The 57,671-nt window shown below is 52.5% G+C and carries 53 protein-coding genes (1 of these 53 only partly in view); 34 read left to right on the top strand and 19 right to left on the bottom strand.

Going from position 1 to position 57,671, the window contains the following annotated elements; all coding sequences use genetic code 11:
• Window positions 1-303, top strand: the end of a protein-coding gene (locus LGT44_RS04220) for an alkaline phosphatase (RefSeq protein ID WP_230333524.1). The gene continues 1,293 nt to the left of window position 1, outside the view; the window shows 303 of its 1,596 coding nt (coding positions 1,294-1,596); the start codon falls outside the window, past its left edge; its stop codon occupies window positions 301-303.
• Between the two features lie 66 nt (window positions 304-369).
• Complete coding sequence (locus LGT44_RS04215) at window positions 370-1,116, top strand: hypothetical protein (protein WP_230330578.1); 747 nt, start codon at window positions 370-372, stop codon at window positions 1,114-1,116.
• Here LGT44_RS04215 and ppnN read toward each other — a convergent pair.
• Window positions 1,110-2,489, bottom strand: a complete 1,380-nt coding sequence (ppnN, locus tag LGT44_RS04210) for a nucleotide 5'-monophosphate nucleosidase PpnN (protein ID WP_230330579.1) — start codon at window positions 2,487-2,489, stop codon at window positions 1,110-1,112. The genes LGT44_RS04215 and ppnN overlap by 7 nt on opposite strands.
• Before the next feature lie 27 nt (window positions 2,490-2,516).
• Window positions 2,517-3,131, bottom strand: a complete 615-nt coding sequence (locus LGT44_RS04205) for a CBS domain-containing protein (RefSeq protein WP_230330580.1) — start codon at window positions 3,129-3,131, stop codon at window positions 2,517-2,519.
• Window positions 3,132-3,395: 264 nt separating this feature from the next.
• On the opposite strand from LGT44_RS04205, the gene LGT44_RS04200 reads away from it, so the two are divergent.
• Together LGT44_RS04200 and LGT44_RS04195 are read left to right on the top strand one after the other, a co-directional pair.
• Entirely contained in the window at window positions 3,396-4,697 is a 1,302-nt protein-coding gene (locus tag LGT44_RS04200; protein WP_230330581.1) for an ammonium transporter, read from the top strand.
• Window positions 4,698-4,707: 10 nt separating this feature from the next.
• Complete coding sequence (locus tag LGT44_RS04195) at window positions 4,708-5,379, top strand: hypothetical protein (protein WP_230333522.1); 672 nt, start codon at window positions 4,708-4,710, stop codon at window positions 5,377-5,379.
• Window positions 5,380-5,386: 7 nt separating this feature from the next.
• Here the strand turns inward: LGT44_RS04195 and LGT44_RS04190 are convergent, their stop codons facing one another.
• Entirely contained in the window at window positions 5,387-6,163 is a 777-nt protein-coding gene (locus tag LGT44_RS04190) for a hypothetical protein (protein ID WP_145466382.1), read from the bottom strand.
• Window positions 6,164-6,283: 120 nt separating this feature from the next.
• Here LGT44_RS04190 and purU point away from each other — a divergent pair, with 120 nt between their 5' ends.
• Window positions 6,284-7,135 (top strand): formyltetrahydrofolate deformylase, encoded by an 852-nt coding sequence (gene purU, locus LGT44_RS04185; RefSeq protein WP_230330582.1) that lies wholly within the window; start codon window positions 6,284-6,286, stop codon window positions 7,133-7,135.
• A gap of 112 nt (window positions 7,136-7,247) precedes the next feature.
• Here the strand turns inward: purU and LGT44_RS04180 are convergent, their stop codons facing one another.
• Window positions 7,248-8,435, bottom strand: coding sequence for a thiolase family protein (locus tag LGT44_RS04180; RefSeq protein ID WP_230330583.1), 1,188 nt, complete (start codon window positions 8,433-8,435; stop codon window positions 7,248-7,250).
• Between the two features lie 302 nt (window positions 8,436-8,737).
• Here LGT44_RS04180 and LGT44_RS04175 point away from each other — a divergent pair, with 302 nt between their 5' ends.
• From LGT44_RS04175 to LGT44_RS04165, 3 genes are read left to right on the top strand one after another with little or no spacing between them, the layout of a single operon-like run.
• Window positions 8,738-11,392, top strand: a complete 2,655-nt coding sequence (locus tag LGT44_RS04175) for an Ig-like domain-containing protein (RefSeq protein WP_230330584.1) — start codon at window positions 8,738-8,740, stop codon at window positions 11,390-11,392.
• A gap of 50 nt (window positions 11,393-11,442) precedes the next feature.
• Window positions 11,443-13,326: a DUF1302 domain-containing protein gene (locus LGT44_RS04170; protein ID WP_230330585.1), complete on the top strand. Its 1,884-nt coding sequence runs from the start codon at window positions 11,443-11,445 to the stop codon at window positions 13,324-13,326.
• A gap of 39 nt (window positions 13,327-13,365) precedes the next feature.
• The gene (locus LGT44_RS04165) at window positions 13,366-14,727 is read left to right on the top strand and encodes a DUF1329 domain-containing protein (RefSeq protein WP_230330586.1); all 1,362 of its coding nucleotides are present in this window, start codon (window positions 13,366-13,368) and stop codon (window positions 14,725-14,727) included.
• A gap of 103 nt (window positions 14,728-14,830) precedes the next feature.
• Here LGT44_RS04165 and LGT44_RS04160 read toward each other — a convergent pair whose 3' ends face one another.
• The 3 genes from LGT44_RS04160 to LGT44_RS04150 all read right to left on the bottom strand — a co-directional run bounded on the left by LGT44_RS04160 (window position 14,831) and on the right by LGT44_RS04150 (window position 17,247).
• Window positions 14,831-15,334, bottom strand: coding sequence for a porin family protein (locus tag LGT44_RS04160; RefSeq protein ID WP_230330587.1), 504 nt, complete (start codon window positions 15,332-15,334; stop codon window positions 14,831-14,833).
• A gap of 39 nt (window positions 15,335-15,373) precedes the next feature.
• A complete protein-coding gene (locus LGT44_RS04155) occupies window positions 15,374-16,360 on the bottom strand; it encodes a serine/threonine protein kinase (RefSeq protein ID WP_230330588.1) in 987 nt (328 codons plus the stop codon).
• Between the two features lie 89 nt (window positions 16,361-16,449).
• Entirely contained in the window at window positions 16,450-17,247 is a 798-nt protein-coding gene (locus tag LGT44_RS04150) for a ComF family protein (RefSeq protein WP_230330589.1), read from the bottom strand.
• Between the two features lies 1 nt (window position 17,248).
• Between LGT44_RS04150 and bioB the strand changes: the two genes are divergently transcribed.
• The 7 genes from bioB (at window position 17,249) to LGT44_RS04115 (ending at window position 25,003) form a co-directional block, all read left to right on the top strand.
• The gene (gene bioB / locus LGT44_RS04145; RefSeq protein WP_230330590.1) at window positions 17,249-18,307 is read left to right on the top strand and encodes a biotin synthase BioB; all 1,059 of its coding nucleotides are present in this window, start codon (window positions 17,249-17,251) and stop codon (window positions 18,305-18,307) included.
• Between the two features lie 102 nt (window positions 18,308-18,409).
• The gene (locus LGT44_RS04140; RefSeq protein ID WP_145466373.1) at window positions 18,410-18,661 is read left to right on the top strand and encodes a hypothetical protein; all 252 of its coding nucleotides are present in this window, start codon (window positions 18,410-18,412) and stop codon (window positions 18,659-18,661) included.
• Window positions 18,662-18,741: 80 nt separating this feature from the next.
• On the top strand, window positions 18,742-19,611 hold the full coding sequence (locus tag LGT44_RS04135) for a putative metalloprotease CJM1_0395 family protein (RefSeq protein WP_230330591.1): 870 nt from the start codon (window positions 18,742-18,744) through the stop codon (window positions 19,609-19,611).
• A gap of 231 nt (window positions 19,612-19,842) precedes the next feature.
• Complete coding sequence (locus LGT44_RS04130) at window positions 19,843-21,648, top strand: acyl-CoA dehydrogenase C-terminal domain-containing protein (protein ID WP_145466371.1); 1,806 nt, start codon at window positions 19,843-19,845, stop codon at window positions 21,646-21,648.
• Window positions 21,649-21,821: 173 nt separating this feature from the next.
• A complete protein-coding gene (locus LGT44_RS04125) occupies window positions 21,822-23,618 on the top strand; it encodes an acyl-CoA dehydrogenase C-terminal domain-containing protein (RefSeq protein ID WP_145466370.1) in 1,797 nt (598 codons plus the stop codon).
• Between the two features lie 96 nt (window positions 23,619-23,714).
• A complete protein-coding gene (locus tag LGT44_RS04120; RefSeq protein WP_230330592.1) occupies window positions 23,715-24,308 on the top strand; it encodes a TetR/AcrR family transcriptional regulator in 594 nt (197 codons plus the stop codon).
• 107 nt (window positions 24,309-24,415) lie between these two features.
• On the top strand, window positions 24,416-25,003 hold the full coding sequence (locus LGT44_RS04115; protein WP_145466368.1) for a TetR/AcrR family transcriptional regulator: 588 nt from the start codon (window positions 24,416-24,418) through the stop codon (window positions 25,001-25,003).
• Between the two features lie 67 nt (window positions 25,004-25,070).
• On the opposite strand, the gene LGT44_RS04110 is transcribed toward LGT44_RS04115, so the two are convergent.
• Window positions 25,071-25,430, bottom strand: coding sequence for an HPF/RaiA family ribosome-associated protein (locus tag LGT44_RS04110; RefSeq protein ID WP_145466367.1), 360 nt, complete (start codon window positions 25,428-25,430; stop codon window positions 25,071-25,073).
• A gap of 208 nt (window positions 25,431-25,638) precedes the next feature.
• On the opposite strand from LGT44_RS04110, the gene LGT44_RS04105 reads away from it, so the two are divergent.
• From LGT44_RS04105 to trpC, 6 genes are all read left to right on the top strand, one after another.
• Window positions 25,639-26,163, top strand: coding sequence for an opioid growth factor receptor-related protein (locus LGT44_RS04105; protein WP_145466366.1), 525 nt, complete (start codon window positions 25,639-25,641; stop codon window positions 26,161-26,163).
• A gap of 42 nt (window positions 26,164-26,205) precedes the next feature.
• On the top strand, window positions 26,206-26,877 hold the full coding sequence (locus LGT44_RS04100; protein WP_145466365.1) for an HAD family hydrolase: 672 nt from the start codon (window positions 26,206-26,208) through the stop codon (window positions 26,875-26,877).
• 226 nt (window positions 26,878-27,103) lie between these two features.
• The gene (gene trpE, locus LGT44_RS04095) at window positions 27,104-28,588 is read left to right on the top strand and encodes an anthranilate synthase component I (protein WP_230330593.1); all 1,485 of its coding nucleotides are present in this window, start codon (window positions 27,104-27,106) and stop codon (window positions 28,586-28,588) included.
• 49 nt (window positions 28,589-28,637) lie between these two features.
• On the top strand, window positions 28,638-29,225 hold the full coding sequence (locus LGT44_RS04090; protein ID WP_145466363.1) for an anthranilate synthase component II: 588 nt from the start codon (window positions 28,638-28,640) through the stop codon (window positions 29,223-29,225).
• A gap of 32 nt (window positions 29,226-29,257) precedes the next feature.
• Window positions 29,258-30,304: an anthranilate phosphoribosyltransferase gene (gene trpD / locus LGT44_RS04085; protein WP_225693098.1), complete on the top strand. Its 1,047-nt coding sequence runs from the start codon at window positions 29,258-29,260 to the stop codon at window positions 30,302-30,304.
• 3 nt (window positions 30,305-30,307) lie between these two features.
• On the top strand, window positions 30,308-31,108 hold the full coding sequence (trpC, locus tag LGT44_RS04080; protein WP_230330594.1) for an indole-3-glycerol phosphate synthase TrpC: 801 nt from the start codon (window positions 30,308-30,310) through the stop codon (window positions 31,106-31,108).
• Window positions 31,109-31,187: 79 nt separating this feature from the next.
• Here the strand turns inward: trpC and LGT44_RS04075 are convergent, their stop codons facing one another.
• Both LGT44_RS04075 and crp read right to left on the bottom strand, forming a co-directional pair.
• Entirely contained in the window at window positions 31,188-32,735 is a 1,548-nt protein-coding gene (locus LGT44_RS04075) for a DUF3369 domain-containing protein (RefSeq protein ID WP_145466360.1), read from the bottom strand.
• Window positions 32,736-32,827: 92 nt separating this feature from the next.
• On the bottom strand, window positions 32,828-33,466 hold the full coding sequence (crp, locus tag LGT44_RS04070; RefSeq protein WP_145466359.1) for a cAMP-activated global transcriptional regulator CRP: 639 nt from the start codon (window positions 33,464-33,466) through the stop codon (window positions 32,828-32,830).
• Between the two features lie 184 nt (window positions 33,467-33,650).
• Between crp and LGT44_RS04065 the strand changes: the two genes are divergently transcribed.
• The 3 genes from LGT44_RS04065 to LGT44_RS04055 are packed head-to-tail and all read left to right on the top strand — an operon-like array spanning window position 33,651 to window position 36,080.
• Window positions 33,651-34,073, top strand: coding sequence for an OsmC family protein (locus LGT44_RS04065; protein ID WP_145466358.1), 423 nt, complete (start codon window positions 33,651-33,653; stop codon window positions 34,071-34,073).
• Window positions 34,074-34,111: 38 nt separating this feature from the next.
• Window positions 34,112-34,903 carry an adenosylmethionine decarboxylase gene (speD, locus tag LGT44_RS04060; protein WP_145466357.1) on the top strand — a complete coding sequence of 264 codons (792 nt, stop codon included), beginning with the start codon at window positions 34,112-34,114 and terminating at the stop codon, window positions 34,901-34,903.
• A 10-nt stretch (window positions 34,904-34,913) separates the two neighbouring features.
• Complete coding sequence (locus LGT44_RS04055; RefSeq protein WP_230330595.1) at window positions 34,914-36,080, top strand: MFS transporter; 1,167 nt, start codon at window positions 34,914-34,916, stop codon at window positions 36,078-36,080.
• A gap of 15 nt (window positions 36,081-36,095) precedes the next feature.
• Here LGT44_RS04055 and LGT44_RS19950 read toward each other — a convergent pair whose 3' ends face one another.
• The 4 genes from LGT44_RS19950 to LGT44_RS04040 form a co-directional block, all read right to left on the bottom strand.
• Complete coding sequence (locus tag LGT44_RS19950) at window positions 36,096-36,230, bottom strand: hypothetical protein (RefSeq protein ID WP_255448995.1); 135 nt, start codon at window positions 36,228-36,230, stop codon at window positions 36,096-36,098.
• 198 nt (window positions 36,231-36,428) lie between these two features.
• Entirely contained in the window at window positions 36,429-38,507 is a 2,079-nt protein-coding gene (locus tag LGT44_RS04050) for a TonB-dependent receptor plug domain-containing protein (protein ID WP_230330596.1), read from the bottom strand.
• Window positions 38,508-38,544: 37 nt separating this feature from the next.
• On the bottom strand, window positions 38,545-39,546 hold the full coding sequence (locus LGT44_RS04045) for a class I SAM-dependent methyltransferase (protein ID WP_230330597.1): 1,002 nt from the start codon (window positions 39,544-39,546) through the stop codon (window positions 38,545-38,547).
• Window positions 39,543-40,472 (bottom strand): MerR family transcriptional regulator, encoded by a 930-nt coding sequence (locus LGT44_RS04040; protein WP_145466351.1) that lies wholly within the window; start codon window positions 40,470-40,472, stop codon window positions 39,543-39,545. Before LGT44_RS04040 ends, LGT44_RS04045 begins: the two co-directional genes overlap by 4 nt.
• Window positions 40,473-40,664: 192 nt before the next feature.
• On the opposite strand from LGT44_RS04040, the gene LGT44_RS04035 reads away from it, so the two are divergent.
• A complete protein-coding gene (locus tag LGT44_RS04035; protein WP_145466349.1) occupies window positions 40,665-41,129 on the top strand; it encodes a PAS domain-containing protein in 465 nt (154 codons plus the stop codon).
• 88 nt (window positions 41,130-41,217) lie between these two features.
• On the opposite strand, the gene ppa is transcribed toward LGT44_RS04035, so the two are convergent.
• Window positions 41,218-41,742, bottom strand: a complete 525-nt coding sequence (ppa, locus tag LGT44_RS04030; RefSeq protein WP_230330598.1) for an inorganic diphosphatase — start codon at window positions 41,740-41,742, stop codon at window positions 41,218-41,220.
• 246 nt (window positions 41,743-41,988) lie between these two features.
• On the opposite strand from ppa, the gene LGT44_RS04025 reads away from it, so the two are divergent.
• The 3 genes from LGT44_RS04025 (at window position 41,989) to LGT44_RS20100 (ending at window position 47,140) form a co-directional block, all read left to right on the top strand.
• Entirely contained in the window at window positions 41,989-44,346 is a 2,358-nt protein-coding gene (locus tag LGT44_RS04025; RefSeq protein ID WP_230330599.1) for a TonB-dependent receptor plug domain-containing protein, read from the top strand.
• Between the two features lie 65 nt (window positions 44,347-44,411).
• Entirely contained in the window at window positions 44,412-45,257 is an 846-nt protein-coding gene (locus LGT44_RS04020) for a hypothetical protein (RefSeq protein ID WP_230330600.1), read from the top strand.
• A 50-nt stretch (window positions 45,258-45,307) separates the two neighbouring features.
• A complete protein-coding gene (locus LGT44_RS20100) occupies window positions 45,308-47,140 on the top strand; it encodes an ATP-binding response regulator (protein WP_230330601.1) in 1,833 nt (610 codons plus the stop codon).
• Window positions 47,141-47,206: 66 nt separating this feature from the next.
• Here LGT44_RS20100 and LGT44_RS04010 read toward each other — a convergent pair whose 3' ends face one another.
• Entirely contained in the window at window positions 47,207-48,175 is a 969-nt protein-coding gene (locus LGT44_RS04010; protein WP_230330602.1) for a class 1 fructose-bisphosphatase, read from the bottom strand.
• A gap of 253 nt (window positions 48,176-48,428) precedes the next feature.
• On the opposite strand from LGT44_RS04010, the gene mpl reads away from it, so the two are divergent.
• The 5 genes from mpl (at window position 48,429) to LGT44_RS03985 (ending at window position 53,909) form a co-directional block, all read left to right on the top strand.
• Window positions 48,429-49,841: a UDP-N-acetylmuramate:L-alanyl-gamma-D-glutamyl-meso-diaminopimelate ligase gene (mpl, locus tag LGT44_RS04005; RefSeq protein ID WP_230330625.1), complete on the top strand. Its 1,413-nt coding sequence runs from the start codon at window positions 48,429-48,431 to the stop codon at window positions 49,839-49,841.
• On the top strand, window positions 49,838-50,455 hold the full coding sequence (locus tag LGT44_RS04000) for a flavin prenyltransferase UbiX (protein WP_230330603.1): 618 nt from the start codon (window positions 49,838-49,840) through the stop codon (window positions 50,453-50,455). Before mpl ends, LGT44_RS04000 begins: the two co-directional genes overlap by 4 nt.
• A 90-nt stretch (window positions 50,456-50,545) precedes the next feature.
• Window positions 50,546-50,977, top strand: coding sequence for a hypothetical protein (locus LGT44_RS03995; protein ID WP_230330604.1), 432 nt, complete (start codon window positions 50,546-50,548; stop codon window positions 50,975-50,977).
• Window positions 50,978-51,102: 125 nt separating this feature from the next.
• Window positions 51,103-53,535 carry a thrombospondin type 3 repeat-containing protein gene (locus LGT44_RS03990; RefSeq protein WP_230330605.1) on the top strand — a complete coding sequence of 811 codons (2,433 nt, stop codon included), beginning with the start codon at window positions 51,103-51,105 and terminating at the stop codon, window positions 53,533-53,535.
• Window positions 53,536-53,660: 125 nt separating this feature from the next.
• Window positions 53,661-53,909, top strand: coding sequence for a DUF2175 domain-containing protein (locus LGT44_RS03985; RefSeq protein ID WP_145466330.1), 249 nt, complete (start codon window positions 53,661-53,663; stop codon window positions 53,907-53,909).
• 22 nt (window positions 53,910-53,931) lie between these two features.
• On the opposite strand, the gene LGT44_RS03980 is transcribed toward LGT44_RS03985, so the two are convergent.
• Complete coding sequence (locus LGT44_RS03980) at window positions 53,932-55,554, bottom strand: methyl-accepting chemotaxis protein (protein WP_225693114.1); 1,623 nt, start codon at window positions 55,552-55,554, stop codon at window positions 53,932-53,934.
• A 228-nt stretch (window positions 55,555-55,782) separates the two neighbouring features.
• On the opposite strand from LGT44_RS03980, the gene LGT44_RS03975 reads away from it, so the two are divergent.
• On the top strand, window positions 55,783-56,154 hold the full coding sequence (locus tag LGT44_RS03975) for a hypothetical protein (protein WP_230330606.1): 372 nt from the start codon (window positions 55,783-55,785) through the stop codon (window positions 56,152-56,154).
• A 45-nt stretch (window positions 56,155-56,199) separates the two neighbouring features.
• On the opposite strand, the gene LGT44_RS03970 is transcribed toward LGT44_RS03975, so the two are convergent.
• Together LGT44_RS03970 and LGT44_RS03965 are read right to left on the bottom strand one after the other, a co-directional pair.
• A complete protein-coding gene (locus LGT44_RS03970; RefSeq protein ID WP_230330607.1) occupies window positions 56,200-56,742 on the bottom strand; it encodes a YbhB/YbcL family Raf kinase inhibitor-like protein in 543 nt (180 codons plus the stop codon).
• Between the two features lie 65 nt (window positions 56,743-56,807).
• The coding region (locus tag LGT44_RS03965) for an AraC family transcriptional regulator (RefSeq protein ID WP_230333521.1) at window positions 56,808-57,671 on the bottom strand (864 nt) is incomplete at its 5' end.

Here is a 57,671-nt window from a genome sequence, read left to right as displayed (position 1 = left end):
ACCGTGGGTTATATGAATGGGCTGGGCTTCCGGGATCTGGGCAATGAAACAGACTCCGATGCCAGTTATGACGATCCTGCTGATGCCGGGCGTAAAGATCTGACCTCTGTTGATACAACCACTAGCGGTTATCACCAGGAGGCGCTGGTGCCGCTCAGTTCAGAAACGCATTCCGGCGAAGATGTTGGTATTTATGCTACCGGCCCGGGTGCGCATCTGGTTTCTGGCACCCACGAGCAGAGCATGATATTTCATATTATGAATCACGCTGGTGGGTTGTCTGATACTGATAACGCGCAATAATCATTATCGGAGCAAACACAGGGTAGCCTGTGTTTGCCTGTTTAATAACGGGCTCCAAGGAAATTTATGAAAAAAATTGTGATTGCCTGGTTTAATCTGCTTTTGATGAGTGTCATCTCTTTCCCTTTATTGGCACAAGAAGTTTGCTCAGTTGATGCCGACACATTAGGTGCGCATTACACTCGTAAAATAATTTCTGCAGATCAAAAAAATGTTCAGGAGGTTCAGTTTGAACTATGGCGCAATGGCGGACAGGTTGCGCATGTTCACCCTCAGGACAAAATAACAGAGATATGGAATAAAACAGCATCTGGTCAGATTCGTCCAGTCCGTTATTTTGATCAGGACCTCCGGGCAATAGAATATGCCCCGGATGATATTCAGGCGAGTGCAGATATGCTGGATTGGCAGATCAAATACCAATTGGTTTCTGCGAAAGTAATAGATAAACTGAAAAAAATCGAAGAAAAAAATAATGGTTGTGCAACTGTCCATGTTTATTCTGGTCGCATTGGCACATCAGAAATAATTATTGAGTGGTTGCCATATACGAAACTGGTGAAATATTTTTCAGTTAAAAACCCATCTTCAAATGAATCATGGACACTTACAAAGCAGATAATGTCTGCAGAAAAGATTGCGGCAGTTTTCCGGTTGCGTGAAAGCTATCAAAGTACAGATTATGCCGATATTGGTGATAACGAAACAGATCCGTTTTTTCAGAAAATTATAAAGCTCGGATTTATTTCTCACGGAGCTTCCGGATTTTATGACGATATGGGGCATCCGTTAGATGGTGATCATCATCATTGATGATCACCTTTGTTGTGGCTGTCGATAACGTAGCAGGGAGTGTAGTCACCGCTTATTTTCATTCTGCCATCCTGGATCATGGCTGAAAGAAGCTCTCCCATACTGCTGATTATTTCTTTATCGCCTTTAAGTTGGTAGGGGCCGTGTTTTTTTACGCGTTCAATGCCAACTTCCTTGACGTTACCAGCAACAATGCCGGAAAAGGCCCGGCGCAGATGAGCGGCCAGCTTATGTGCTGGCAGTGATTTGCTCAGACACAAGGCACTCATGGCGTCATGAGTCGGATCGAAAGGCAGTTGAAAATCATCGTTAATGGTTAATGCCCAGTTAAAGAAATAAGCATCATTATTCGTTTTTCGGTATTGCTCCACTTCGTCAATGCCATTTTTCAGCGTCCTTGCAACGGCTTCGGCATCCTGAATAATAATCTTATAGCGCTGTTGGGCTGTTGCTCCCAACGCTGTACCAATAAAACGATCAATAGCCCGCAGATAATTTTCTGTTTCGCCTGGGCCGGTAATAATAATCGGAAACGGAATTTGTTGGTTGTCGGGGTGCGATAATACGCCCAGCAGGTACAACAGCTCTTCGGCTGTGCCGGGGCCGCCGGGAAATATAACGATGCCATGAGCAAGACGAACAAAAGCCTCAAGGCGTTTTTCAATATCCGGGAGAATGATCAGTTCATTAACTATTGGATTGGGTGCTTCGGTGGCAATAATGCCCGGTTCGGTAATGCCAATATAGCGGCCACCACGGTTATGTTGTTTGGCATGACCAATGGCACAGCCTTTCATTGGACCTTTCATTGCACCCGGGCCGCAACCTGTCCCAACATCAAGACCGCGCAATCCTAACTGGTAACCCACATCTTTGGTGTATTGGTATTCGTTACGGGGAATGGAATGGCCACCCCAGCAGATGGCCAGATTAGGCTTACGATCAGGCTTCAGTACATTAGCGTTACGCAGCAGGTGGAAAACAGCATTGGTAATATCTTCGCCGTTAGTAAGATCAAAGCGATGGGCTTCCAGTATGGATTCCTGAGCGTAAAGCACATCGCGCAATACAGAAAAAAGCTGTTCGCGCACACCGCGGATAATTTCGCCATCAACAAAGGCACTCTGTGGCGGATTTTTCAGGCTGAGAACAATACCGCGATCTTCTTGTTGTACTTGTAGATTAAAGTGGCTGAATTCTTCTTTAAGTTCCAGATAATTATCTGACTGACTGCCTGCACTGAGAACGGCGTAACAACAGCGGCGTACCAGCTCGTGAATGTCGCTGCCGACTTCTTTCAGTTGTTGTATTTCATAGCGCGAAAGAACACGCAGATGAGTTTTTGGATGAATTAATTCATAGTGTTTTGTCATGTTTTCTCCTTTACTCCGCAGTAATGATTACGCCCAGAGTTCCATCGGGCCATAGTGACGGAGTAATTTCAGAATATCGGTACGGGTGATGATTCCGCACAGCGTGTGATGATCATCAATAATCGGCAGGGCACCAATGTTGTATTCAAAAAGAATGTTACTGGTCTGGCGGATGTCGGCATTTTTCATCACGCAAATTACCGGGTGAATAGCGTAATTCAGGATATTATTTTCCCATATATCTTCACTGTTCCCCGGCCGGATGTTTTTTTGCATTAAAGCATGCATCAGATCGCGATCAGAGATGATCGCCAGAACTTTATTTTCTTGGTCAACGACAGGCAGGTGGTGATAGCCACTCTCTGCCAGCTTATTCCAGCCATCCTGAACGGTATCGTCCGGTGTCAGGGTGAGAACCGGTGTATGCATGATATCGGCTGCAAAGGCGATTGAATCCGGTGTTTTTTGCGGATGCGCATAATGCTCCAGTACCTGCTGAGCCTGCCGCTCCGCTGGAGACTGAGAATCCCCGGGCCTGACCTTTTGCACTGCAGACGATGCTGCGGTGGCTTTTATCCGGTTTTTATCTGGCCGCAAAGGGGTTTCAACCCGGATGCCCATGTCGAACACGATTAATGACATTGCTTTTGACCATTGCCTGAAGTTCCTTCTCTGCAATATAGCAGTGCGCTTGTTGTTCTGTCAGCCTGAAGCTGGTGCGCTTCAGGATGGATATGCACTTTCGTGGTGCCGGGAGTGCTTCTGTTGTGATGGCCTGTTCCTGATCTGGGGCGAATCGCATCTGTTTTTATCTGGCACAGCCTTTGCTGATAACCAATTCAGGTGAGAACGTGCGAAGCAGTAGAGCGTTTTTAAACTCCGTCCCGGCAGTTAACAGGTAATGTTATGAAATGGATTATGTGGACAGTATTAAGCACTCTGAGTGTTCCTGCTATGGCAGGAGAAACATCGGTTGAGCTGAGTATCAACACATTGTGGGTAGTCATGGCTGCTGCTCTCGTGTTCTTTATGCAGGCGGGTTTTGCTTTATTGGAAAGTGGCATGTCACGGGCAAAAAATGCCGTTAACGTGATGATGAAAAACTATATGGACGTGTGTCTTGGCAGCCTTATTTTCTGGCTGGTTGGTTATGGCCTGATGTTTGGTGAAAATTTTACCGGCTTTTTTGGTGCCAGTCATTTTGCGCTTTTTAATACTTCAGCAGAAAGCCAATCCTGGGATTATACCGTGCTGTTATTCCAGATTATGTTTGCCGCAACAGCCGTAACTATCTGCAGCGGAGCTATGGCGGAGCGGACAAAATACGATGCCTACCTGATCGCCACCTGTGTAATTACTGCATTTATTTATCCGGTATTTGGCAGCTGGGTATGGGGTGGTATGTACGGTGGTTCAGGCTGGCTGGCTAAGCTGGGTTTTATCGATTTTGCCGGTTCGACCGTTGTTCATTCCGTGGGAGCCTGGTGCGCATTGGCTGGCATTATCGTTCTGGGGGCACGTACCGGACGTTTTGATCGCACCACCGGTGCTGCGCGGAGTATTCCGGGCCATAATCTTTCGCTGGTCGCTTTGGGTGGTTTTATTCTGTGGCTGGGTTGGTTTGGTTTTAACGGTGGCAGTACGCTGGCGGCCAGTCCGGAAATCGGTCTGATTGTACTCAATACTCAGTTGGCCGCGGCGGCTGGTGCAACGGGAGCCTTGCTGTTCAGCCGTATAACCAAACGTCCGGTGCTGTTAACTTCAACAATTAACGGCAGCATTGCCGGTTTGGTCGGAATTACGGCAGGTTGTGCATCAATGGCACCTGAGTTCGCTGCACTTACTGGTCTTATTGCCGGAGCGATATCGGTTTATGGGGCAGCCTGGCTTGAACGCCGTCGTCTGGATGATGTGGTGGGTGCTATTCCTGTGCATGGCTTTGCCGGGGCCTGGGGTACGCTGGCTGCAGGGCTTTTCCTGAAAGATAATATGTTTGATTTATCGCAGATTGCGGTGCAGTTAGTGGGCATTTTCTCGGCGTTTTTCTGGGCCTTTCCGTTATCGCTTATTCTGTTTTTCCTGATTGATCGCGTGATCGGTTTGCGCGCCAGTACCCAGCATGAACAACAGGGTCTTGATTTTACCGAGCATGATGAAGTGGGTTATCCGGAGTTTCATCAGAACGTTACTTATCATCGTGAATTATGAGTAGCCGATAATGACAATGACGATCGAAGCAAAAAGACGGGCGGTATTTACGGTTCTGCAGGAAACCCTGCAAGGAGATGGTTTATGGCGTGCCATGTGGCGCTGGCAGAATCATTATGCGCAGAAATCACAGTTTGAATTGAATGGTTTTCTGTCTGACTGTAAAGATATCCCGGAAGTCGCAAATAACCGTTCTCAGTTATACCGGCAATTAATCGGTATTCTGATGGATGACGGGGCCCGGTTAAAGCCAGACCCTATGGATGAAATGCTGAAATATCAGTCTGCTCAGCAGCGCAGTGGCAGTCTGGATGAAATGGAGTTGTTTCCGGCGCAGGATTGGACGGATGTTTATGAGGTAGTACTGACGACATTGTTCGGTCAGCTGCGCTCGGATACGGCAAGGGTTGTTAAGCGCTATGCAATGGAGCAATCCTTGCGTCACAGTATTTCGCAGGAACTGGCTTACTCATTTAATCTGTGGGGGGATGACAAACATCCCCTGGTGCTTGGTGATTCAGCTCTTGTTGATTTAAAACGCTTGCTGAATTTTATTTATATCGGCGTTTGCGAATGTCTGGGACCGGTGGATGCTGACCGGATTTTAAGCCTGAGTATACGGTCGGCAGCGGAGGTTAACCGGAATGCTGCCACAGACCCGCGCCAGCTTCTGGAAAAATAAACCAGAGTCAGCTGGCGGCAATGCGGCTCAGCTGGTCAACCATGGTGCTGGTGTAACGCATTACCAGAAAGGGGACCAGTTTGGCTTCGACATTTGTGGCGGATTTTTCTATAAACAACCATTGGCTGCGTATGCGCTGCAGTGAGGCGAGGGCTGAGGCATTCAGATCGGCACTGTTCAGACTGTTAAGCCCGGCGGAGAATTCCTGGCAGAGCTGGTTGATATCCTGACCATTGCTGAGGGGGGCACCCATTGAGGATGCGGCACGTTCCAGATAGCGTTCCGTAATACCCAGCAGCAGCCGCTTCTGGCTGCGGGTCCAGTCTTCTATAGCGGAAACGGAGAACTCGCCATTCTGGCGTAATTCATCGCCGATTTTTTCCAGCTCGCTGATCATGGCACTGGATGCATCACGCATCATGGCCACGACCTGAAGTTCAGGAAAGTCATTCACTTCAATTTCATGAATGTTCTGCTGCATCAGTGAGCGGAACTTTTGCCAGTGGCTGTCGACGCTCTGCTGAGGGTTGCTGTCATTATTGAGCTTGAGGTTGCGCAACTCATTACTGACGTTCTGCTGTTGCTCGCCGACGACAAGCAGATAACGGTTCAGCTCGTTCAGAAGTTGCTGATTACCTTCATCGGCCTGCAGGTGGTAGTAACGCAGCAGCAGTGTCTTGACGCCGACACTGAGGTCGAAAACATTCTGTTCCAGAGAATTGCTGCTCGCCTGGGCTGAAAAGCCGACAAACAGGGTGAGAATCAGGGATCTAAGGAGTAACATAGGCGTCTCTCCGATACTTATTATTGTTTTTTAGTTGGCTTCAGTTGATCACTTCCCCCGCGCAGGTGCAATAGCCTTTCGGGCCAGAGTAGCAGCTGTATGAGCCAGTAGTGGATTTCTATGGAACGAGTATACCGATTAACGATTTCCTGTCCGGACCGGGTGGGCATTGTAGCGAAAGTTGGCCAGTTCTTTTCCGGACACGGTGGCTGGATTGTTGAGGCAAACCATTATTCTGACCCGGTTACCGGGCGCTTTTTTATGCGTCACTGCATTCGTGCTGATTCACTGCCCTTTGATCTGGCAACGCTGAAAGCAGAGTTTGCGCCGATTGCCGAAGAGTTCGATATGGACTGGCAGGTGAACGACTCGGGCGTGCCGAAGAAAGTGATTCTGATGGCGAGCAAAGAAAGCCACTGTCTGGTGGATCTGCTGCATCGCTGGCACAGTAAAGAACTGATCTGTGATATCCCCTGCGTTATTTCCAACCACGACACTCTGCGCTCGCTGGTTGAGTGGCACGGGATTCCGTTCTTCCATGTGCCGGTTGATCCGGCGAATAAGGCTGAGCACTTTGCCCGCGTTAACGCCATCGTCGAAGAACACAAAGCCGATACCATTGTGCTTGCGCGCTATATGCAGATTATTCCGCCGGAACTCTGTGAGCGTTACCACGGCCAGGTAATCAATATTCACCACAGCTTCCTGCCGTCTTTTGTTGGCGCCAAACCTTACCATCAGGCGGCAGAGCGTGGGGTGAAACTGATTGGTGCGACCTGTCACTATGTAACCTCTGAGCTGGATGCCGGCCCGATTATCGATCAGGACGTGATCCGCATCAGTCATAACGATACCGTGGAAGATATGGTGCGCCTGGGTAAAGACGTTGAGAAGATGGTGCTGGCGCGCGGTGTGCGCAGCCATCTGGAAGACAGGGTGTTGTTGCACGGTAACAAGACCATCGTCTTCTAAAGCTATCTACCATCTTCGATAACGCTTCAGGGATGGGCGGGTTACAGACATAAAAAACGGGAGCGGCTTTTCAGTCGCTCCCGTTTTTTTATGTGCTGTTACTGGTCTGGGATCAGATCAGTTCGATAGCAACCGCCGTCGCTTCACCACCACCGATACACAGTGCGGCAACACCTTTTTTGCCGCCGGTGTTTTTCAGCGCGTTCATCAGAGTAACGATCAGACGTGATCCGGTAGAGCCAACCGGGTGGCCCTGAGCACAAGCGCCGCCGTAGATGTTCACTTTGTTGATATCCAGCTTCAGTTCATCGATTGGCATCATGGCAACCATGGCGAAAGCTTCGTTGATCTCAAACAGATCCACGTCGTCTTTATTCCAGCCGGCTTTGGCCAGAACTTTCTCAATCGCACCAACCGGAGCGATGGTGAACTCAGATGGATGCTGAGACTGAGTGCTGTGTGCAACGATGCGTGCCAGCGGAGTTACGCCTTTGGCTGCGGCTGCAGATTCGCTCATCAGCACCAGAGCAGAGGCACCGTCTGAAATGGAAGAGGCATTAGCGGCGGTGATGGTGCCGTCTTTGGCGAAAGCCGGACGCAGGGTAGGAATCTTCTCGATGTTGGCATTGAATGGCTGCTCGTCCTGCTCAACAACGGTTTCACCTTTACGGCTGGTAACGGTAACCGGCACGATTTCAGCGCTGTTCAGGCCTTTTTCAATCGCGTCTTTGGCACGGGTCAGAGACATAATGGCGTACTCATCCATCTGCTCACGGGTATAGCCTTTCTGGTTGGCGACATCCTGTGCAAAAGAACCCATCAGGCGGCCTGTTTCGGCATCCTGCAGACCATCCAGGAACATGTGATCCTGTGGTGCGCTGCCTGCACCCATGCGGAACCCGGTGCGCACGCCTTCCAGAACGTAAGGTGCGTTAGACATGGATTCCATGCCACCGGCAACGGCAATCTCCACAGAACCTGCTTTGATGGCATCGTGCGCCATCATGGTGGCTTTCATGCCGGAACCACAAAGTTTGTTGACGGTGGTCGCGCCAGTGGCATCAGCCAGACCAGCCTTACGCATCGCCTGGCGGGCCGGACCCTGCTTCAGGCCGGCTGGCAGCACGTTACCCATTATCACTTCCTGCACGTCGGCGGCATCGATACCAGCACGCTTCACGGCTTCAGCAATGGCCAGTGCGCCCAGATCGGTTGCGCTGACGCTGGCCAGGCTGCCCTGAAAACCACCCATTGGGGTGCGGGCGCCGGCGACGATAACCACGGAATCTTGATTTGACATGTGCTGCTCCTGAGTCAGATATCTTGAAATCGGCCGCCATTCTAGAGGAATAGGGCGCTTTTTAACAATTGCCAGGCGATTGGGGAGCTGATCGCGACAAGATAGTGTCAGCCAATTGTCTGCGACCAAAGTATTGTTACGTACGGATACAAAATGAGGGGGGGATTAGTAAGGAATCATACTTTTGAGTGATGAGGGTGCAAGGCGGCCAGATTATAGTCATGGGCATCTCTTTGGGGGTATGGATACACTCAAACCCTGAAAGTGCACCAATAACCATAAAAAAACAGACAGGTAGCAATATGGTGAAGAAGACCCTTCTCAGTCTGGCCATCGCAGCCACGACCGCAGGCCTCGCCGGCTGTAATATCAGTAGCGTTGAAAAACACAATAACGAGGTGGACTCCACGCCGGTTGATGCCGGTAAACCGGGTGTTGCACCGGCCCGTGTGGCGCCGATTTTTAACCCTGCCCGTGCAGAATTACCTCTGGCAACTGACTTCCTGTTGAGCGGTTCAACCGATGGTACTCTGGTTTATGCAAAAGGTGATGTTGATATCATCGTCGACGGGGCAACCAATCCTGCCTATAACCCAGTGTTTGATGCGATCAGTGATCTGGATGGTTTTTCAACAACAGGCCAGTTGCTCATTCCTTTCACCGGCTCACTGACTGCGGGTGATCTTTCTGGCGGCGCCGCATTCCTGGTGCCACTCAATTACGTTGGCGGACCTAAGCTCGGGACGTTGGATGCAGCTAATCCATTCGATCTGACTAAACTGGCTAAAACTGCTGTTAAAGCTGATGTCATTTCGTTTGTGGATGGGGACAAAGAAAATAGTGTTGTACGTATTAGTCCTACCACCCCTCTGGCAAATAATACCCGTTACCTTGTCGTTTTAACGAACCAGATTAAAGATGCCGCGGGCAAAGCAACGCAGATGCCCAGCCAGTACAAATATATTATCGGGGATGAAGATCTCCTGAGTTCTGCGCTTGCGGGCGCCCGTACAGCGGCTAAAGGCTGGATGGAGCTGGCTAAGGGCTACGTGAGCCAAGTACTGAGCGGCGATATTTCTACTATTACTCTGGCTTATACCTTCACTACCGGTGGTACGGTTGAAGTGCTGAGCACCATGGCTGCTCCTGGTAATGCTGATGCCGCTTTAGCGTCTTCTGTTCCTGCGATGTTCCAGAATTATATGAATACCACGCAGGATGACGCCGCAACTCAAGTGGCAACACTGACTGCCGCTGTCGGGGATTCGGCAACAGCACAAACCATTTATGGCGGTCATCAGCTGCTAAGTGAATTACCCGCTCCTGCACCGCGTGCAACGGACTTCAGTTCCGCTGTTGGTGTGTCTATGGCAACAGTTCTGACTGGTGGTACTACAACTATGTACACCGGCAGCATTGATCTGCCTTACTACTCCAAAGCGCCAATTGGTGCTTATTCCGACGATGGCGTTGTTCTGAATCCTGAGAATAACGACAACTACGTCTGTGCAGACACTTCAAATGCTGTTTGTGCCGCAATTAAAGGCTCTGCAGCGAATGTTGTTCTTGGACAATGGGAATCTGATGAAAACGTAATTTCCACGTTGAAAGAAAGTACAGGATCTACGCCTGAAGAAGCTGCTGCCTTTAAAGCTCCTTCTGAGAATGTAACTAACCTGTTCCCGTTTGCTAAAGAAAGCGGCAAGGTGAAGGCACCTGTTCTGGTTGTTGAGCCAGAGGTTGGTTGCGCTAAACCAGCGACAGGCTGGAAAACCGTTATCTTCCAGCATGGCATTATGGGTAACCGGATGCAGGCTATTGCTGTGGCTGATCAGCTGGGTAAATCCCCATACTGTTTTGCTACAGTGGCGATCGACCTGCCAATGCATGGCCTGATGCCAAAAGATAAAGTCAGCTCAGGTGCTTACGCTGGCGCTCCATTTAATGGCGCACTGCCGCTGATGGCTGCTGTGGCTGAGAGTGCGGGCGGTACACCTGTTATGACTTTCGCTGGTCTGCCTGCCGCAACGCAGCAGCAGATTATTTCAGGTGAAACGATCAAACAGCGCCATTTTGGTCTGACTGCTGACGCATCCAGCAAGCCAACTGCTGCGACTGGTGCGGATACTGATCAGTCCGGTTCACTTTATATTACGTTCCTTCACCTTCAGGCGACCCGTGACAATAACCGTCAGGCAGTTATGGATCTGCTGAACCTGAATGCTTCTCTTCCATTTATGGATTTGGATGGTGATGGTAACGGTGGTCTCGCGAATACTGCTCCGGACTTTGATAAAGACAATATCTACTTTGCTGGTATTTCTCTGGGCTCGATCATTGGAACCCAGTTTGTTGCGGTGAATAACACCAATACTTCTGCAGCAAACACGGCTGGTAACGGCGCTCTGAATCGTATCCAATCCGCAGTATTTGCTGTGCCTGGCGGTGGTTTACCTAAATTGCTGGAAAATTCACAGTATTTCGGTCCTACCATCCTAGACGGCCTGAGCAATAATGGTTTGGTTCGCGGGAGTGCTGATTTTGAATCGCTGATGTACGTGTATCAGTCAACGGTCGATTCCGCTGATCCGATTAACTTTGGTGGTTTGATGCAATTGTCTCAGACTCCTTACACCCTGATCGAATCTATTGGTGATACCGTTATTCCTAACAATGTTGCCGCTGCACCATTAGCAGGTACAGATCCTCTGATTGCTGCTTTTAATGCGACGCAGGTTGATACCTCTTCGACTCTGACTGCTTCTGGACAAGTTGCGGTGAAACTGGCTGATGATTACAGCAGCCACGGTTCATTTGCACGTCCTGATACAGATCCGAATACAACTGAAACCACAGCAACGTTCGGCATGCTGATGCAACATACGATCAGTCTGTTTATGGGCGCACCTTCGCTGAATGATGGTGGTGCAGGAATTGTTGTGCCGGTTGCAGAGTGAATTGAGGGAGAGTGAATACTATGAAAATAACAAACAAGGGTTTGCGCTCTATGAATAAGTTACCTTTGGCGATAGCTGTATCTGCTTGTATGGCCAGTTCTGCTCAAGCTGTCGAATTCAACTTCGGAGAATTGGGTATTCAGGTCGATAACACTGTCAGCTACGGGGTTGCATGGCGCACTGAAAGCCAGGACAAACGTCAAGTCATGGGCGGAAACGCAGAAGCTTTAGGTTTTACCGGTAAAGGCTCTTCGTATAACTATGACGACGGTACGCTCAATTATGGTAAAGGTGATATTTACACCAATGCTGTTAAGTGGAGCGGCGATCTGGAAATTAATTACCGGAATTTCGGTGGTTTCTTCCGTGCCCGTGCCTATTACGACACCGCGTTGATGGATGAAGATACTGATTTCAAACCACTGAATGACGCCACCAAAGATGCCGCCGGTAAAGGCGCTGAGTTACTGGATGCTTACGTCTGGGCTGACATGGAACTGGGTTCAACACCGGTCAATCTGCGTGTCGGTCGCCAGGTAGTTAGCTGGGGTGAAAGTACTTTTATCCAGGGGGGTATTAACAGTATTAACCCGGTGGATGCTTCCGCTTTCCGTAAACCAGGTGCCGAAGTAAAAGAAGGTCTGCTACCGGTGAACATGGTGTACACCTCCATTGGTCTGAGCGCTGACGTTACCCTGGAGGCGTTCTACCAGCTGGAGTGGGAAAAAACCCGTACTGACCCATGTGGTACGTTCTTCTCCACCGTAGACTTTGTTGCCGATGGCTGTGGTCCGGTTATTTTGGCGGGTACTGAGGATGAACGTTACTACTTAGATTTGCGTCAGGAAGAAATTGATCAGGGATATGATCTGAATGCCCGTGTTAGTCCGATGACTGAGCGTATTGCTGATGATCAGCCTAAAGACTCCGGCCAGTATGGTTTGGCGTTGCGCTGGTATTCAGAAGCTTTGGGCGATACTGAATTCGGTTTCTACCATATGAATATTCACAGCCGCGTACCTTATATTAACGGTGTTGTGACTAATTATGATCCGCTTGCATCAGATCCTAATGCACCGGTTAATCCGAATTCAGAATATGATTCCCGCTACCCGCTGTATCAGATTGCTTATCCCGAGGATATTCAGATTTCTGGTATCAGTTTCGCGACCAGCACCGAAGGTGGTGCATCGATTTCTGGTGAAATCAGTTATAAACCAGATATGCCATTGCAGTGGAACGCATTCGAACTGATTCTGGCTGGTAACGGTTTGCCATCAAGCCGTTTATACCAGCAGCGTCTCGGTGAGTTGCAGGCAAAGGGTTTATCTGCGTCTGATGCGAAGGCTGAGCTGTTTGGCAATCTGGCAGAAGGCTCTGATCCGTTTGATATCTGGCAAGCGCAGATGACCTTTATCAAGTTCTTTGATAATGTCATGGGCGCAGATCGTCTGGCACTGGTCTCTGAGATTGGTATGACCTACATCGATGGTCTGCCAAGTTTGGATGAGGCCCGCTATGGCCGTTCCGGTGCTTATGGTATCGGCAACAATGCTGGTGTAGCACCAGAGTTTGGTGCTACCAACCCATGTGTCACTGGTCCCGGAAATAATGCAAATACGGATAACTGTACCAACGATGGTTACGTAACCGAGCTTTCTGGTGGTATCCGTCTGCGTGCCTCGATGGATTTCAATAACGCGTTTGCGGGTGTGAACGTAACACCAACGTTGTCTGTTGCGTATGACAAAGGCAATGGTCCTGAGCCAGGTGCTCAGTTCCTGGATGATCGCCTGACTACTGGCCTGGGTGTGTCCTTTGTTTATCTGAACAAAACATCGGTTGATCTTTCATACACCAACTTCTCTGGTGGTGACTACAATCAGATGGTTGATCGTGACAACGTCAGTCTGTCTGCAAAATATTCATTCTAATTTACTGGCTCAGACAAGAATTACAGAGGTCTATGAACCATGTTGAAAAAACATTATAAAACCTGGGGCGGCGCAATTGCGCTGTCCCTGATGGTAAGCGCAGCAAATGCGGCTGTTTCTCCTGCAGAAGCAGCAAAAATTGGTAAAGAACTGACGCCAATGGGCGCGGAAATGGCTGGCAAAGGCGAGATTCCTGCCTGGACCGGTGGTATTACCACACCTCCTGCTGGTTATGTTGCTGGCGGCAAGCCGGTTGATCCATACGCCGCTGATAAGGTGAAATTTGTAATTACAGGTGCTAACTACAAGCAGTACGCAGAAAACCTGACCGAAGGTCAGAAAGCGATGTTTGAGAAGTATCCTGATACTTATAAAATGCCGGTTTATCAGACCCGTCGTTCATCTGCCTACCCTCAGGCTATTTACGACAAGACCAAAGAAAATGCTACCAAGACCAAGCTTTTGGAAGGTGGTAACGGTCTGGAAAATTATGTAGAAGGCGCGCCTTTCCCTGTGCCACAAAATGGCATGGAAGCGATCTGGAACCATATCGTCCGTTATCGTGGCGGTAGTGTACGTCGCGTGGTTGGTCAGGTAACTCCACAGGTGAATGGTGACTTTACTCTGGTTCGTTTCCAGGACGAGTTCACCTTCCGTGACAAACTGAAAGACTATGATCCTAACGCGGATAAGAACGTATTGTTCTACTTCAAGCAGGATGTACTGTCTCCGGCGCGTCTGGCGGGTAACGTACTGCTGGTTCACGAAACTCTGGATCAGGTAAAAGAACCGCGTAAGGCCTGGGTATATAACGCTGGTCAGCGTCGTGTGCGCCGTGCGCCACAGGTTGCCTACGATGGTCCGGGCACTGCAGCAGATGGTCTGCGTACATCTGACAACTTCGACATGTTCAACGGTGCACCTGACCGTTACGACTGGAAGCTGGAAGGTAAGAAGGAAATCTATATTCCTTACAACTCTTACAAACTGAAAAGTGCTGATCTGAAGTACACTGATATCGTCAAGCCTGGCCATATCAACCAGGATCTGGCCCGCTACGAGTTGCATCGTGTATGGAAAGTGACTGCGACCCTGAAAGAAGGTAAACGCCATATCTATGCCAAGCGTGTGTTCTATATCGATGAAGATACCTGGCAAGCAACTGAAATCGACCACTATGACGGTCGTGGTGAACTGTGGCGCGTTGCTGAAGCACATAACCTGATGTACTACGATACACTGGTACCTTGGTATGCTATCGAAACGCTGTACGATCTGAACTCTGGCCGTTACCTGGCTCTGGGTCTGGATAACGAAGAGCAGGGCTCTTACGAGTTCGGTTTCGAGCGCAGCCAGCAGGATTACACTCCGGCCGCTCTGCGTCGTGAAGGTAAGCGTTGATCTGAGTTAGATCTGCGTAATAAAAAAGGGGCTTCGGCCCCTTTTTTATTACGCTTTTTTAAATATTGCCGGTAAGTCTGGTGGCAATACCCGCTGCGGATGATCAGAAATTCAGCACGAAACTCGCCTGATACACCGAAGAAGCATCTTTATTGATGTACTCACCGCGAACATCGACTTTCGGAGTCAGGTGAAAGCCAGCACCTGCACCAAGCAGAATGCCGTCATCATCACCGATATCCAGCCCCAGTCGTGCAATTGCAAATAAGTTAGGGTTAATTTCCGGTAGCTGTTTTTCGGCGACTCCGGCGACCCAAAAGCCTGAAATATCACTGTTCGGGCCTTTAAAAAAGTCATCGGTCTGGCTGTAGCCGATTTCGACCGTTGTTTTTACCTGATCGATATCGTTATCAAGTTCATAGCCAGCAAAAATGCTCAGGCCTGCAGCATCGACATGGCTGCCGCCAAAGGGACTGTCGACAACATTCTGTGACACGCTGGCGCCCAGTTGCAGACGCTCAGGCTGAAAGCCCTGACCATGATTGTCGGCTTGCGCCATCAGTGGCAGTGAGCTTAAGGCGAGTAACAAAGGAATGTGTTTTTTCATCGTAATCATCCTGTTGGTTATAGAATCGTGATATCAGACTCAGAATTGTGGCAGAACCAGGGGGCCTTCCTGCAAGGCAGCCAGCTGCTCGCGCAGCAGGATAATGTGCTCTGACCAGAAACGATGACTGTCGAGCCATGGAAAAGCTGCAGGAAATGCAGGGTCATCCCAGCGAGAACAAAGCCATGCGGCGTATTTCATTACCCTCAGACTGCGCAGAACTTCCATCAGTGCCAGCTCATGCTGTGGGAAGGGACGAAACATCTCGTAGCCTTCCTTAATGACCAGTAATTGCTGGCGTTGTTCCTGCTCTGAACCGCTGAGCAGCATCCAGATATCCTGCATTGCCGGGCCTTGCACGCAATCGTCGAAATCTACCATGTACAGTGTTTCATCACGCAGCAGCAGATTGCCGGGATGCAGATCGCCGTGCAGGCGCAACGTCCGGATGTCTTCCGCGCGATAGAGCTTCTGCGCCCAATCGGTCAGGGCAGTGGCCAGACTTTCATAGCTGGCGTGGTAATCGACAGGCATCAACCCTGAGCGTAAAACCTGTTCGCTGGCCAGAACCATATCATCGGCCCCACGAATCAGCGGGCGGTGTTTGAATGCACAGTTGGCGCCGACCTGATGCAGCCGCCCCAGCCAGCGACCCAGTAATTCAAGATCGTCATCGCTGCTGAGTTCCGGCGCCTGACCGCCACGACGTGGAAACAGGGCAAAGAAAAACGGATCGCTGAAAAACAGCGTCTGGTCATTAACGGCGATAGGTGCAACGACCGGCAAATCTTCGCGCTGCAGTTCAAGCAGAAAATCGTGCTCTTCCTGAATGGCTTCGCGACTCCATCGCCCGGGGCGGTAGAACTTAGCAATCAGAGGTTGCTGATCTTCAATCCCAACCTGATAAACCCGGTTTTCATAGCTGTTGAGAGGGAATATCCGTGCGTCGCAGACAAACCCCTGAGCTTCAATCGCGTCCATTACGCGCTCCGGGGTCAGCTGGGTATATGGGTGTGTGGATATCATGGCCGCTCTCCTGAAAGTGGCGGCATTATGCCCGTATCGCTGTCATCAACCAATGACTCTGGCGCGGATCAGGGTTTGTTACGCGGTCGTTATGTGCGCTGCCACTGCGGTGGCGGTGTGCGTGCCAGAGCCCAGATACCAACAATGCTGGCTCCCTGTTGCTTGAGTGCTGAGGCTGCAGCATTCGCTGTGGCTCCGGTAGTCATCACGTCTTCAATAATCACAATATGTTTACCGTGCAAATCCTGCTTTCCTGGCTGCAGCGAGTTGCGCAGATTTCTATGCCGCTGACTTGCGCTTAAACCACGCTGGTCGTTACCTGATGTCTTACATAATGCATTTGGGATGAGTGGAATGCTCAGCCGCTTTGCCAGTCTGCGGGCGATGATTTCAGTAACATTAAATCCACGGTTAAAGAGTTTCCGCCGGCTACTGGGAATAAACGTAATAGCATCCGCCTGTCGCAGGTTGCCAGGCTGGTTTCGTTCCATCAGTCCGGTAAGGCGTGACAGCCAGATTAACTGATGACTGTCTTTGCAGGATTTTATCCAAAGACTGATGGGCTGCTGATAGAGAAAAGGACAATAGCTGTAATCAAATGCTGGTGGTTTCTGCTGGCATCGCCCGCAGCGTCCCGGGCTGGTCATCGGTTCTGAGCACTGGGAGCAGGCAAATACAGTATGTGGCAGTTCCTGCAGGCAGTGGTTACACAGGAAAAATAATCCCCCGGCGTTCTGCAGACAAAGCTCGCATTCCCCTGGCGGGGTTAACTTTCGTATTGATTTTAACCAATAGTCTACTATTTTTTTGGCAATGGTTGACCACATGGCGCCGCCTTCTATGATCGCCTCTGTTGCATTGATGTTATCAATATTCAGGAATACCACTATGAGTCTGTCGGCTGAAAAAGCGCAGGATATCCGTCACAACTGGACGGTAGATGAAGCTCAGGCATTGCTGAGCCTGCCTTTTAATGAGCTGTTATTTCGTGCGCAGACGATTCACCGGCGCCATTTCAATCCCAATGAGGTTCAGGTCAGCACTTTATTGTCGATTAAAACCGGCGCCTGCCCGGAAGATTGTGCTTATTGTCCGCAAAGCGCACGCTATGATACCGGTCTTGAAAAAGAGAAACTGCTGGAGGTTCAGGCGGTTATTGAAAAGGCCAAAGCCGCAAAGGCTGCCGGCTCCGATCGTTTTTGTATGGGAGCTGCCTGGCGTTCGCCGCGCAAGAAGGATATGCCCTATGTGTTGGCGATGGTTAAGGGGGTCAAAGAACTTGGGTTGGAAACCTGCATGACTCTGGGCATGCTGGATGAAGAGCAATCACAGCAACTGGCGGCTGCAGGGCTGGATTATTACAACCATAACCTGGATACCTCGCCGGAGTACTATGGCGAAATTATCACTACCCGTACCTACAGCGATCGTCTCGGTACACTCGCGAACGTGCGTAATGCCGGAATGAAAGTCTGCTCCGGCGGAATTTTGGGGATGGGGGAGAGTACTCAGGATCGTGCAGGATTGCTGGTGCAGCTGGCGAATCTGCCAACGCAGCCGGATTCAGTGCCCATCAACCAGCTGGTGAAAGTTGCCGGTACACCGCTTGAAAGTGAGCAGGATCTCGATCCGCTGGACTTTGTCCGGGTGATCGCCGCAGCACGGATTATGATGCCAGCCTCCCACGTACGCCTCAGTGCGGGCCGCGAACAGATGAGTGAAGAAATGCAGGCAATGTGCTTCTTTGCCGGTGCCAATTCTATATTTTACGGTGAGTGTTTACTTACTACCCCTAATCCGGAGGCAAATAAAGATCAGGCTCTGTTCCGTAAGCTGGGTATTAACAGCGAGCACCGGGTGACTCGTGAACCAGAGTCGCTGGAAGCCTTACTGGTGACGCCTAATTCTGATGAACAAGTGTTATTTTATAATGCCGTTCGGGTCTGAATATAACGAATCCGTCTAATGGTCTGGTGCCATGGTGCTGGTAAAAAATGTGGATATTGGTTAAATTGTGATCAATAGCCCTAAAACCATCGCGAGGTGCTTATGAACATAGGATCAACTACAGGCTCGGCATTTACTTCGGGGGCATATGCCGTCGATCAGGGTAATGCTCAGGTCAAGCGTGCCGCTCAGGATGTCGTGGATGCTACCACCAGTCGCCCGGTTGAGGGTGTTGGCAATCTTTCCTCCGCGATGACTGATCTGAAGCAGGGTGAAGAAACGGTTGCGGCTGGCAGCAAAGTACTTGAAGCTGCGGATAAGCAGCTTGGCACCCTGATTGATACTCAGGCCTGAGAGCTGAGAACCTAATCATGCAAGTTTCTCCTACTTCATCGCCCACTCTGAGCAGCGCGCTTCCCAGCGGAAGTGCGGCTGTGCAGATATTGGCAAAAGAAGGAGAAAATGCAGCTTCCACCGTTTTTGCTCCGGTTGAAGAGGTGTCCCTTAGTGCAGCTGCTACCGATGCAGGGATGCGTAAGTCGCAAACGTCCGCTGAGATATATTCCCGTCCGCGCCGTAACGCAGATATCACTACACCTCCGTTAAATCAGGACTCCGCAGAGGAAGCAGAACCACAGGTGGAGGATGCACAACAGCGCCGTTCGGCGGAAGAACAGGTTATCGCCAGCAGAGCGCAGCGCAACGAACAGGATCAGGCATTGGCCGATGCTGAGTTACAGCAGATTCGTGAACTGAAGCAGCGTGATCAGGAAGTACGTGCCCACGAGCAGGCTCATGCCAGTACCGGCGGCAGTTATGCAGGCAGCGCTAACTTCACCTATCAGCAGGGACCGGATGGCGTACGCTATGCCGTTGGCGGCGAGGTACCGGTTGATGTGAGTAAAGTAGCTAACGATCCGGCTGCAACCCTTACCAAAATGGAGCAGGTGCAGCGTGCCGCGCTGGCTCCGGCTGAACCCTCCTCTCAGGACCGGCAAGTTGCTGCCCAGGCTGGTCAGATTGCCGCTCAGGCACTGAATGAATTATCAGAGCAGCAGCGTGAAGTTCGGGCCGCTGAACTTGAAAAGGTGAAGAGCGAGCAGGAAAAATCCCGCGCTGAAATGGATGAAGCTCATAAGAAGCAGGAAAAGGCGGACAAAAAGCTGAAGGACGAAGAGCAGATTTCAGCAGCTGAGCGCTTTGCTGAGCATAATGCCCGGCTGCGGAAGATTAACGAAGTGCTGCTGCAGATAAGCCTGCCCCAGCCTGTCAGTGCCGGCCAATTGCTGAACGATGTGGTCTGAAGCCTGTTTTTATGGTCAAACCGGCGGTTGCCGGTTTTTTTTCGCCTCGAATATGGCCTGACGGACTAAGCTTTTACCTGCCATTTCTGGGGGAAGCGTGCCCATGGGGTTGACATTAACCGGTGGCGAACGTATGTTTCAAACACTTGTTTGAATTGGTAGTGTCATACTACCCTAAACTCAACAGCAGCTTATTGCTGCAAGAACATAACAGGCTACGAGGTCTTTCCTATGCCAGATTATAAGGCTCCCCTGCGTGAAATTAAGTTCGTCATGGACGAACTGTTGGATATGCCAAGCCACTATGCCAGCCTGCCGGCTTACGCTGAAGTTGCTACTCCTGACATGGTTGATGCCATCATCAGCGAAGGCGCTAAATTCTGCGAACAGGAACTGGCTCCGCTGAATCGCGTTGGTGACCTCGAAGGCTGTACCCGTCATGACGACGGTTCTGTTACTACTCCGACCGGCTTCAAAGAAGCTTATGCCAAGTACGTTGAAGGCGGCTGGCCTTCACTGGCTCATGAAGAAAATCACGGCGGCCAGGGCCTGCCAGAGTCTCTGGGCATTGTTATGTCTGAGATGGTTGGTTCTTCTAACTGGTCATGGGGTATGTACCCAGGTCTGTCTCATGGTGCGATGAACACCATCGAACTGCACGGTACTCCTGAGCAGAAAGAAACTTACCTGACCAAGCTGGTTTCAGGTGAGTGGACCGGTACCATGTGTCTGACCGAATCCCACTGTGGTTCTGACCTGGGGATCCTGAAAACCAAAGCTGAGCCAAACGCTGACGGTTCTTACGCCATCACTGGTAGCAAAATCTTTATCTCTGCCGGTGAGCACGACATGGCGGGCAACATTGTCCACATCGTTCTGGCTCGTCTGCCAGGTGCACCAGAAGGTACCAAAGGTATCTCTCTGTTCATCGTTCCTAAGTTCCTGCCAAACGCTGACGGTACTCCGGGCGAGCGTAACAGCCTGATCTGTGGTTCTATCGAACACAAAATGGGTATCCACGGTAACGCTACCTGTGTGATGAACTTCGACGGCGCCAAAGGCTGGCTGATCGGACCTGAGAACAAAGGTCTGAACTGCATGTTCACTTTCATGAACACTGCCCGTATCGGTACTGCTCTGCAGGGTTCTACCGCTGCTGAAGCTTCTTTCCAGGGCGCTCTGGCTTATGCCAAAGACCGTCTGGCAATGCGTTCCCTGACTGGTCCTAAAGCACCTGAAAAAGCGGCTGACCCGATCATCGTTCACCCTGACGTTCGTCGTATGCTGCTGACTCAGAAAGCCTTCGCTGAAGGTGGCCGTGCGCTGGTATACCTGACTGCACAGCAGAACGACATCGTTAAGAAAGGCGAGAGTGAAGAAGCACGTAAAGCCGCTGATGAGCTGCTGGGCTTCCTGACTCCGATCGCTAAAGCTTTCCTGACTGAAGCGGGTTCTGAAGCTGCTAACCTGGGTATGCAGGTATTCGGTGGCCACGGTTTCATCGCTGAGTGGGGTATGGAGCAGATCGTTCGTGATACCCGTATCTCTACCATCTATGAAGGTACTACCGGTATTCAGGCTCTGGACCTGCTGGGCCGTAAAGTTCTGATGACTCAGGGTGCTTCTCTGCGTAACTTCACCAAGCAGATCCACAAGTTCTGTCAGGCTGAAGAAGGCAACGCTGAACTGGCTCCGATGGTTGCTGCTCTGACTGAAGTCAACAAAGAGTGGGGCGATCTGACCATGAAGATCGGTATGTCTGCGATGAAGAACCGCGACGAAGTTGGTGCTGCATCCGTTGATTACCTGATGTACTCAGGTTACGCAGTACTGGGCTTCCTGTGGGCCCGTATGGCGAAAATCGCTCAGGATGCTCTGGCTAACGGCACTTCTGAAGAAGAGTTCTACAAAGCCAAGCTGACTACTGCGCGCTTCTACTTCGCCCGCATTCTGCCACGCACCAAAGCTCACGCAGCTACCATGGTTGCTGGTGCAGACACTCTGATGGATCTGGCTGAAGAACACTTCGCGTTCTGAGTCTGAGCGCCTGTTCGCAAAAGGCACATCAGTAAAAACCGCGCCTCGGCGCGGTTTTTTCGTATTCTGGGCTGGGCAAGCGGGTCAGAGTAAGTACAATAGCGGCATTTTGTTATCCGGTGGCTGGTTGTAAGCGTGGGTAACAGTAAGCCACAGCTAACATGAGGTGAAACATGGCTGATTACAAAGCACCATTGCGCGATATGCGCTTTGTTCTGAATGAAGTTTTTGAAGCAGACAAACTGTGGGCTTCTCTGGCTGGTCTGCAGGGCGCGGTTGATGCGGAAACGGCAGATGCCATTCTGCAGGAGTGCGGCAAGATTGCCAGCGAAGTGCTGGCGCCGCTGAACCGCAACGGTGACGAAGTCGGTTCTACCTGGAAAGACGGTGCTGTGACTGCGGCTCCTGGTTTTAAAGAAGCTTACCAGACTTACGTTGATGCCGGCCTGAACGGTCTGGGTGGTAACCCGGATTTCGGCGGCATGGGTATGCCAAAAACTCTGGTTGGTCAGGTTGAAGAAATGGTGCAGGGCGCGAACATGTCGTTCGGTTTGGCACCAATGCTGACTGCCGGCGCCTGTTTGTCTCTGAACGCTCACGGTTCTCTGGAGCTGAAAGAAAAATATCTGCCTAATATGTACTCCGGCGTTTGGGCCGGTGCCATGGATCTGACCGAGCCTCACGCCGGTACCGATCTGGGCATTATCCGTACCAAAGCTGAACCACAGGCTGACGGTTCTTATGCTGTTTCCGGCACCAAGATCTTCATCACCTGGGGTGAGCATGATATGGCCGAAAACATTATCCACCTGGTGCTGGCCAAGCTGCCTGACGCTCCGGCCGGTCCTAAAGGTATCTCCCTGTTCCTGGTGCCTAAGTTCCTGGTGAACGAAGATGGTTCTCTGGGTGAGGCTAATACTCTGTCTTGTGGTTCTATCGAGCACAAAATGGGTATTAAAGGTTCTGCCACCTGTGTGATGAACTTCGACGGCGCCAAAGGCTGGCTGGTCGGTGAAGAGAACAAAGGTCTGGCCTGTATGTTCACCATGATGAACTACGAGCGTCTGGGTGTGGGTATTCAGGGCATCGGTGCGGCTGAAGCCTCTTATCAGAGCGCTGTTGAATACGCCCGTGACCGTATCCAGAGCCGTGCTCCGACTGGTGCTGTTGCTAAAGACAAAGCCGCTGACCCGATCATCGTTCATCCGGACGTACGCCGTATGCTGATGACCATGCGTGCTTTCAACGAAGGTGGTCGTGCATTCTCTACCTACGTTGCCAAGTGGCTGGATATTGCCAAGTTCTCTGATAATGCCGAAGAGAAGCAGCATGCTGATGCGATGCTGGCTCTGCTGACCCCGGTTGCCAAAGCTTTCCTGACCGACAACGCTCTGGAATCTGCTATTGCTGGTCAGCAGGTATTCGGTGGTCACGGCTTTATCCGTGAATGGGGTCAGGAGCAGTATGTGCGTGATATCCGTATCACTCAGATCTACGAAGGCACCAACGGTATTCAGTCTCTGGATCTGATCGGCCGTAAGATCGCTGCCAACAACGGCGCTTTCTACAAACTGTTCGAAGCCGACATCAATGAGTTCATCGCCTCTCAGGCCGGTAACGAAGCGATGGCTGAGTTCATCGAGCCACTGAAAGCGGCTCTGGAAAACCTGAACGACCTGACCCAGTGGGTTATGGACGCAGCGGCTAACAACCCGAACGAAATCGGTGCGGCTTCTGTTGAATACCTGCACGTGTTTGGTTACACCGCACTGGCTTACATGTGGGCCAAGATGTCTGCTGTGTCTCTGCCAAAAGCAGATGACGCTTCCGGCTTCTACAAAGCCAAACTGGCAACTTCACGTTTCTACATGAAGCGTCTGCTGCCACGTTACATTGGCCTGAGTGCTGCAGTTAAAGGTGGTTCTGAGCCACTGTTCGAACTGGACGAAGAACTGTTCGCGACTGCGTAAGTTCTGCTCTCCGCAAAAAGCCGCCTCCGGGCGGCTTTTTCGTTTTTGCGGTCAGGCCCGGGCGCTGTTAGCATGATCCGCCCTCGGGAGTTGTTTATGACCTTATCCGTTTCTGCTGTTGCTGCTGAATCTCCTACCCGTGCTCAACTGCTGAAAGCATTGTTGACGCTGATGGCTGACCAGCCTTTCTCTTCTATTACCGTTCAGCAGATAAGCCGTCATGCGGGGCTGGCACGGCAGACCTTTTATCAGCATTACCGCAGCCGCGAGGAGCTGCTGCTGGACTATGTCGATACGGTATTTGCTGAATTCTATGACGATATTGCCGGCATGGTGGGGGAATCGCCGGAACTTAATCGTGATATCAGTCAGCGCCTGTTTGCCCAATGGGACCGCCATCGTGACTTCAGTCGTCTGATCTTTAATGCGGGGCTTGAGTCTTTATTGATCAAACGCTTTCAGAACTACATTGCCCGGGTTTTGGGTCTGTATGTACGCCAACACCAGATTGCTGTCAGTGACGTCGAGCAGCTGGGGTTTATGATCGATTATCTGGCTGGCGCTTCCTGGATGATGCTGGACCGCTGGGTGCGTAATGACTTCCGTTATCCACCAGATAAGCTGGCAGATCTGTTCAGTGAGTTGAGCCGGCCAGGATTTCTGAATGTGATGCTGCAGCGTCAGTCGTGACCGGTTCTGGCACAGATAGACGATTGTCTATAACATTCAACGGCGTATGCTGAAGCATAAATACAATAATAAATACGGGTAACGGCCTTACCCGTGGCGACCATACTATGAGTAAAGATCTTGATAAGCGCGTTGAACGCTCGCGGCGGCTACTGATGAATACGCTGCTGGAGCTGATGGCGGAAGAACCTTATGGCAAAATTTCAGTTGCCCATATCTGTGAACGTTCAGGGGTTGCCCGTCCGACGTTTTACCTTCATTACCGTTCCAAGGATGACCTGCTTAAAGGGTACATCGAAAGCATGTTCATGCAGTTTTATGAACAGATTGATACCTATCTGACGCAGTCTCCGAATGCCGATCCGATTATTGCAGAGATTATGTTCCGGCAATGGTCTGATAATGCCACGTTCGCCCGGTTGCTGATTGAGGCAGATATTGAAGCTCTGATGTTGAGCGAATTTAAGCGTTATGTCGGACGCATAATGGAGCGCTATATCGGCGCTCACTCTTTGCCGATAAAAGATACCAGCCTGATGAATTATGTGATCGACTTTCTTGCCGGGGCATCCTTTATGGTCATTGTGCGCTGGGTTAAAGATGGTTTTCCGGTGGATGCCAAAGAAATCGGTGCGCTTTATGCCAACCTTGTGCGGCCAGGACTGTTGCAGGTTTTACTCAGTGGCAAGCTGTAACGCTTAAGCCTGAAAGAGAAGGAATAAAAAAGAGCCCATTGGGCTCTTTTTTTATTCCTTCCTGCGTTTACTCCGCCGGAGCCATGGTGGTGACGCGACGGTTTTTATCACTGCGCTTGTCGTGAATCTTTTTCACCTTACGCTGTGCTTTCTCAAATGCATCGCTGACCGCCAGATACATGTCTTCATGCTCCGGGTTGTCGTGGTGATCGCGGGTAATGGCAACGGTCTGACCGGGCAGGCCAACCTCCAGAGAAACGTGGGCAAGTTTACCTTTGCTGCTGTGATTATGGGGCATGGCAACGACAGCGCGAATGCCAATAATGTCGTCAAACGTGGAGGTTAATTTTCCGGCTTTTTCGCGGATATGCTGTTCGATGGCGTCAGAATGACCGATGTCGCGGAAGCTGATTTCCAAACCTTTCATAGTCGCTCCTTTTGTTGATTGACTCAGGAACTTCGGACGCTTTTCCGTCGGGAAGTTCCTTCAGGATGGTTAACTCAGACTACATCAGCGGCAGGTAACGTCAAACGATTTCGAACAAATTTCGTAACCTTGAGTTGCGATCACGCCGGATCCTGACTTAGGGCTATACTGAAGTGTATCGCTATTGTTTTTCATAACAGGCAGGTGTATGCACCCCATTATTGCGTTCTACTCAGGCCAGGGAACAGACCATCGCGGACGCACGCTCAGTGGCATTCTGGCATTCTCCAATAATGAGCTGGAAAGCTGCCATGATTACATTCAATGGTTGTTTCCTCTGCGCGATCCCAGTCCCTACAACCCTGAAGCGCCTGTGGTGAATACGGCCGTTATCGAAGCCTTTCACTCTTCCCATGATCTGCAGAGCCGCCTGCACCAATCCTTATTACGGATGCTGCAATTTTATGGAATTGTTATGCGTGAAACGCCGCAGGGATTTGAATTACTGATTCCCGCCGATGTGGACAATTATCACTGGATGACACCCGATAATCACAATCACCGCCGCATCAGCCGCATGCTGGCATCCCTGAAAATATTGGGGCTGGACGCCCATGTGACGGCATTCTGGCAGGGACTGCAGAAATTGGCGGTGGCGCATCCGCAGGCCATTTCCTCGGCGACCGTTACTCACTGGCGGTTGGCGGCTATGGGGCTGGACAGCCCCTTGTGATAGTCTGGGTAACTTGTTTTTACCGCTGAAACGGATGCACCAATGCAGGTCTATGATGTTCCTGTTGTCTTTTTCGATCTTGACGATTCCCTGATCAACAAGGATGCCAACAGTCTGTGGATTAAGTGGCGCTTCCGTCGTGAGCGTTGGGCTGTTGTTGAGGCGATGTTGGCGCTGGCTTCCCTTTATCGGGCTTACAAAAAAGGCCGGGTTACCCACTGGCGCCTGTCTAATTATTATCGCACCCGGACCCGTGGAATGAGCCTGGCAGAGTATCAGAGCCGGGTGGAGCGCTTTTTTAATGAGCGCGGCCAGCTGCATATCTATCCGCAGGCGGCATCACTGCTGTTTGCTTATCAGCAGCGGGGCGCTCAACTGGTGATGATTACCGGTTCTGATGATGTGATTGCCCGTGCTTATGGTCAGGCTCTGGGTTTTGCTCATGTGATCAGCAATCGTTTAAGTACCGACGGGCAACGCATTACCGGACTGGAACGGCCCATGTGCTATGGTCCGGGAAAAGTCGAACTGGCACGGCGTTTTCTTACGGAACGAGGCCTGAGTTTCACCGATGCTGCGTTTTACACCGACAGCCATTCCGATATGCCGCTGCTGGAAATGGTTGCGCAACCGGTGGTGCTGAATCCTAATCCTCAGTTACGTCTGGCCGCACAGCAGCGCGGCTGGCCCTGTCTGGACTGGCGGGCGGAATAGTCCGCCAGCGATGGGCATCTGCTTCTTGCTGCCCGTCCAGCATGCCGTTATAGTTCAGTCTTATCTCTTCCCTGATTATTCAACGGAGCCCCGCGGTGTTTTTTCAATATAACCGCCCCCTGCAACAGGGTCAGCATCTGACCTGTCGATGGTGTTAAGCGCAGCTGCCAACCTTTCCGGCCGCATGGCCATGTATTTTTGCGCTTATTAATCTTGAAGGTTCTTTATGACTCCGCACCAATTTGCTGCTCTGGCTGAGCAGGGTTTTAACCGTATCCCGGTATCGCGTCAGGTATTGGCTGACCTCGACACTCCTCTGAGTACTTATCTGAAACTGGCCGCAGCGCCTTATACCTATCTGCTGGAATCTGTACAGGGCGGCGAGAAATGGGGTCGCTATTCTATGATTGGCCTGCCTTGCCGTGATGTGCTGATCGTGCGCGGACAGCAGGTTGTGCTGCAGCGTGATGGCGAGGTGATCGAAGAGCATGAAGTGGCTGATCCGCTGGAATATATCAGCCAGTTTCAGCAGCGTTTCCGGGTTCCTCAGATTGATGGCCTGCCTAAGTTTGATGGTGGGCTGGTTGGTTATTTCGGGTATGACACAGTGCGCTATATTGAACCGCGCCTGCAGAAATCCTGTCCTGCCGATGAGCTGAATACACCGGATATTCTGCTGATGATTTCCGAAGAAGTGGTGGTATTCGATAACCTCAGCGGTAAATTGCACCTTATTGTGATGGCAGATCCAGCTGAGGCTGATGCTTTTGACAAAGCGGAAGCGCGTCTGGATGAGTTGCGTCAGCAACTGCGTCAGCCGTACAGCGGTACGGTTGGCCGGCCACTGGAAAATACTGTTGAAGTACAAGAAGAAGATTTCCGTTCATTATTCGGCGAACAGGAATTTATGGATGCGGTTGAAAATATCCGCGAGTACATCCTGGCCGGCGACATTATGCAGTGCGTTATTTCTCAGCGCATGCAGGTGCCTTACAGCGGTGATCCGGTCAATATTTACCGTGCGCTGCGCACGCTGAATCCATCGCCTTATATGTATTGTATGAATCTGGGCGATTTTCATGTGGTCGGTTCATCACCGGAAATTCTGGCGCGTCTCGAAGATGGTGAAGTAACTGTGCGTCCGATTGCCGGCACCCGTTATCGTGGTGAAACTGTTGAAGAAGATCAGGCACTGGAGCGGGAATTATTATCCGATCCGAAAGAAATTGCCGAGCATTTAATGCTGATTGATCTGGGCCGTAACGATGTTGGCCGGGTTGCCAAAACCGGTGAAGTTAAGGTTACTGATCAGATGGTGGTCGAGCGTTATTCCCACGTGATGCATATTGTTTCCAACGTGACCGGCCAGGTAAAAGATGGCGTAACCGCTATGGATGTTCTGCGTGCGGTGCATCCTGCCGGAACACTGAGCGGCGCACCCAAAATCCGTGCGATGGAAATTATTGACGAATACGAATCGACCAAACGCGGCGTCTATGGCGGAGCCGTGGGTTACTTAAGCTGGAATGGCAATATGGACACGGCAATTGCCATCCGTACTGCAGTGATTAAAGACGGCATGCTGAATATTCAGGCAGGTGCCGGGGTGGTAGCGGACTCTGTTCCGCGACTGGAATGGAAAGAAACCATGAATAAAGGCCGGGCAATGTTCCGTGCCGTTGCCATGGCAGAAGCCGGACTGGACCAGTAACCACAGCATCATTACGGCGCGTACAGAATGCGTCGCAGGAGTCACAGCAATGTTAGTCATGATTGATAATTACGATTCGTTTACCTACAACGTCGTACAGTATTTTGCCGAGCTCGGTGCCGATGTGCGCGTGTTCCGCAACGATGAAATTACCATTGAAGAAATTGAAGCATTAAAACCGGATCATCTGGTGATTTCTCCAGGGCCGTGTACACCAAACGAAGCCGGTATCTCCATGGAAGCTATCCGCTACTTCGCGGGTAAATTACCGATTCTGGGAATTTGTTTAGGTCATCAGAGTATTGGTCAGGTTTTCGGTGGCAATATCATCCGCGCCGGTCAGGTGATGCACGGAAAAATTTCTCAGATTCATCACGCTGACAGCGGCGTTTTCCGTGGCCTGAGTAATCCCTACAATGCCACCCGTTACCATTCACTGGTGATTGATAAGCACAACCTGCCTGAGTGTCTGGAAATTACCGCCTGGACAGAAAATCCGGACGGTAGCATGGAAGAAATTATGGGTGTGCGTCACCGCGAATTACCGATTGAAGGTGTGCAGTTCCATCCAGAATCTATTCTTACTGAGCACGGGCATGATCTGCTGAAAAATTTCCTGCAGATGACCCTGAACTGACAACGGCAAGCGCCATTGACTGGAGATAAATAATGGATATCCGTACCGCCCTGGCCCGTGTTGTTGAACGTCAGGATTTAACCACCGGTGAGATGACCGATGTTATGCGCCAGATTATGACCGGCCAGTGTGATGAAGCACAGATTGGTGGTTTTCTGGTTGCTTTACGCATGAAGAGCGAAAGCATTGATGAAATTGTCGGTGCAGTTACCGTGATGCGTGAGCTGGCCAGCGGTGTGAAAATCAACGCCATACACGCGGTTGATATTGTCGGCACCGGTGGTGATGGCGCTAACTTATTTAACGTTTCAACTGCCTCGTCTTTTATTGTCGCGGCGGCAGGTGGTACCGTTGCCAAACATGGTAATCGTGGCGTGTCGTCCAAATCCGGCAGCGCTGATTTACTGGAAGCCGCTGGCGTTAATCTTAATTTAACCGCGGCGCAGGTTGCGCGCTGTATTGATGAGCTGGGGGTGGGCTTTATGTTTGCACCATCTCATCACAGTGCGATGAAACATGCGATTGGGCCGCGTAAATCATTGGGAATGCGCACCATCTTTAATATCCTCGGACCAATGACCAATCCGGCTGGTGTTACCAATCAGGTTATTGGCGTGTTTTCCAAAGCACTGGTGCGCCCGGTGGCGGAAGTACTGCAGCGTATGAACGGTGGTCATGTGTTGGTGGTCCATTCCAAAGACGGGCTGGATGAAATCAGTCTGGCGACGGAAACCTACGCCTGCGAATTAAAAAATGGTGAGTTGCGCGAATTTATTATCCGCCCCGAAGATTTAGGGATTGAGCCTCAGGTGTTGTCCGGACTGGATGTCGACAGTCCGGCGGCGAGTCTGGCTTTAATCAAAGATGCTCTCGGTAAGCGGGAAACTGCGGCCGGTAATAAAGCGGCGGATATTCTGGCATTAAATGCCGGCGCTGCAATTTATGTCGCAGGTCTGTCGCAAAGTATGAAAGACGGTGTGGCGATGGCTCAGGATGCTATCTACACCGGCCTGGCGCTGGAAAAATTGAATGAACTGGTCAGCTTCTCCAAGTATCTGGCCGAAGATGAAGCGAAATAAATCATGAATACTCCAACCATTCTGAAAAAAATTCTGGCAACCAAGGCAGAAGAAGTCCGTAGCCGCAGTAAAACATTACCGCTGAATGAACTGAAAGCGCAGGCTCTGGATATGGATGCTGCAGAGTTACGCGGCTTTTATCGCGCCATGCAGGCCAAGGTCGATGCGGGCTTGCCTGCGGTTATTGCCGAAATTAAAAAAGCTTCACCATCTAAAGGTGTGCTGCGTGAAAACTTTGTACCACAGGCGATTGCTGAGTCTTATGAGCGCGCCGGAGCAGCGTGTTTATCGGTACTGACCGATCGTGATTATTTTCAGGGGCATGAGGATTTTCTTAAAGCAGCGCGCAGTGCCTGTTCTTTACCGGTTATCCGTAAAGATTTTCTGGTCGATCCTTATCAGATTTATGAAGCGCGCAGCATTAACGCTGACTGCGTACTGCTGATCGTGTCAGCGCTGAGCAAAATGCAGTTACAGGATCTGGAAGGCATTGCCCATGAGCTGGGTATGGATGTACTGGTCGAAGTGCATGATGAAGAAGAACTGCAGACGGCGCTGACTATGCAGACTCCGCTGCTGGGTATTAATAACCGCAATCTGCATACCTTTGAGCTGACGCTGGATACGACATTCGGGCTGCTGGACAAGATACCGGACGGTAAATTACTGGTAACCGAAAGCGGCATTCTGACGCCGGATGATGTGGCGCTGATGCGTGCGCGTAATGTGAATGCATTTCTGGTCGGCGAAGCCTTTATGCGCGCTGATGAGCCGGGTGATGCATTGCAGGCTTTGTTTTTCTGATAAGTCCGCAGAGGCTGTAATACCGTCAGACATAAAAAAAACCGGCAGTTGCCGGTTTTTTTGTATCGTTTCGCAGACATTAATCCGGATGGTTAGCGCGAATTTCCAGAACTTCATCAAGATTGGCCAGCAGCAGCTCAACCAGTTTCGGGTCAAACTGATGCCCTGATTCTTTTGTTATAAGGTCGATTATATCTTTATCGTCCCAGGGCTCTTTGTAGCAGCGTTTGCTGCCAAGGGCGTCAAATACGTCGGCCAGCGCGGTAATGCGTCCGGCAATATGAATCTGCTCGCCTTTTAAACCGCGCGGGTAGCCGGTACCGTCCCAGCGCTCATGATGCTGACCAGCAATAATAGCGGCCAGCTGCAGAATGCGGCGGTCAGATTTACTCAGAATATCAGCGCCGATCTGGGCATGGGTCTGCATGGTATTCCATTCCGCGGCATCGTGTTTTCCGGGTTTATTCAGAATACTGTCGGGGATAGCAATTTTGCCGACATCGTGCAGTGGTGCCGCCATCTTGATCAGTTCTGCTTCCTGCTCCGGCAGGCCATAAGCAACGGCCAGCAAACGTGAAATCTGAGCAACGCGTTTAACGTGGGCGCCGGTTTCTTTTGATCGTTTCTCAACCGCCTCACCCAGCATGTATACCAGCTCGCGCTGGGTTTCGATGATTTCGTCGCGCATTAACAGGTTTTCGTAAGTGATGGCGACATTGGTGGCGTAAATTTCCAGTAACTGCTTATCTAGTTCTGAAGGTTCGCGGTGGTAAGTCACGTACAGCAGGCTTTCGCTGCCACGTTCGGAAGCAAAATAGCCAATATAGTAGTTTTCGTAATACTGGCTTTCACGGCTGTTCATGGCTTTTTCAAAGCCTTCGCGCACATGCTCGGGAATGCTGTCGAAGGATTCCAGATCGGTCAGCTTCTGCATCTCTCCGGTGGCGGCGAGTACGCGGAAGCGGCGGACACCGAGCAGCTGATCCTGATGGTTGCTGCTGGAGCAGTACAGGGCGCTTTGTTCCAGACCAAGCAGGTTGGTGACCTGGGATAAAACCGCCGAAGCAAACTGGCTGATAGCGCCGGTGCTGAATACCTGAGCTGAGGCTTTGATAACCCGCTCCAGACCGCGGCGGTGTTCATTCAGTGTGCAGATATCGCGATAGCTGCGCAGGGTGGCGTACATCAGGGTATTGAGCTTGGTGGTGGTCAGCTCGGTTTTGTCTTTGTAGTCGTTGATGTCGTAGGTGCGGATAACTTCGTGTTCCGGAGCCTGACCCGGTTGTCCGGTACGCAGCACAATACGGGTGTAGCGGTTACGCAATTCTTCGCGGATGTAGCGGGCAACGTTAAGACCGGCGTGGTCTTCTTCCATCACCACATCAAGCAGAACCATGGCGATATCATCGTGTTCGGCCATGATCTGGCGGGTTTCTTCGCCGCTGTAAGCGCTGAGTAGTTCTACCCGGCGGCCGTCAAACTGAAATCCGGACAGCACCATACGGGTAATACGGTGCACATCGGGTTCATCATCGGCCACCAGTACGCGCCAGGTCTGTTCCGGAGTGCTGACGGCGTTGTCCTCACTGAAGAGGTCATCGTCGGCAAAAAGGGAATCGTCGGCCATAACCGGCTCCGTAACATGAGTAATTAACTGAGTTTAGAACAGGGTGGCGGGATTCGCTGCCGCGGGTGGTTTTTTCTTCATCCGCCGGTCAATCAGCGGGTGCCGAATACCACCATGGTTTTACCCTTAACGGAAACCAGCCCCTGTTCTTCAAGATCTTTAAGAACCCGGCCTACCATTTCGCGCGAGCAGCCAACAATGCGGCCGATTTCCTGGCGGGTGATTTTGATCTGCATGCCATCCGGATGGGTCATAGCGTCCGGTTGTTTGCACAGGTCGAGCAGGGTACCTGCTACCCGGCCGGTCACATCGAGGAAGGCCAGATCGCCGGCTTTGCGCGTTGTGCGGCTGAGGCGATTGGCCATCTGGCGGAAAATATGGAACATCAGCTGTGGGTCTTGTTTGACCAGTTCCTGGAATTTGGCGTAACTGATCTCAGCGACCTCGCACTCGGTCTTGGCTTTTACCCAGGCGGTACGGGGTGGTTGCTGATCGTCAAACAGGCCCATCTCGCCAAAAAAGTCGCCTTCGTTCAGGTAGGCCATGATCATTTCGCGACCGTCACTATCTTCAATAATGACGGTGACAGAGCCTTTCATCAGGTAAAACAGGGTGTCGCTCTCTTCACCGGCATAAATCAGTGTCGAGCGGGCAGGGTAACGCCTCTTGTGGCAATGCGACAGGAAGTCGAAAAGATGTTGGTGTTTCGATGGCGCGTGGGGAAGGCTCATGCTCGGGCATCCGATTCCGTGTAATCGACCTCCGATTATCACTCATTAGCCGTCGAAGGTGAACTGTTATGCCGCGACGGCCTCTTTGGCTGTCTATCGGGCTTTTTTGGCCTCTTACGATTTATCCCCGCCCCCCGGGTATGGTAATCTCCGCGTTTTTTCCAGTCAGACCTCAGAGGCCAGAATGAAAGCAACGGTTAAATGGGTTGATAATGCCATGTTTCTTGGTGAATCCGGCAGCGGTCACGCCGTTGTTATGGATGGCCCTGCAGATCACGGTGGTCGCAACATGGGTATCCGCCCGATGGAAATGCTGCTGCTGGGGCTGGGTGGTTGTACCAGCTTTGATGTGATGAGCATTCTGACCAAACAGCGTCTGGCGGTCAGTGACTGCGTTGCTGAAATTGAAGCTGAACGTGCTGATGCCGTGCCCAGTGTTTTTACCAAAATTCACGTGCACTTCAAGGTGACCGGCCGCGCTCTTAAAGAGTCGGCAGTAGAGCGGGCAGTGAAGCTGTCAGCAGAAAAGTATTGCTCGGCTTCCATTATGCTGGAGCAGGGTGGTGTTGAAATCACTCACAGTTTCGCTGTGATTGAATCTGAGTAAAACCAAATCCGTTCGTGCGGTTGTGTGAGGATGAACTATTGAACAATAAATTGCGGTTGCATGGTTTCAACAATCTGACCAAATCCCTGAGCTTTAATATTTACGATATCTGTTACACCAAAACAGAAAAAGAGCGTCAGGAATATATTGAGTACATCGATGAGTTGTACAGTGCAGATCGTCTGACAAAAATTCTGACAGACGTAGTTGATATCATCGGCGCGAATATCCTTAACATTGCGCGTCAGGATTATGACCCGCAGGGTGCCAGCGTAACCATTCTGGTGGCTGAGCATGAAGTGCCGCCAAGCGAAGACCTGATGCAGGAAAAACCGGGTCCGCTGCGTGATACCGTCGTTGCGCATCTGGATAAAAGCCACGTAACTGTACACACTTATCCGGAAAGCCATCCGCATGGTGGTATCTCTACTTTCCGGGCCGATATCGACGTCTCTACCTGTGGTCTGATTTCACCGCTGAAAGCGCTGAATTATCTGATTCACAGCTTTGATTCTGACATCGTTACCGTCGACTACCGTGTGCGTGGCTTTACCCGTGATGTTGATGGTGTGAAGCACTATATCGACCACAACATTAACTCTATCCAGAAGTATCTGACCGAAGATACCCGCAACGCCTATCAGATGATTGATGTGAATGTGTATCAGGAAAATACCTTCCACACCAAAATGCTGCTGAAGGATTTTGAACTGGATAATTATCTGTTTGGCGAAGGTGTAAAAACCATGGACGCCGACGAGCGCGCCGAGGTGGAAGCCAAGTTGCGCAAAGAAATGCTGGAAATTTTCTACTCCCGCAATATGCCCTAAGGAGGTCGCTGTGCCGGCTTTAATCTGGGGATTGATGCTGGCACAGGCGCTGGCACTGAGTGCCGCCCCGCTGATGGTCTTTGCCGGTGGTATCATCGGCAGTCAGTTACAGCCCGATCCGCGTTTTTCCACACTGCCAGTCGCCGCCATGATTATTGGTACGGCTCTGGCCGTGCTGCCCGCGTCACAACTGGCTGGCCGCTTTGGCCGCCGCCCTCTGTTTTTAACTGCGATGTTGTTTGGTGCTGTAGCGGCTGTTGCTGCAGCCTGGGCGGTGCATGCCCAGTCGTTCTGGGCATTTACCTTCAGTGCTCTCAGCTTCGGGGCGGTTGGCGCTGTCGTACAGCAATTCCGTTTTGTGGCGATGGCAGCAGTACCTGCGGCACAAACACCGCTGGTCGCTGCGCGCCTGCTGCTGGCGGGTATTGCTTCTGCCTTTCTCGGCCCTGAGCTCACCCGGCTGGCAACGTGGTTATCTGAATGGGGCTTTGCGGCGTCCTTCTCCGGTCTGGCAGTCTTTTTTGTACTGGCCGGTGTGGTGCTCTGGTGGTTTATGCCGCGTCAGCAGGCAGAAAGCAGTCAGCAGCACGATGATGTCCGTCCTCTGCAGGAGCTGCTGCAGCAGCCACTGCTATGGCTGGCGATGTTGTCGGCGGCCTGCGCTTACGGCGTTATGGCCTACATTATGACGGCAACGCCGCTGAGCATGACGCAGGGAATGGGCTATGCCCTGAGCGATGCCAAGTGGGTAATTCAGAGCCATATTGCGGCCATGTTTCTGCCGTCGCTGATCTCTGGCCATCTGATCCGCTGGGCGGGTCACTGGTGGATGATTATGACCGGGCTGTTGGTGATGGTGGTGTGCCTGCTTATCGCCTGGTTTGATCAGACTCTGCTGCACTACTGGCTGGGGCTGGTGTTGCTGGGACTGGGCTGGAACCTGCTGTTTGTTGCCGGCACCTCATTGCTGAGCCAGTGTTACCGGCCCGCCGAAGCAACCCGCGTGCAGGGCATTAATGATCTGGCGGTGTTTGGTGCTCAGGCGGTGGGGGCTCTGGCGTCGGGAGCGGTGGTACTGCTGATCGGCTGGCAGGGATTGTTGCTGACCACGGTGCCTGCACTGTTGCTGTTACTGGTGGTGCTGTTGCGGATGCCGCGGACGTCCTTGTCCGCATAACCAGGGGTTGTCTGGTCAGTGTTTGCGCTGATGGCGTTCTGCCGGATCGATGGCTATTTCCTGTGGAACAGGTGAGCGTCCAATCCGCTGCAGGCAGGCGTACAGGCAACCGGCAAGCAGTAAGCCGGCGAGCAGGCTGTATGTAATCATGGTGGTGTCCTCGCTGGTATGACGGGTGAGTTGGCTTGTCAGGTCGTCTCTGAAACAACGAGTAAAGCCTAGTTCCCCTGCTGGTTTGCTGACCGCCGGATGTTTGCCGTGTGGCTGTCTGTTGCCAGTTTTTTTCTCTAATTCTCTGTTTTAAAACGGAAAACTTTTTTGTAACCGACTGGGGCCTGGGTGTTCAGGTCAGAATTGTCCCTGAATGGTCAGGTACCACAAAGGTTTCAGATTCTGATACTGGCGGATGCCATCCTGACGGACAAAAGGGCTGGCGCCCGGAGTAAGGTTCAGGGTTGCAAGTCCGCGCCAGCGGCGATTCCACTGATACTCGGTATACAGATCGAGATTTTGCGCGTCGCTGGTGTCCTGGGTGATGTAGCCATCGGCACTGAGTGGGGCTGGCAGGGTTTGTTCGCTGCCACCCTGTACGCGCCAGCAGATACCGTGCCGCCATGTGTCATTAACGCGTTGTTGCAGGCCGATGCGGGCCATGTAATCCGGCTGGTTTGAGAGGCGGTGGCGGTGGGGCAGTTCGGTGCTGGCCTGCACGTCAGAGCGGTATACGCCGCCGCCCAGTTCCAGACTGAAGCGATGATCGCTGAGTGGAAATTCCATATCCAGCTCTGCACCTCTTAATACGGCATTGCCGCTGCTGTTTTTAGGTCTCAGTACATAAATGTCTGTAATGCCATCGCTGTCTTTTTCCTGACTGCTGGTCTGCAGGATGGCCTGATTGATGATGCGCTGGAAAGCGCGCAGGTAAAGTCCACTGTGACGGTCGGCATGACTGCTGCTGTTGGCGCGGAAATTGTGCTCGTAGCCGATGTCAATATTGCTTACCAGTTCAGCCTCCAGTTCACCGTTGCCTCGCCAGATGGTGTTGCCCTGGCGGAACTCATGGGGAATGCGGTCCGTAATTTCCGGCTCGCGGGTGTTCTGGCTCATGCTCAGACGCAGGCGGCGTTTACTGTCGAGGTGATGCAGCAGGTGAAAGCTGGGTAACCAGTGAGTATCAGTAGAGATGCCGGAATCGCCTTCGGCGCTGAAGGAATCCTGACTGAGTTCATAGGTGCTCATATGAACTCCGGCCTCAAACAGTGTATTGGGGGTCAGCTGCCAGCGGTCGAGAGCAAAGGCACTGAGGCGGTTTTCTTTGTAATCGTAGTTGTAGGGCAGGCCGCTGCGGTCGCTGTTGCTGGTCAGGATGGCATTACTGAGGCTGCCGCTTACGCGCTTCATCTGCTGCATGCTGAGGCCGATGCTCCAGCGGTGTTCGTTACGGGTCTCGTTCAGCTGCCAGCCGAACTGGTAACGGCTGTCATCAATCTGATTGGTCTGAGCGATGCTGGTCGGGTTGTTCTGGCTCAGGCGGGTATCCTGATCAAACTGTTCGGCAACAAAAAAAGCATCAAGCGACAGGTGTTGCCAGTTGAGGCGCATGTTGCCGCCTAAGCGTTGTGTAACACGCTCGCTGTCGCGTTCCGTTCTGGTATCCGTTAGTTGTGGCGCTTGCTGACTGCTTGGGCTGTTCAGCGGGTGCAATCCGCGCAGCTGGTCGTCGTTGTCGGCCTGCAGGTACAGGGCATAGAGGTGTAATGGATGGCGGTCATTGAATAACGTGTCGAAGCTGAGCAGCAGACTGCGGCTCAGCTCACGGTTGTGCTCGCGCCAGTCGTCGTTGCCTGCCGGTGTGCGGCTGAAGCCTTCACTGTCCTGACGGGCGAGGCGGCGTTCGGCGCTGAGGTGCAGTGGCGAGTCGCCACCAATCAATTGTGCTGAGGCGGCCAGCTGGGCATTTAATGCTGCGCCACCGCCACTGACCTGTATCCGGTTATCGCTATAAGCATCGTGCAGCACGACATTGATGGTTCCGGCAGCACCTCCGCCGGCGTCGAGATCGGCGCGGGAATTGCGGTCAATTTCAATGTGGTGCACCAGACTGGCCGGAATCTGACGGGTGTTCAGGCTGCTGTTGCCGGCCCCGCCGAGCAGTGGATGGCCGTTGATCAGCAGGGCCAGATACTGCGAAGACAATCCGTGCAGCTGAATTTCCAGCTCGCCATCCGGCTGCCAGCCAAGGCTGACACCGGGCAGACGCTGCAGCAGGTCGAACAGGGTTTGCGGTGCGTAGTAGCGGAAATCCTCAGCCAGATAGATTTCCTGCGGATAGGCAACGGTATTGAGCGGCTGTGGCAGCGCCCGGGTATGATGGGTGACCAATAGGGCGGCAACCAGCAACAAAGGCTTTAAATGCCAAGTGGTCATGCCACCTTCCCGCATGCTGCTATCTCCCTGAATGAGTTCAACCGTTCTGTACGCAGAGCAGTTTAAAGCCTTTATCCTGCACCATAATTTCAACCTGACGGAATTGCTCGGCCGCCCAGTCTTCGTATGGCAGGTGGCGGTTGGCAACAATCCACATCTGGCCATCTCGGGTCAGATGCTGGCGGGCTTCACTGAACAAGCGGCGGGCAAATTCGTAGTCGGTTTCTTTGCCGAGATGAAATGGTGGGTTACTGAACAGGTAATCGAACTTGCCTTCGATGCTGCTCAGACCATCGCTGGCCAGAATCGCGGCAGGCAGGTTAAGACGTACGCTGTTCAGCTGGCTGCTGCGGATGGCAAAGGCATCGATATCGGCGAGGGTGATATCCAGCGCCGGCTCGGCAGCTTTCATGCTCAGACCAATAACCCCGGAACCGCAGCCAAGATCCAGAAGTTTGCCGTGTGACGGTGCAGGAACATGCTCCAGCAGCAGCGCGGTGCCGGTATCCAGTTTGCCATGGCTGAAGACTCCCGGCAGGGTCAGGTAGGCCTGCTCCTGCCAGTTAAACGACTGGGCCTGCTTCAGCCAGTTAAATTCGTTGTTGGCCCGGAGCTGCAGGTTCCAGAGGCTGCAATGGCGGGCCGAGTCGGTTTTTTCGCTGCTTTCGCTCAGTGCGGCGCAGGCTTTGCCGATGCTTTTACCACCGGCGTCGTTAGCGCCGACGATCCAGCATTCCTGTACCTGAGTGGCAACCAGCTGAAGCAGTGCCAGGGCCTGCTGCTTGGCTTTCGGCCACAGCAGAATGACCTGTTTGTCCGTAATATCCTGTGGCTGCGGAATGGCAAAACGCACCTGCGGTTCCCCCAGCGGCCGGTATGCCTGAGCGGTCAGCCAGTCCCAGGTCAGAACCTGAGCGCCCGTGGTTTTCAGCAGTGTTTGCCAGCCGGCGGGTAAATCGGCTTCCGCACCAATAATCAGAGTGTTGGCGGTAATCAGGTCGGGATGGCGTAACAGTAATTCGTATACAGCAGTGCTCATTCGGGCAGGCTCGTCAGCAGGTCGCGGATGGTCAGGGCCGCCTGGTGGATGTCATCGCCAAGGGTTATCAGACCATGGGCGAGCAGGGCGCTTTGATGGTTCGTGTTATGCCCGCTGACAAATACCGGCAAACCGCCTTCGCGGGCCAGGCGCTGCAACTGACCAAGCTGCATGTCGTTCTGGTCATTGCCAATGTGAAGCACTGCCGCCTGCCAGGGTCTGGCCTGCAGCAGTTCCGTGAGTTGATCCGGGGTCAGCATGCCGCTGAACCAGACCGGATGCAGGCCCAGCTGTTTCAGCAGTATGGCTGACTGTAACTGTTGGATATCGTCTTCCCAGGTGCAGTTTGCTATCAGTATCAGTGGTGACTGCCCGCTGTCCGGATCATCGCCGGTGTTGTCACTTAGCCGCGCTGCCAGACGGGACTGCAGAATTGCAGAGTAAAACCGCAATCTGGCCACTCCCAGTGTCTGGCTGCTGTTGTCGCGCAGATGGTGATACAGCGGTATAAACAGGAAACGCATCGCCACATCAACGGGAAAGAACTGGCCAACTTCGTGGAATAAGTCAGCTACCTGTTGATCGTCAAAATCCTGTACGGACTTATGCAGCCGTTCGCGATAGTGCTGCCACTGTGAAGGTCTGGCCGGCGTGCTGATTGGTGCTTCAGGCAGCTCTTCGCCATTATTGATCATGGCCTGAGCCTGGGAGATGGGGATGCCGCGGTTGAGCAGGGCTACGACCTGGCGGATTAGGCGGATATCCTGCTCTGTGTAGAGACGGTGTCCCTTCGCCGTGCGTTTGGGTGTAATCAGGCCATAGCGCCGTTCCCAGGCTCGCAGAGTGATGGCGTTGACTCCTGTCTCACTGGAGACGATCCGGATCGGGTAATAGGCCATTTGTGAATCGCTTGCGGGGTTTGACATCGCCGGTGGTTCTCCGCTGGCTCTGGTGTTACTGATTCCGGGGTTATAGCGTGCCGGAGTGTGGCTGTGCAAAGTTGTTCAGATTCTATAAGTACTTATACACAAAGTAAAAAAGAGCAATGCAATAAAGCGCCTACTTGACCGCAGGCGGCCTGGAAATTACCTTGGGCGGACTAAAAAATGGAGGCAACCATGGTCAATGACCTGAACGACGAGCAGGGCCCTATCAGTCTGGAATTGTTGAAGAAGGCCGTTGATGCGTCCAATGACGGAATTGTTATCGCAGAGCAGGAAGGTGATGACAATATTCTGATTTATGTGAATAAAGCGTTTGAGCGCCTGACTGGCTACCGTGCCGATGAAATTCTTTATCAGGATTGCCGTTTTTTGCAGGCGGGTGACCGTGATCAGGAAGGGTTGACCACTATCCGCAGCGCAATCAGTGATGGCAAAAGCTCACGGGTTATTCTGCGTAACTATCGCAAAGATGGCAGTCTGTTCTGGAACGAGCTGAGTATCTCTCCGGTTTATAACAGTGAGGATCAGCTGACTTATTACATCGGTATTCAGAAAGATGTAACGGCTCAGGTAGAGTTTGAAGAGCGTGCTCTTAAGGCAGAGCAGGCACTTGCTGAGCTGCGTGCGCAGGGCCGCTGAGTGGTCAGTGCTTGGTAAGCCGTTAGTGCAAATATAAAAAGGGAGCCTGTGCTCCCTTTTTTATGGTTGTGAATAAGTGCGGTAGCGCTTATTTGGCAGCTTCTGCAGCTTTAACGATCATGCCGCGGGCTTCTTCAGCGTTGCCCCAGCCCTGAACCTTAACCCACTTGCCTTTTTCCAGATCTTTGTAGTTTTCAAAGAAGTGAGAAATCTGGTCACGCAGCAGCTGTGGAACATCGTCGATGTCATTTACATCGTTGTAGATCTGAGTCAGCTTCTGGTGTGGAACCGCAACCAGCTTGGCATCGCCACCGGCTTCGTCTTCCATGTTCAGTACGCCAACCGCACGGGCACGGATAACAGAACCTGGCTGTACCGGGTAAGGAGTGACCACCAGTACATCCAGTGGGTCACCGTCGTCGGCCAGTGTGTTTGGGATGTAACCGTAGTTGGCCGGATAAAACATAGGGGTAGCCATGAAACGGTCAACCAGCAGGCAGTCCATGTCTTTATCGATTTCATATTTGATCGGCGCGTGGTTGGCCGGAATTTCGATAACAACGTAGAAATCGTTAGGCAGGTCTTTACCGGCCGGAATGGAGTTGTAGCTCATAGGAGTTTCCCAGGGGTTAATGAACAGAATGCGCGGATTATATCGGCTGGGCCTTGCTCTGTCAGTCTGCCATAAGTATAAAGCGCGTCCGACGTTTACCGATGAGACTCTGGCGCCTAAACTCCCTTAAAGCTTCTGAAATAAGCCCGTGCCTGTTTCTGTTACCCCAGATGTACGGTCCGATGCCGGTTTTGGCCGATGGAACCTGCAGCTGCCAAGTGCTTGCCGGGATTTCTGGTGTGTGGAATGACCCAAATAACCATGTCAAAAATTTCAAGAATTATCAGTCTGTGTGGTGCGCTGCTTGTGTCAGATGCACTGCTGGCGGATGAGTACGACGATTTTGAGCTGGATGCGCCTTTTGTCCTGGATGACGATATACCGGTGGTGCTGACCGCATCCCGCCTTAAGCAACCGCGTGCAGAGGTGCCCGCCAGTGTTACGGTAATTGAGGCCGCCCAGATTGCGGCCTGGGGCGTCCGTACTCTGCCGGAGCTGATGCGCTTTGTGCCGGGCATGAGCATGGGCCATGGCGATGATGAGAATAATGCATCCATCGCCTATCACGCCTCTAACCCCAGCATTATGCGTCGTCTGCAGGTGCTGGTGGATGGTCGCTCGGTCTTCAAGGCGGGGATTGCCTCGGTTGTCTGGGATGATATTCCGGTAGCCATGGAGGATATTCTGCGTATAGAGGTCACCCGTGGCCCGAACGCGGCCAGTTACGGTGCAAACTCCTTTTTGGGTGTGATCAATATCGTCACCAAGCATCCGGGAGATACCTTGGGTACCCGTGTGCGCTACCGCAACGGTAATAATGGCGTGGACGATGCTTTTGTCAGCTACTCGGGGGAGAGTAATCAGAACAGCTACCGTATTTCCGCGCAGATTCGCGCCGATGATGGTTATGACGGACGTTATGCCCGCAATGGTGATGATGACTACCGTGACAGTAAACGTCATGGCTTTATAACCGCCTACTTCAACCGCCCGGTGGACAGCACAACCCAGCTGAATATGCAGGCATCACTGAAGCAGGGGCACACTGATATCCGCAGTGAGTCTTATGAACAGGATCCACCGGATCAGGAAACCCGGCAAGGTTATTTGTGGACGCGGTTGCGCAAAGAATTCAGCACCGATCACAGCTCTCACCTGCAGGCTTACTGGCAGATTGATAATCGTCGGCAGCTCAGTGCAGCCTGTTTACCAGTGGTGGGGCTAGATCCGGGATTATTCGCGTTGTATCAGGATAATCCGCAGTGGGCGAATGCCGTCGTGCTGCTGAGTTATCTGGCAGATCGTCCAGAAGACAGTAATAACAATGACATCCCTGATATACAGGAACTTTATGCCGGAATGGGAAGTGGTTTTCTGACACCCCAGGTTCTCAAGCAAACATTGGGCGGTAATGCTCTAATCAAGAAGTCTTTTATAGAGGAACTGGGTTTTTCCCCGGAAGATCTGGATATTACTCAGGAACAGCTGAACAGTGCCGGAGATATTTACCAGAATGGTTTTAACGGCAGTGATTTTTCTCAGCTGAAGGACAGTACCTGTGGCGATACCCGGCGGGAAATGCGTGAAGAGCGCTACGATATCGAATGGCAGGATACGGTACAGTGGAGTGACACTTTCCGTACCGTTTCCGGCGCCAGTTTCCGTCGCGATCAGGTTGATTCAGAAACCTATTTCAACGGTAAAGTACATAACGATACCTACCGTTTGTTTGCCAATGCCGAATGGCGGATGACGTCATACCTGCTGCTGAATGCCGGCGGTATGTACGAAATGGAAGATACCAACGACAACGCATTTTCACCGCGAATAGCCCTTAACTGGTTGCTGGCGCCACAGCACAGTATTCGTCTGGTGTATTCCGAAGCAGTACGTTCACCAGATTTACTGGAACAAGAACCTGAGTATTCTGTTCGGGTTTCTGGGCTGACTACGAATTATCTGAACCTCGATAGTAGCCGGCTTTATGTGAATCAGCCCCCTGATTCGCGCGATCTTCAGCATGAAAAAATTGCCAGTACCGAGCTTGGTTATTACGGGAAATTCTCGGCTCTGAACCTTGAACTGGATGTTAAGGTCTATCAGGACAGGTTGACTCAACTGATATCGGACCATATTGCCCTGAATTCTTTATCGGTTGAGTCGGATACTAAGATGAATGTCAATGGCGCCGAAATGCAGTTACAATGGCAGGCTGACAGCCATAACTGGTTCTGGATGACTGCAGCTTATATTGATGCGGATGTAACTCTTGGCGATACCTCCGAACTGACAGAAAAACAGCGTCGCTCACTGTCCGTGGTCGAGCTGCGGCAGACTGCGAAAGATAATCTGGTGATGAGCTGGCATCATCAGGGTGAAGACTGGAGTCTTACCGCTTCGCATTTCTGGCTGGATGCTTATAACGGCTCCAATCGTTATCGGCGTTATGAAATTAATACCAGAAAAACATGGTCGATCGGGCGTTATCATCCGTGGGCCGGTTTTTTTGTACAGCATCTGATCGATGATAATTCCCTGACTTATGCCGATCAGCGTTATTCAACCCGCGACTTGTATTACTTTCAGGTAGGGCTCGATTTTTAATGGATTTCTGTTGCAAGGATGCACACAAACTTTATCGCTGGCTTGCGGCATGTTTACTCACATGTTTGCTGGCGCTTCCTGTACAGGCTGACAATACCCAGATTGCATTTGTTGTTCATGAGAAGCTGCCCTCCGTTGAACAGTTACTGCAAAAAACGGCTGAGCGTCTGGATATTACAGCGGAATTACGTCTGCTGAATAATCCGCCGCCCACTGGCTGGCAATCTTATGCTGCGGTTGTTCTGGTTGGTCCTCAGGCTCTGGAAGCCTGGTCTTTTGCTGAAAGCCCTCCTGCGGTTGCTGTGTTTGTCAGCCGTGATGCGGTTGCAGCCGTCAGTTCGAAGCTGGCTTCCGCGTTGTACCTCGAACCTCCGCTGAAGCGACAGATCGCTCTGGCTAAAAGTATTCTTGGTGCAGACCGCCCGCTGGGGATTCTGATGCAGGATAAATCGGAGTGGAAAAACTCCGGGCTGTCCTCGCTGCCTTTACAGCAATCACTGGTTACACCGTACTTCGTTGATCAATACGAGAATCTTAATCGTGCTTTGCTGGATCTGTTAAAAAACAGCCACGCACTAATTGGTACGTACGATACCGAACTGTACAGCTCGACCAATATCAAAAATATTCTGATTACGGCTTACCGGCAGAATAAACCCTTAATCGGTCCCTCCAGTGCCTATATCAAGGCTGGGGCGCTGGCGACGACATACAGCGATATTGATGATGTTGCACATCGCCTCAGTGAAATGCTTCTGACCGGCCTGAAAGAACATGTATGGCCTGACGCAGATTATAATCCCTACTTTAAAGTCCGTTATAACCAGCAGGTTGGCCGCTCCCTGAATCTGCTGCTGCCCGATGCGGAACCTCTGGCGTCACAACTGACAAAAGATGAGAGGGAGCACTGATGAGCCTCAGGCAGTGGTCAATCCGGCGGAGAATCCTGCTGGTAGGGACCGTGCCGGCTCTCATTGTTGTTCTGCTGTTAACCACTTATCACATGGTTAACCGCTGGTCGGATATCCGCAAAGAAAATCAGAGTATTGCCCGTATCGTGCTGGAAAATATCGGTGTTACAGCGGAATACCCGATTATTTCCGGCAATTACGAATTACTCTTCCCTTTGGTTCACGCCGCATTATCGCAACCAGCGATTGTCTCGATCCGGATTCACGACGCTGCCGGGCGGGTATTGCTGGATAATCAGACAGAACGGTTTGCTGAAGTACCTGCAGAAGATATCCGTTATCTGCGCTATGACATTGTCCGTCAGGTGCAGAGTCTGGATGAGTTTTCTGAATTTGGTGATGGCTCTACCGAGGCTAAAACACTGGGCTATATCCGTCTGGGTATGGCAGACACCTTTACCCGTGACCGCGAAATATCCATTCTGCGTCAGTCATTACTGGTCGGGCTTGGCGTTGTGTTGTTGGCTTTTTTCATCGGCCGTGCTGCCTCTCTGTCGATCATTCCTTCTCTGGAAAAACTGTCACTGTTTATTGCCAGACTGGCTAATGGCAATTCCAATGAGCGTATAAAAGTTGATGATGGTGCTGAAATCGGCCACCTTCAGGTGAATGCCAACCAGTTAGCACAGTCACTGCAACAGGCCGAAAAAGATCAGCAAAGCTATACCCGGCAACTGATGAGGGAACAGCAGAAAACCCAACAGGCAAGTCGGGCGAAGAGTGAGTTTCTGGCAATGATGAGCCATGAATTACGCACGCCATTAAATGGTGCTATCGGTATGCTGCAGCTGCTGGATCAGGATATCAGCCGGGAAGAGTTTAATGACTATAAACGTACAGCCGATCAATCGCTGACGCACCTGACGCAACTGCTGGAAGATGTTCTGGTGGTGGTCGACACCGAGAAAAATAAACTTCCGGTAGTATTTAAAGAACAGAAACTACCTGATGTGCTGAATAACCTGATTCAGGATTTTTCACATCGTGCACTGGATAAAGAGCTGTCGCTGGTGGTTGATTACGACACCGAGTTACAGCGGAATGCAATTCGCTTTGATCCTTCGCTGGTGCGCCAGGTTGTGCGCCATCTGGTTGATAACGCCATTAAGTTTACTGACAGTGGTATGGTCGTTGTGCAGTTGCAACTGGTTAAAAATAATAACCATGACTGGCTCAGCATCAGTGTCACAGACACCGGTATTGGTATTCCTGAGGATCATAAACAGCGCGTGCTGGAAGCGTTTGCTCAGGTTAACTCTTCTTTTAACCGGCGCCATGCCGGTGTCGGTCTTGGCCTGACTATTACTCACCATATCAGCCGGATTCTCGGTGGCCATATAGAAATCAGCGATGGCATTAACGGCGGAACCCGGGTGTTGGTGGATTTTCCTCTGGGGCACTCGCCAGAGAGTGAAGCCGTTGAGCCCCAGGGAGTAGCCCATGGCTTACGCACCCTGATCGTGGAAGATAACCCGGTTAATTCCAAAGTGGCGGAAAAAATGCTGCTGAAAGTCTGCCCACAGATGCAGATCAACAAAGTCAGCTCCGGAGAGGAATCGCTGGAACGGGTAAAAACCCAGCAGTTTGATCTGATTCTGATGGATTGCCAGATGCCCGGGCTCGACGGTTTTGAAACAACCAGACGCCTGCGTGAATCCGGACTAACCACCCCGATCGTCGCCTGCACCGCCAATACCACTGATCAGATTCAGGACAAATGCCGGGCAGCAGGGATGGATGATTATCTGGCCAAACCGCTGAAAGTTGCCACGGTAGAGGCGATGGTTAATAAATGGCTGCAGCGTACCAGCCAGGAATGCTGAACAGAGGATTGCAGCTATAAAAAAGCCCGCTCTTGCGGGCTTTTTTCTGTCTGTGTCTGGCTCAGATCAGGCGTGGTAACGGACAACGGTTTCCACTTCATCGGCCGATCCCATTACTACCGAAACGCGCTGGTGAATACTGGTTGGCTCAACCGCCATAATATCTTCAAAGGCGGTCGATGCCTTACCGCCAGCCTGCTCGACCAGCATGCTCATCGGATTGCCTTCGTACATCAGACGCAGTTTACCGGGCTTTTGTGGTTCACGGCTGTCGTAAGGGTACATAAAAATACCACCACGGGTCAGGATGCGGTGAATTTCGGCAACCATCGAGGCGATCCAGCGCATATTGTAACGCTTGCCCAGTGGACCTTCTTCACCAGCCAGCAGATCTGCCACGTAGTTTTGCATCTGCGGCAGCCAGAAGCGCTGGTTGGACATATTAATCGCGAATTCTTTGGTGGTAGCCGGAACCTGAACGTTCTCGCGCTGCAGGAAAAATTCACCAACGCGCGGATCAAGGGTAAAGGTATGGGTACCGTTACCTGTGGTCAGTACCAGCAGAGTAGAGGGGCCGTACAGAACATAGCCGGCAGCAACCTGTTGTTTACCGCTTTGCAGGTAAGTGGCTTCGTGGGTGGCATCGTCATTGGCTGATGCTTTCAGAATGGAGAAGATGGTGCCGACGGTGACGTTCACATCGATGTTGGATGAACCATCCAGAGGATCGAACAGTACCAGCAGCTCACCGTCCGGGTTGCAGGCCACCGGGTCGGCTTCTTCTTCACTGGCCATGCCTTTGACTTCCGGCATGCCTTTCAGGCAGTACTTGATCAGATCGTTGGAGATAACGTCGAGCTTCTTCTGGCACTCACCTTGTACGTTTTCCTGCTCTGCACTGCCGAGAACACCGGCCAGAGAGCCCATATGTAAACGGTAGGCGATATCTTTACAGGCAACCATCAGTCCGTCGATGACGGCCACCAGAGCCTGATCATCGCAGTGGTGGTCTAAAAAAGTCCGTAAGCGCTGCATCTTGTCTTCCCCAAAGGTCGGAATCTGTTCAAATTGCGGCGCATACTACCTTAATTGCCAGCGGATTTCAGCGCCGCTGTCAGGAAAAGCCGGATGAGGATCTGCCCGTATGGAATAAACGGCTCCGCCGGAAAGGCCATTCTCTCAGGCCCTATCTTCTTTAAACCGTGTTAAAAGCCCCCGGTGCTTGGGTGCAGAGAGCGTTATCAGTACACTAGCCGCCTGACTGATTGATCTGGACATGACAGAAACTATGCGTCTGCACATTCTCGGTATTTGCGGCACCTTTATGGGCTCTCTGGCACAGCTGGCCAAACAGCTCGGGCACGAGGTTTCCGGCAGTGATGCCGGCGTTTATCCTCCGATGAGCGATCAGCTCGAAGCCGCTGGCATTGTCCTGAGCGAAGGCTTTGATCCGGCCAATATTCCCGCCGACACCGATCTGGTGATTATCGGCAACGCCATGTCGCGCGGTAATCCCTCGGTTGAGTATGTACTGGATCGCGGTTTGCCTTATATGTCCGGCCCGCAGTGGCTGGGGCAGTATGTGTTACGCGGTCGCTGGGTAGCGGCGGTATCCGGTACCCATGGCAAGACCACAACCAGCAGCATGCTGGCCTGGATTCTCGAATACGCCGGGATGAAACCCGGCTTCCTGATCGGCGGCGTGCCGCAGAATTTTTCGGTGTCAGCCCGTCTCGGTGATTCGCCGTTTTTCGTCATCGAAGCCGACGAATACGACACCGCGTTTTTCGATAAACGCTCGAAATTTGTTCATTACCAGCCACGTACGCTGATTATGAACAACCTCGAATTTGACCACGCCGATATATTCCCGGATCTGGCTGCCATTGAGCGCCAGTTCCATCATCTGGTGCGTACAGTGCCGGCCAATGGCCAGATTGTGCTGCCTGCCGGTGAAGAAGCTCTGGAACGGGTGCTGGCGCAGGGCTGCTGGACGCCGGTAGTACGCTTCAGTGAGCAGGACGACGCAGACTGGCAATGGCGTCTGGATGCGGCTGATGCCTCGGTGTTCAGTCTGCGTCACGTTGCTGCTGGGAGCGGAGAGAGCGGGGCCGGCGATCAGGCGGCTCAGGTGCGCTGGAATCTCACCGGTTTACACAATGTCAGTAATGCCATTGCCGCCATGCTCGCCGCCCGTCATATGGGCGTTACACCGCCAATCGCTGCCGCCGCACTGAGTGAATTCGCCTCGGTGAAGCGCCGTATGGAGCTGGTGGGTGAGACTTCCGGCATTCAGGTTTACGACGATTTTGCTCACCATCCGACGGCCATAACCACAACGCTCGAAGGTGCCCGTGCGCGTCTGCAGCAGGAAAATCCGCAGGGCCGCATTCTGGCGGTGCTGGAGCCACGTTCGAACACCATGAAACTGGGTGTGCATAAATCCGAGCTGGCTGCGTCGGTTGATGCGGCGGATCTGGCGTTCTGGTTTCAGCCGGACAACATTGACTGGTCACTGGCCGAGGTGGCTGCCGCCAGCCGCATTGCCGGCCAGAGTTTTACCGATCATCAGGCGCTGATCTCCGCGGTTGTCGCCGCGGCCCGCCCCGGTGACCGTATTGTGGTGATGTCGAACGGCAGCTTCGCCGGTATGCCGCGTAAATTGCTGGCAGCGCTGCAGCAGCGTGAGGGCAGAGTATGAGTTCGCGCATTTGTGTCGCCATTACCGGCGCCTCCGGCAGCCTGTATGCGTTGCGGCTTATTGAGGTCTTGCTGGCTGCTGGCGGGCAGGTGGATGTGATTGTGTCGAAAGCCGCGCAGCTGGTATTCGCCACCGAAACGCCGCTGGCCCTGCCGGGCAATCCCGCCGCTCAGGCAACTTTTTTACAACAGTATTTTCAGGTGGATGATACGCGGCTGCGGGTGTTTGGCCGCGAAGACTGGATGGCGCCCTGGGCTTCAGGTTCCGGTCAGCCCGGCCCGCTGGTGATCTGTCCGTGCTCCACGGGTACGTTGTCAGCCATTGCTACCGGTGCCAGTAATAACCTGATTGAGCGTGCCGCCGATGTGGCGCTGAAAGAACGGCGCAAGCTGATTCTGGTGCCGCGTGAGACGCCGTATTCAGAAATTCACCTGCAGAATATGCTGACGCTGACGCGCATGGGCGCGGTAATTCTGCCGGCCAGTCCGGGTTTTTATCATGAACCGCAGAGCATTCAGGATTTAATCGATTTTATTGTCGCGCGTATTCTCAACCAGTTGGGCATCGAACAGCAGCTGATGCCGGCCTGGGGCAAGGATAACGTGCCGCAGTAGTGGCATTATCCGGCAAACCGGTGCGCGCTGTGCGCTGACCACCGGGATACATTTCAGAACGTTTAATTATCAGTGATTGGGGAAGTAAGCATGAACGAGCAACAACCAGAGGCACAGGAAGTGGATTACCCGAAATGGATTGGCCTGGGTTTTATTGCCGGTATTGTCGTCGCCGTGCTGGCGCTGGAATATTATGGTTTCATTGCTCATCCGTCCGAGCAGGACAGTGCGGTGGTGGATGAATTCCGCTTACTGGCGATCACGCCGGAAAGCGATCTGAAAATTTCCCAGAAAGACTCTGGTAAAACAGCATTCTGCGTTGGTGGTTACCTGTTGCTGCGTCCGGATAATGGTAAAGAAGTAGCCGGCATTCTGGTTGATCAGAAAAACCGTGGCATTCATTGCCGTCACAGCATGAATGCCCAGGCCGACCGTGACACTGCAGGCAGTAATGCGGCCGCCGACAATACCGCCGACGGCGACACTGAAGCAGCCCCGGGCGAGACCAGCACGGCACAATAATAAAAATAATACTCAGCAGATAAATTATGCATTCTCTTTTCTCACCTTCTTTCGTGCGGGTCTGTTCTTTCTGTCAGGCGCGCGCGCGCCATATGCTCTGCGCGGCTGTTTTATGTGGCGCGGTCTTGGGCAGCAATCACAGCCTTGCCGCACTGAATGATCTTGATAACGACGGTATTGCCGATCATCTCGATACCGACCGCGATGGCGATGGCGTATCCAACTTCCTGGAACAGGCGGCGGGTACAGACCCCGACGTTGCCGACCAGACCGATGTGGATAATGACGGTATTCCGGATGCCATTGACGACGACTGGGATAACGATGGGGTGGTGAACCGCAAGGATGACTTCCCGCAGGACGGCAGCGAATGGCTGGATACCGACCGCGATGGTGTTGGCGATAATGCCGACCGCGATATTGATAACGATGGCATCCGTAACGACCTCGAAGTACAGCTGAATTACGACCCGCGCGACAGCCGCTCAACTCCGGTTGACCGTGACGGTGACGGCTGGCCGGATTTGCTCGATACCGATATGGACAACGACGGTGTTGATAACGCCGAAGATGCCTTTCCGCTGAATGCCAAAGAATGGGCCGACCTGGATGGTGATGGTATCGGCGATAACGCCGACCCTGATCTGGATAACGATGGCGTGAGTAACGAGCTGGAACTCAGGGCCGGTACTGACCCGCGTGACCGCGCCTCGGTGCCGCCGGATCTCGACCGCGACGGCATTCCGGATACACTCGATGATGATATGGATGGCGATGGCGTTGCCAATGCGCAGGATCTGTACCCGCAGGATGCGCGCGAATCCGCCGACACCGATGGTGATGGTGTACCGGATAATCAGGATGTGGACGCCGATGGCGACGGTATTCCCAATGTGTTTGAGATGCATCTGGGCACCGACCCGCTGGATGCTTCGAGCAAACCGGCGGACGCCGACAACGACTCCATGCCGGACACCTTCGACACCGACCGCGACGGTGATGGTACCGAAAACCGTTTTGACGCCTTCCCCGATGATAAAAACGAATGGCGTGATACCGATGGCGATGGCATAGGCGATAACGCCGACCCTGATCGTGATAACGATGGCTTCAGTAATGACATTGAACAACAGGCCGGCAGCGATGACCTTGATCCGCGGAACAAACCGGCGGATCTGGATCAGGACGGTATAGCCGATGTGGTTGATGCCGATATCGACGGCGATGCCATTGCTAATGAGCTGGATGCCTTCCCGCTGGACCGCAGCGAATGGGCCGACTTTGACGGCGACGGTATTGGCGACAACAGTGATGCCGATATGGATAACGACGGCATCGGCAACGAGTTTGAACGCACGCTGGGCTTTAATCCGATGGATGCGGCCAGTGTGCCGTTCGACCTCGATGGCGACGGCATTCCCGATGCCCTCGACAGCGACCTTGATGGCGATACCTTAGGCAATGCCATCGATCGTTTCCCGCGTGACCCGCTGGAGTGGAACGATATCGACAACGACGGCATCGGCGATAACAGCGATCCGGACCGCGATGGTGATGGTATCCGCAATGATCATGAGTTGCTGGCCGGTACCGATCCGGCGGATGCTGCCTCGGTGCCTGCCGACCTTGATGGCGACCGTCTGCCGGATGTCATCGATGACGATATGGACGGTGACGGCCATCTGAACGAGGCGGATGTCTTTCCGCGCAACCCACGTGAATGGGCTGATCTGGATGGCGATGGCACGGGCGACAACAGCGACAGCGATATCGACGGTGACGGCATCCGTAATGACTGGGAAGTGCAGTTAGGCTTCGATCCGCGTGATGCGCAAAGCAAACCGGCTGATCTCGACGATGATGGCATTCCCGACGTGCTCGACAGCGATATGGATGGCGATGAGGTGGCTAACGCCGCCGATGCTTTCCCGCGTGACGTCAGCGAATGGGCCGATATGGACGGTGATGGCACTGGCGATAACAGCGATGACGATATTGACGGTGATGGCATCAGCAACGACTACGAAGTGGCGATGAACACCGATCCGCACGATGCACGCAGCACGCCGGCCGATCTTGACCGCGATGGCATTCCCGATGCGCTGGACGATGACCGGGATGGCGATGGTCATCTTAACGAGGCCGATGTTTTCCCGGATGACCGCCGAGAATGGGCGGATCTGGACGGCGATGGCATCGGCGATAACCGCGACCCGGACCGCGACGGTGATGGCTATGCCAACAGCGTCGAGCTACAGGAAGGTACAGACGAATGGTCTGCGACCAGCTTCCCTGACCACGAGCCGCCGGTTCTCGACTATGTGCGCTGGTCTGCGACGGAGCCAACTCTGGTGCAGGGCATGGCCTATGACGACGGTATGGGGCTGGCGCGTATCTGGTTGCAAAGCCCGGCCGGAGATATATGCGAAGGTGAAATTATTTACACCGGCCACTTCCGCGTGCCCTGTGCGCTTAAAGCAAACAGCGAACGCTGGCAGCTGCTGGCGGAAGATAAGGCAGGAAATCAGACAGAACAGTGGCTGGGCAGCAGCGACTGAGGCCGATTGTTCTGCCTGCCTATCACTACAATAAACTACAAGACCGACGTTTAGCCCGGCGCAGACTGGGCTAGGCTGAAACAGATGCCTCTGGCATGTGTTTCAGCATTTTTCAGGGAAAGGTCATGTCGCTCAATTGTGTGTTCTGTAATAAACCGGTCTTTGGTCTGGGTGGATTGACGGTTCCGCTTAAGGGACCGGCCCATCAACAGTGTTTTCAGGCGTACAACGTGCTGAAACGCACCTTTCAGAAGCTGGATATTACCGCGCTGAATGATGATGAATTACGGGATCTGAAGGATCTGGTGCTGGCCGAAGAGAATGATCGTCGCCGCCAGAATGAGCCTGACGGCGATGATATTGAGCTGTTTTAAGCGGACAGGGTCAGGATCAGGGCTACAGCCTGAACTTTAACAGCAGCGCGTTAAGCTGTTCCGCCAGCCGCGCCAGCTCCTGACTGGATGCATGGGTCTGGTTGGCACCGGCCGATGTCTGGAACGACAAATCACGGATAGCGACCAGATTCTTATCCACTTCACGGGCAACCATTGCCTGTTCTTCCGCTGCGCTGGCAATGTTCAGATTCTGCTCGTTGATGTTGCTGATCAGGCCGGTAATTTCTCCTAATGATGTTCCTGCTTCGTTGGCCATTTTCAGTGTATTCATGGCCCAGCGGTTGCTGTTTTCCATATTAACGACCGCAGCATCGGTGGCAGTCTGTACCGTCTGGATCATGCGTTCGATTTCTTTGGTGGATTCCTGAGTACGGTGCGCCAGAGCCCGGACTTCATCAGCGACCACAGCAAAGCCCCGGCCTGACTCTCCGGCACGGGCTGCTTCAATGGCGGCATTCAGTGCCAGCAAATTAGTCTGTTCAGCGATGGCGCGGATAACATCAATCACCTGGCCAATGTCTTTTACGTTACCTGCCAGTGCCGAAATGCCATCCGCGGTATTGCTGATCTCACCCGCCAGCTGGTCAATGGTGCGGATGGTTTCATCCAGCGTGTTCTGCCCCTGGCGGGCCTTGTCATTGACCTGCTCGGAATTGGATGACGTGGTACTGGCACTGTTCGCCACTTCATCCACGGCTACGGTCAGTTCGTTAACGGCCGTGGCTGCCTGCTCCAGCTGAGCGCTCTGCTGGTGGACGATTTCACTGGATTCGTTAGTCACTACACTGAGTTCTTCCGAGGTGGTGGATAACTGCTGTGAAGAATCGGCGATATGGTTCAGCGTGTTGCGCAGTTGTTCCTGCATCTGGTGCATGGCGGCCATCATGTCTGCGGCTTCGTCACTCCCATGGTCGCTGATGCGGTGGCTCAGATCGCCACTGGCGATGCGCTGTGCCGCGCTGACGGCGTTTTCCAGTGGGGTAACAATGCTCTGGCTGAACAGGCTGGCGAGAATAATCACCGCCAGCAGCGCCACACCAATAGCAATATAAATGGCCATGCTGGACGTGCTGTAAGTTGTGGCTGCATTGGTTACAGCGTGGTTGGCTACCTCACCTTCGTAGCGGGCAAGATCGTTCAGTGCTTCGGTAATGCCGATACTCAGGGCATCAATATGTTGTACGCGCAAGCGCTGCACGGCTTCCATATCACCCTTGGCAACCAGACCCAGCAGCTGCTGCAGGCGCTGATCGTATTCGTTTTTATCAGCGATGATGCCGTCTAATTTTTGTCTGGCTTCGGGCGTATCTGCGCGGCCTTTCATATCCGCTTCGGCGGCTTTATAGCTTGTGGTCACTTCGGCCAGACGGCGGCTGAACTGGTCGCTTTGCTCTTTCGTCTGGCTGTTGACCAGGTTGACGGCATACAGACGGGTGTAGAGGAAATCGCGGCGCATCTCGCCGATCCCTTCAACCTTGGGCAGGCTTACCTTACCCAGCATGTTGATGCTGTTGTTCAGCTGGCTGAGTTGTTGGGTGGCAAACAGACCGAGTGCAAGGGTGATAAGGCCCAGAAGGCCAAAGAAAAGCATTGCACGTTTGGCAACGCGCATATTTCTTAACATCGTGTTCTCCGTTTTCTCTGAAGTAATGAACCGTCCAGGCCGCGGATTGGTATTAATAGAATGGCTGGGCGGGAAAGGTGAGAACTTAATGTTAGATTACTTTTTAGGATCTGCCTGATCGTTTTGCGCAAGGGATTGTGTCGCTGCTGGCGGAGATCGCAGGGCAGGTTCCGGCGTATCAGGATGTGTATAATTGCCCCCCTTGTTCACTGGCTGCCGGAGAGTGTGATGTTGATTGAAAATACCTCGGATCTGATTGTCCGTACGGAACAGCGCCAGTTGCCATCGGGAGTACCTGTGGATCTGGCTGGCCTGCAGAATGGTACGGTGCTCGCTATCGGTGCGGATGCCCTGGCTTTGTATCGTTCGTTCGAAGCCGTGGGGGATGCTCTGGGGAATGGTCTGATTGCCAGTGTTACTTTGCCATGTACCCTGGCCGCAGAAGATGGCTGCTTTGTGCTGGAGCACCGCGCCGGTTATGTCGGGCTGGCGGGCGGCTTTGTGCTGTTAATTACCCTGAACGATGTGCAGCTGTTCAGCAGCAAAGAGGATGCTTTGCGTAACCGCAATGAGATTGCCCGTTTATCGCTGGCTCATTGAAAACAGCTGTGAACCTGCCGCCGCTCAGCGGCAGGTTGTGTGCGCTTACGGACGCTGGTACAGCGCTTCCAGCGTGGTTTTAGCCAGCGCATGGCCATTAAGGTAATAACCAATCAGTGCACCGGAGCTGTCTGGTGCCAGATCCAGCTTGTCTGTGTTTAAAGCAAATACTGTAAATTGATAACGGTGAGCTTTATCGCCTTTGGGCGGGCAGGCACCACCAAAACCAGGGACGCCGTAATCGGTACGGCTTTCGGTGCTGCCTTCTGGCATGGTATTGCCACTGGCACCGGTTTTCAGACTGGTGACATCCGCCGGAATATTAAACGCCAGCCAGTGCCACCAGCCGCTGCCGGTCGGGGCATCCGGATCATAGGCTGTGATGGCAAAACTTTTGGTGCCCTCCGGGGCGCCGCTCCAGCTCAGCTGTGGCGACAGATTGCCGCCTTCGCAACCAAAACCATTGAACTCCTGTGCTTTGGGCATCGGCGTGCCGTTGCTGATGTCGCTGCTCTGTACCCGGAATTCGGCCAGAGCACTCTGGCTCCACAGAGTGGCGGCGGACAGCAGTATTAATATCGGCTTCATCGTTATCTCCTTTGAGTCTGTTTGGATGTTCACAGCTTACGTCAGAGGTGAGGCTGCAGTACGCCTCAAACGGTCAAGGTTGAGCCTGAAACCACCGTTTGCCGGATCAGGGTGTCAGCCGTCTGGCTGTGGCGCAGCTCGGCCGGGCTGGTACCAAAGCGTTCACGGAAGCGCTCACTGAAACGCGATGCCGAGCGGTAACCACAGGCGTCAGCGACCTGCTGGACACTGAGGCTGCTGGTTTGCAGCAGGTTCAGGCCCTGCACCAGCCGCAGCTGGCTGAGCAGATCGCGGAAGCTGTGCTGTTCGTCGGACAGCTTACGTCTGAGGGTCGATTCACTGACCGCCAGACGCTGGCAAACATCGCTTATTTGCCAGTCGTGGCTCAGGTCTTCACTGACCACAGCCTGTACGCGGCGGCTGAAATGTTGCTGCAGACCACTGCGCAGTTCTGCACTGTAGCCCAGCTCAAGCAAACGCAGAGTGATTTCACGACGCCGCGCCTGCAGCAGTTGTTGTGGGTCAGACAGTTGCGGCTGTATCTGCAGCCACTGTTGCATCAGGGTCAGCAATAGCGGGTCTGAGCTGAAATGCTGTAACTCACGGCGCACCGGACCGCGTCCCAGTGGCAGTAAGTCATCCGCCGGCAGGCTGATCACCCAGGCCAGATACCGGCAATGCTCGTCGGGCTGATTGGTAAAGGTAAGCTCACAGCCGGCCGGAATCAGCAACATTTGTCCGGCAGGCAGATTCAGCGGCTGGCCGGGAGCCGGTTGCAGTTGCTTTTCGCCCTGCAGTATCAGCATCAGGCAGGGCTCGGCAAAAGGCACCCGGCGCAGGCTTTGTGGCATGCGTGTGCGGAAGGGCAGGATCAGGCCATTATCATTGGCAACTGGCTGCAGCAGCAGGCTGTGTAACAGAGCAGAGAG

It is taken from the genome of Thalassolituus alkanivorans (assembly GCF_020447205.1).
GTDB lineage: Bacteria > Pseudomonadota > Gammaproteobacteria > Pseudomonadales > Oceanobacteraceae > Venatoribacter > Venatoribacter alkanivorans.
Note: the sequence above shows the minus strand (reverse complement) of the source record. Positions and strands in the feature narration are given on the sequence as shown.

Bases quoted from the DNA above. Each gene is read 5' to 3' on its own strand.
- trpE (WP_230330593.1), top strand. From the start codon at position 27,104: ATGACTCCGCACCAATTTGCTGCTCTGGCTGAGCAGGGTTTTAACCGT.
- LGT44_RS04090 (WP_145466363.1), top strand. From the start codon at position 28,638: ATGTTAGTCATGATTGATAATTACGATTCGTTTACCTACAACGTCGTA.
- LGT44_RS04045 (WP_230330597.1), bottom strand. From the start codon at position 39,546: ATGAGCACTGCTGTATACGAATTACTGTTACGCCATCCCGACCTGATT.
- LGT44_RS04105 (WP_145466366.1), top strand. From the start codon at position 25,639: ATGCACCCCATTATTGCGTTCTACTCAGGCCAGGGAACAGACCATCGC.
- LGT44_RS04025 (WP_230330599.1), top strand. From the start codon at position 41,989: ATGACCCAAATAACCATGTCAAAAATTTCAAGAATTATCAGTCTGTGT.
- purU (WP_230330582.1), top strand. From the start codon at position 6,284: ATGGAACGAGTATACCGATTAACGATTTCCTGTCCGGACCGGGTGGGC.
- LGT44_RS04175 (WP_230330584.1), top strand. From the start codon at position 8,738: ATGGTGAAGAAGACCCTTCTCAGTCTGGCCATCGCAGCCACGACCGCA.
- LGT44_RS03975 (WP_230330606.1), top strand. From the start codon at position 55,783: ATGTTGATTGAAAATACCTCGGATCTGATTGTCCGTACGGAACAGCGC.
- LGT44_RS04195 (WP_230333522.1), top strand. From the start codon at position 4,708: ATGACAATGACGATCGAAGCAAAAAGACGGGCGGTATTTACGGTTCTG.
- LGT44_RS04040 (WP_145466351.1), bottom strand. From the start codon at position 40,472: ATGTCAAACCCCGCAAGCGATTCACAAATGGCCTATTACCCGATCCGG.
- LGT44_RS04205 (WP_230330580.1), bottom strand. From the start codon at position 3,131: ATGTCATTAATCGTGTTCGACATGGGCATCCGGGTTGAAACCCCTTTG.
- LGT44_RS04035 (WP_145466349.1), top strand. From the start codon at position 40,665: ATGGTCAATGACCTGAACGACGAGCAGGGCCCTATCAGTCTGGAATTG.
- trpC (WP_230330594.1), top strand. From the start codon at position 30,308: ATGAATACTCCAACCATTCTGAAAAAAATTCTGGCAACCAAGGCAGAA.
- LGT44_RS04130 (WP_145466371.1), top strand. From the start codon at position 19,843: ATGCCAGATTATAAGGCTCCCCTGCGTGAAATTAAGTTCGTCATGGAC.
- LGT44_RS04180 (WP_230330583.1), bottom strand. From the start codon at position 8,435: ATGTCAAATCAAGATTCCGTGGTTATCGTCGCCGGCGCCCGCACCCCA.
- LGT44_RS04125 (WP_145466370.1), top strand. From the start codon at position 21,822: ATGGCTGATTACAAAGCACCATTGCGCGATATGCGCTTTGTTCTGAAT.
- LGT44_RS03980 (WP_225693114.1), bottom strand. From the start codon at position 55,554: ATGTTAAGAAATATGCGCGTTGCCAAACGTGCAATGCTTTTCTTTGGC.
- crp (WP_145466359.1), bottom strand. From the start codon at position 33,466: ATGAGCCTTCCCCACGCGCCATCGAAACACCAACATCTTTTCGACTTC.
- mpl (WP_230330625.1), top strand. From the start codon at position 48,429: ATGCGTCTGCACATTCTCGGTATTTGCGGCACCTTTATGGGCTCTCTG.
- LGT44_RS04215 (WP_230330578.1), top strand. From the start codon at position 370: ATGAAAAAAATTGTGATTGCCTGGTTTAATCTGCTTTTGATGAGTGTC.
- LGT44_RS04075 (WP_145466360.1), bottom strand. From the start codon at position 32,735: ATGGCCGACGATTCCCTTTTTGCCGACGATGACCTCTTCAGTGAGGAC.
- bioB (WP_230330590.1), top strand. From the start codon at position 17,249: ATGAGTCTGTCGGCTGAAAAAGCGCAGGATATCCGTCACAACTGGACG.
- LGT44_RS03985 (WP_145466330.1), top strand. From the start codon at position 53,661: ATGTCGCTCAATTGTGTGTTCTGTAATAAACCGGTCTTTGGTCTGGGT.
- LGT44_RS04100 (WP_145466365.1), top strand. From the start codon at position 26,206: ATGCAGGTCTATGATGTTCCTGTTGTCTTTTTCGATCTTGACGATTCC.
- LGT44_RS04200 (WP_230330581.1), top strand. From the start codon at position 3,396: ATGAAATGGATTATGTGGACAGTATTAAGCACTCTGAGTGTTCCTGCT.
- LGT44_RS04155 (WP_230330588.1), bottom strand. From the start codon at position 16,360: ATGATATCCACACACCCATATACCCAGCTGACCCCGGAGCGCGTAATG.
- trpD (WP_225693098.1), top strand. From the start codon at position 29,258: ATGGATATCCGTACCGCCCTGGCCCGTGTTGTTGAACGTCAGGATTTA.
- ppnN (WP_230330579.1), bottom strand. From the start codon at position 2,489: ATGACAAAACACTATGAATTAATTCATCCAAAAACTCATCTGCGTGTT.
- LGT44_RS04065 (WP_145466358.1), top strand. From the start codon at position 33,651: ATGAAAGCAACGGTTAAATGGGTTGATAATGCCATGTTTCTTGGTGAA.
- LGT44_RS04120 (WP_230330592.1), top strand. From the start codon at position 23,715: ATGACCTTATCCGTTTCTGCTGTTGCTGCTGAATCTCCTACCCGTGCT.
- LGT44_RS04050 (WP_230330596.1), bottom strand. From the start codon at position 38,507: ATGACCACTTGGCATTTAAAGCCTTTGTTGCTGGTTGCCGCCCTATTG.
- LGT44_RS04010 (WP_230330602.1), bottom strand. From the start codon at position 48,175: ATGCAGCGCTTACGGACTTTTTTAGACCACCACTGCGATGATCAGGCT.
- LGT44_RS04115 (WP_145466368.1), top strand. From the start codon at position 24,416: ATGAGTAAAGATCTTGATAAGCGCGTTGAACGCTCGCGGCGGCTACTG.
- LGT44_RS04190 (WP_145466382.1), bottom strand. From the start codon at position 6,163: ATGTTACTCCTTAGATCCCTGATTCTCACCCTGTTTGTCGGCTTTTCA.
- LGT44_RS04160 (WP_230330587.1), bottom strand. From the start codon at position 15,334: ATGAAAAAACACATTCCTTTGTTACTCGCCTTAAGCTCACTGCCACTG.
- LGT44_RS03970 (WP_230330607.1), bottom strand. From the start codon at position 56,742: ATGAAGCCGATATTAATACTGCTGTCCGCCGCCACTCTGTGGAGCCAG.
- LGT44_RS04000 (WP_230330603.1), top strand. From the start codon at position 49,838: ATGAGTTCGCGCATTTGTGTCGCCATTACCGGCGCCTCCGGCAGCCTG.
- LGT44_RS04165 (WP_230330586.1), top strand. From the start codon at position 13,366: ATGTTGAAAAAACATTATAAAACCTGGGGCGGCGCAATTGCGCTGTCC.
- LGT44_RS19950 (WP_255448995.1), bottom strand. From the start codon at position 36,230: ATGATTACATACAGCCTGCTCGCCGGCTTACTGCTTGCCGGTTGCCTG.
- LGT44_RS04140 (WP_145466373.1), top strand. From the start codon at position 18,410: ATGAACATAGGATCAACTACAGGCTCGGCATTTACTTCGGGGGCATAT.
- ppa (WP_230330598.1), bottom strand. From the start codon at position 41,742: ATGAGCTACAACTCCATTCCGGCCGGTAAAGACCTGCCTAACGATTTC.
- LGT44_RS03995 (WP_230330604.1), top strand. From the start codon at position 50,546: ATGAACGAGCAACAACCAGAGGCACAGGAAGTGGATTACCCGAAATGG.
- LGT44_RS04110 (WP_145466367.1), bottom strand. From the start codon at position 25,430: ATGAAAGGTTTGGAAATCAGCTTCCGCGACATCGGTCATTCTGACGCC.
- LGT44_RS04170 (WP_230330585.1), top strand. From the start codon at position 11,443: ATGAATAAGTTACCTTTGGCGATAGCTGTATCTGCTTGTATGGCCAGT.